Annotated in this window: 46 protein-coding genes (1 of these 46 running past the window's edge); 24 read left to right on the top strand and 22 right to left on the bottom strand. The window is 71.8% G+C overall.

Features of this window, described 5'->3' with window-relative positions; all coding sequences use genetic code 11:
* On the top strand, positions 1-240 hold the final stretch of the coding sequence (locus ACZ7KF_RS39900; RefSeq protein WP_471087038.1) for a bifunctional DNA primase/polymerase. It extends 498 nt beyond the left edge of the window; 240 of the gene's 738 nt are visible here — the last part of the coding sequence; the start codon falls outside the window, past its left edge; its stop codon occupies positions 238-240.
* Positions 241-294: 54 nt separating this feature from the next.
* Here the strand turns inward: ACZ7KF_RS39900 and ACZ7KF_RS39895 are convergent, their stop codons facing one another.
* The 4 genes from ACZ7KF_RS39895 to efeO are packed head-to-tail and all read right to left on the bottom strand — an operon-like array spanning position 295 to position 4,525.
* Positions 295-1,287: an SCO2278 family lipoprotein gene (locus tag ACZ7KF_RS39895; RefSeq protein ID WP_471087035.1), complete on the bottom strand. Its 993-nt coding sequence runs from the start codon at positions 1,285-1,287 to the stop codon at positions 295-297.
* Positions 1,247-2,119, bottom strand: coding sequence for an iron uptake transporter permease EfeU (efeU, locus tag ACZ7KF_RS39890; RefSeq protein ID WP_471087032.1), 873 nt, complete (start codon positions 2,117-2,119; stop codon positions 1,247-1,249). The genes ACZ7KF_RS39895 and efeU overlap by 41 nt, the downstream gene beginning before the upstream one ends.
* 3 nt (positions 2,120-2,122) lie before the next feature.
* Complete coding sequence (efeB, locus tag ACZ7KF_RS39885; protein ID WP_471087029.1) at positions 2,123-3,373, bottom strand: iron uptake transporter deferrochelatase/peroxidase subunit; 1,251 nt, start codon at positions 3,371-3,373, stop codon at positions 2,123-2,125.
* Between the two features lie 15 nt (positions 3,374-3,388).
* The gene (efeO, locus tag ACZ7KF_RS39880) at positions 3,389-4,525 is read right to left on the bottom strand and encodes an iron uptake system protein EfeO (protein WP_471087026.1); all 1,137 of its coding nucleotides are present in this window, start codon (positions 4,523-4,525) and stop codon (positions 3,389-3,391) included.
* 236 nt (positions 4,526-4,761) lie between these two features.
* On the opposite strand from efeO, the gene ACZ7KF_RS39875 reads away from it, so the two are divergent.
* Positions 4,762-5,406 (top strand): PhzF family phenazine biosynthesis protein, encoded by a 645-nt coding sequence (locus tag ACZ7KF_RS39875; protein ID WP_471087023.1) that lies wholly within the window; start codon positions 4,762-4,764, stop codon positions 5,404-5,406.
* Here ACZ7KF_RS39875 and ACZ7KF_RS39870 read toward each other — a convergent pair.
* The gene (locus tag ACZ7KF_RS39870) at positions 5,403-6,050 is read right to left on the bottom strand and encodes a biliverdin-producing heme oxygenase (RefSeq protein ID WP_471087020.1); all 648 of its coding nucleotides are present in this window, start codon (positions 6,048-6,050) and stop codon (positions 5,403-5,405) included. The two genes, ACZ7KF_RS39875 and ACZ7KF_RS39870, sit on opposite strands and share 4 nt — an antisense overlap.
* Positions 6,051-6,194: 144 nt before the next feature.
* The gene (gene map / locus ACZ7KF_RS39865) at positions 6,195-7,052 is read right to left on the bottom strand and encodes a type I methionyl aminopeptidase (protein ID WP_225827876.1); all 858 of its coding nucleotides are present in this window, start codon (positions 7,050-7,052) and stop codon (positions 6,195-6,197) included.
* A 58-nt stretch (positions 7,053-7,110) separates the two neighbouring features.
* On the opposite strand from map, the gene ACZ7KF_RS39860 reads away from it, so the two are divergent.
* Positions 7,111-7,344: a hypothetical protein gene (locus tag ACZ7KF_RS39860; protein ID WP_471087017.1), complete on the top strand. Its 234-nt coding sequence runs from the start codon at positions 7,111-7,113 to the stop codon at positions 7,342-7,344.
* Here ACZ7KF_RS39860 and ACZ7KF_RS39855 read toward each other — a convergent pair whose 3' ends face one another.
* Together ACZ7KF_RS39855 and ACZ7KF_RS39850 are read right to left on the bottom strand one after the other, a co-directional pair.
* The gene (locus tag ACZ7KF_RS39855; protein ID WP_471087014.1) at positions 7,345-8,631 is read right to left on the bottom strand and encodes an MFS transporter; all 1,287 of its coding nucleotides are present in this window, start codon (positions 8,629-8,631) and stop codon (positions 7,345-7,347) included.
* Between the two features lie 125 nt (positions 8,632-8,756).
* A complete protein-coding gene (locus ACZ7KF_RS39850) occupies positions 8,757-9,356 on the bottom strand; it encodes a hypothetical protein (RefSeq protein ID WP_471087011.1) in 600 nt (199 codons plus the stop codon).
* A gap of 79 nt (positions 9,357-9,435) precedes the next feature.
* Between ACZ7KF_RS39850 and ACZ7KF_RS39845 the strand changes: the two genes are divergently transcribed.
* The 3 genes from ACZ7KF_RS39845 to ACZ7KF_RS39835 are packed head-to-tail and all read left to right on the top strand — an operon-like array spanning position 9,436 to position 11,510.
* Positions 9,436-10,509 (top strand): sialidase family protein, encoded by a 1,074-nt coding sequence (locus ACZ7KF_RS39845; RefSeq protein WP_471087008.1) that lies wholly within the window; start codon positions 9,436-9,438, stop codon positions 10,507-10,509.
* 37 nt (positions 10,510-10,546) lie between these two features.
* A complete protein-coding gene (npdG, locus tag ACZ7KF_RS39840; RefSeq protein ID WP_471087005.1) occupies positions 10,547-11,251 on the top strand; it encodes an NADPH-dependent F420 reductase in 705 nt (234 codons plus the stop codon).
* 13 nt (positions 11,252-11,264) lie between these two features.
* Positions 11,265-11,510: a hypothetical protein gene (locus tag ACZ7KF_RS39835; RefSeq protein ID WP_471087002.1), complete on the top strand. Its 246-nt coding sequence runs from the start codon at positions 11,265-11,267 to the stop codon at positions 11,508-11,510.
* On the opposite strand, the gene ACZ7KF_RS39830 is transcribed toward ACZ7KF_RS39835, so the two are convergent.
* Entirely contained in the window at positions 11,500-12,300 is an 801-nt protein-coding gene (locus tag ACZ7KF_RS39830) for a site-2 protease family protein (protein ID WP_471086999.1), read from the bottom strand. The genes ACZ7KF_RS39835 and ACZ7KF_RS39830 overlap by 11 nt on opposite strands.
* Positions 12,301-12,408: 108 nt before the next feature.
* On the opposite strand from ACZ7KF_RS39830, the gene ACZ7KF_RS39825 reads away from it, so the two are divergent.
* On the top strand, positions 12,409-12,876 hold the full coding sequence (locus ACZ7KF_RS39825) for a DUF6578 domain-containing protein (RefSeq protein ID WP_471086996.1): 468 nt from the start codon (positions 12,409-12,411) through the stop codon (positions 12,874-12,876).
* A gap of 33 nt (positions 12,877-12,909) precedes the next feature.
* On the top strand, positions 12,910-16,173 hold the full coding sequence (locus ACZ7KF_RS39820) for an AfsR/SARP family transcriptional regulator (protein WP_471086993.1): 3,264 nt from the start codon (positions 12,910-12,912) through the stop codon (positions 16,171-16,173).
* Positions 16,174-16,177: 4 nt separating this feature from the next.
* Here ACZ7KF_RS39820 and ACZ7KF_RS39815 read toward each other — a convergent pair whose 3' ends face one another.
* From ACZ7KF_RS39815 to panB, 3 genes are all read right to left on the bottom strand, one after another.
* Complete coding sequence (locus ACZ7KF_RS39815; protein ID WP_471086991.1) at positions 16,178-16,999, bottom strand: ABC transporter permease; 822 nt, start codon at positions 16,997-16,999, stop codon at positions 16,178-16,180.
* A complete protein-coding gene (locus tag ACZ7KF_RS39810) occupies positions 16,996-18,021 on the bottom strand; it encodes an ATP-binding cassette domain-containing protein (protein ID WP_471086988.1) in 1,026 nt (341 codons plus the stop codon). Before ACZ7KF_RS39810 ends, ACZ7KF_RS39815 begins: the two co-directional genes overlap by 4 nt.
* 303 nt (positions 18,022-18,324) lie before the next feature.
* Positions 18,325-19,200 (bottom strand): 3-methyl-2-oxobutanoate hydroxymethyltransferase, encoded by an 876-nt coding sequence (gene panB / locus ACZ7KF_RS39805; protein WP_471086985.1) that lies wholly within the window; start codon positions 19,198-19,200, stop codon positions 18,325-18,327.
* Between the two features lie 201 nt (positions 19,201-19,401).
* On the opposite strand from panB, the gene ACZ7KF_RS39800 reads away from it, so the two are divergent.
* The 4 genes from ACZ7KF_RS39800 to ACZ7KF_RS39785 all read left to right on the top strand — a co-directional run bounded on the left by ACZ7KF_RS39800 (position 19,402) and on the right by ACZ7KF_RS39785 (position 24,247).
* Positions 19,402-20,991 (top strand): MFS transporter, encoded by a 1,590-nt coding sequence (locus ACZ7KF_RS39800; protein ID WP_471086982.1) that lies wholly within the window; start codon positions 19,402-19,404, stop codon positions 20,989-20,991.
* A 76-nt stretch (positions 20,992-21,067) separates the two neighbouring features.
* Entirely contained in the window at positions 21,068-21,697 is a 630-nt protein-coding gene (locus tag ACZ7KF_RS39795) for a TetR/AcrR family transcriptional regulator (RefSeq protein ID WP_471086979.1), read from the top strand.
* A gap of 188 nt (positions 21,698-21,885) precedes the next feature.
* Entirely contained in the window at positions 21,886-22,935 is a 1,050-nt protein-coding gene (locus ACZ7KF_RS39790) for an endonuclease/exonuclease/phosphatase family protein (protein ID WP_471086976.1), read from the top strand.
* A 94-nt stretch (positions 22,936-23,029) separates the two neighbouring features.
* Entirely contained in the window at positions 23,030-24,247 is a 1,218-nt protein-coding gene (locus ACZ7KF_RS39785; RefSeq protein WP_471086973.1) for an MFS transporter, read from the top strand.
* A 161-nt stretch (positions 24,248-24,408) separates the two neighbouring features.
* On the opposite strand, the gene ACZ7KF_RS39780 is transcribed toward ACZ7KF_RS39785, so the two are convergent.
* The 3 genes from ACZ7KF_RS39780 to ACZ7KF_RS39770 form a co-directional block, all read right to left on the bottom strand.
* Positions 24,409-26,352 (bottom strand): S53 family peptidase, encoded by a 1,944-nt coding sequence (locus ACZ7KF_RS39780; RefSeq protein ID WP_471086970.1) that lies wholly within the window; start codon positions 26,350-26,352, stop codon positions 24,409-24,411.
* A gap of 255 nt (positions 26,353-26,607) precedes the next feature.
* Complete coding sequence (locus tag ACZ7KF_RS39775) at positions 26,608-27,240, bottom strand: DUF305 domain-containing protein (protein ID WP_471086967.1); 633 nt, start codon at positions 27,238-27,240, stop codon at positions 26,608-26,610.
* Entirely contained in the window at positions 27,237-27,908 is a 672-nt protein-coding gene (locus ACZ7KF_RS39770; protein WP_471086964.1) for a DUF3105 domain-containing protein, read from the bottom strand. The genes ACZ7KF_RS39775 and ACZ7KF_RS39770 overlap by 4 nt, the downstream gene beginning before the upstream one ends.
* Before the next feature lie 136 nt (positions 27,909-28,044).
* Between ACZ7KF_RS39770 and ACZ7KF_RS39765 the strand changes: the two genes are divergently transcribed.
* Entirely contained in the window at positions 28,045-28,491 is a 447-nt protein-coding gene (locus ACZ7KF_RS39765; protein WP_471086961.1) for an RrF2 family transcriptional regulator, read from the top strand.
* A 70-nt stretch (positions 28,492-28,561) separates the two neighbouring features.
* Here the strand turns inward: ACZ7KF_RS39765 and ACZ7KF_RS39760 are convergent, their stop codons facing one another.
* The gene (locus ACZ7KF_RS39760; RefSeq protein WP_471086958.1) at positions 28,562-29,746 is read right to left on the bottom strand and encodes a globin domain-containing protein; all 1,185 of its coding nucleotides are present in this window, start codon (positions 29,744-29,746) and stop codon (positions 28,562-28,564) included.
* A gap of 307 nt (positions 29,747-30,053) precedes the next feature.
* Between ACZ7KF_RS39760 and glnA the strand changes: the two genes are divergently transcribed.
* The 3 genes from glnA to ACZ7KF_RS39745 all read left to right on the top strand — a co-directional run bounded on the left by glnA (position 30,054) and on the right by ACZ7KF_RS39745 (position 34,151).
* Positions 30,054-31,415 (top strand): type I glutamate--ammonia ligase, encoded by a 1,362-nt coding sequence (gene glnA, locus ACZ7KF_RS39755; RefSeq protein WP_225827850.1) that lies wholly within the window; start codon positions 30,054-30,056, stop codon positions 31,413-31,415.
* 541 nt (positions 31,416-31,956) lie between these two features.
* Positions 31,957-32,403: a hypothetical protein gene (locus ACZ7KF_RS39750; protein WP_471086954.1), complete on the top strand. Its 447-nt coding sequence runs from the start codon at positions 31,957-31,959 to the stop codon at positions 32,401-32,403.
* Positions 32,404-32,708: 305 nt separating this feature from the next.
* Positions 32,709-34,151: an MFS transporter gene (locus ACZ7KF_RS39745; RefSeq protein WP_471086951.1), complete on the top strand. Its 1,443-nt coding sequence runs from the start codon at positions 32,709-32,711 to the stop codon at positions 34,149-34,151.
* A 59-nt stretch (positions 34,152-34,210) separates the two neighbouring features.
* On the opposite strand, the gene ACZ7KF_RS39740 is transcribed toward ACZ7KF_RS39745, so the two are convergent.
* From ACZ7KF_RS39740 to ACZ7KF_RS39725, 4 genes are all read right to left on the bottom strand, one after another.
* Positions 34,211-36,694: an Orn/Lys/Arg family decarboxylase gene (locus ACZ7KF_RS39740; protein WP_471086948.1), complete on the bottom strand. Its 2,484-nt coding sequence runs from the start codon at positions 36,692-36,694 to the stop codon at positions 34,211-34,213.
* A 142-nt stretch (positions 36,695-36,836) separates the two neighbouring features.
* A complete protein-coding gene (locus ACZ7KF_RS39735; protein ID WP_471086945.1) occupies positions 36,837-37,856 on the bottom strand; it encodes a TolB family protein in 1,020 nt (339 codons plus the stop codon).
* The gene (locus ACZ7KF_RS39730; protein WP_471086942.1) at positions 37,853-39,106 is read right to left on the bottom strand and encodes an MFS transporter; all 1,254 of its coding nucleotides are present in this window, start codon (positions 39,104-39,106) and stop codon (positions 37,853-37,855) included. Before ACZ7KF_RS39730 ends, ACZ7KF_RS39735 begins: the two co-directional genes overlap by 4 nt.
* Position 39,107: 1 nt before the next feature.
* Positions 39,108-39,995, bottom strand: a complete 888-nt coding sequence (locus tag ACZ7KF_RS39725; protein WP_471086939.1) for an alkaline phosphatase family protein — start codon at positions 39,993-39,995, stop codon at positions 39,108-39,110.
* A 127-nt stretch (positions 39,996-40,122) separates the two neighbouring features.
* Here ACZ7KF_RS39725 and ACZ7KF_RS39720 point away from each other — a divergent pair, with 127 nt between their 5' ends.
* Both ACZ7KF_RS39720 and ACZ7KF_RS39715 read left to right on the top strand, forming a co-directional pair.
* Positions 40,123-40,971, top strand: coding sequence for a DUF72 domain-containing protein (locus ACZ7KF_RS39720; RefSeq protein WP_471086936.1), 849 nt, complete (start codon positions 40,123-40,125; stop codon positions 40,969-40,971).
* Between the two features lie 335 nt (positions 40,972-41,306).
* Positions 41,307-44,327, top strand: a complete 3,021-nt coding sequence (locus ACZ7KF_RS39715) for a bifunctional [glutamine synthetase] adenylyltransferase/[glutamine synthetase]-adenylyl-L-tyrosine phosphorylase (RefSeq protein ID WP_471086933.1) — start codon at positions 41,307-41,309, stop codon at positions 44,325-44,327.
* Here the strand turns inward: ACZ7KF_RS39715 and ACZ7KF_RS39710 are convergent.
* Together ACZ7KF_RS39710 and ACZ7KF_RS39705 are read right to left on the bottom strand one after the other, a co-directional pair.
* Positions 44,309-45,169, bottom strand: a complete 861-nt coding sequence (locus ACZ7KF_RS39710) for a phosphatase PAP2 family protein (RefSeq protein ID WP_471086930.1) — start codon at positions 45,167-45,169, stop codon at positions 44,309-44,311. The two genes, ACZ7KF_RS39715 and ACZ7KF_RS39710, sit on opposite strands and share 19 nt — an antisense overlap.
* A 68-nt stretch (positions 45,170-45,237) precedes the next feature.
* Positions 45,238-46,272 (bottom strand): LacI family DNA-binding transcriptional regulator, encoded by a 1,035-nt coding sequence (locus ACZ7KF_RS39705; RefSeq protein WP_471086927.1) that lies wholly within the window; start codon positions 46,270-46,272, stop codon positions 45,238-45,240.
* A 377-nt stretch (positions 46,273-46,649) separates the two neighbouring features.
* Here ACZ7KF_RS39705 and ACZ7KF_RS39700 point away from each other — a divergent pair, with 377 nt between their 5' ends.
* The 6 genes from ACZ7KF_RS39700 to ACZ7KF_RS39675 all read left to right on the top strand — a co-directional run.
* Complete coding sequence (locus ACZ7KF_RS39700; RefSeq protein ID WP_471086924.1) at positions 46,650-47,924, top strand: extracellular solute-binding protein; 1,275 nt, start codon at positions 46,650-46,652, stop codon at positions 47,922-47,924.
* Positions 47,925-48,030: 106 nt separating this feature from the next.
* A complete protein-coding gene (locus ACZ7KF_RS39695) occupies positions 48,031-49,035 on the top strand; it encodes a carbohydrate ABC transporter permease (RefSeq protein WP_471086921.1) in 1,005 nt (334 codons plus the stop codon).
* Between the two features lie 19 nt (positions 49,036-49,054).
* Complete coding sequence (locus tag ACZ7KF_RS39690) at positions 49,055-49,960, top strand: sugar ABC transporter permease (protein ID WP_471086918.1); 906 nt, start codon at positions 49,055-49,057, stop codon at positions 49,958-49,960.
* Positions 49,961-50,130: 170 nt separating this feature from the next.
* A complete protein-coding gene (locus ACZ7KF_RS39685; protein ID WP_471086915.1) occupies positions 50,131-51,816 on the top strand; it encodes a glycoside hydrolase family 13 protein in 1,686 nt (561 codons plus the stop codon).
* 152 nt (positions 51,817-51,968) lie between these two features.
* Positions 51,969-53,345: an alpha-amylase gene (locus tag ACZ7KF_RS39680; RefSeq protein ID WP_471086912.1), complete on the top strand. Its 1,377-nt coding sequence runs from the start codon at positions 51,969-51,971 to the stop codon at positions 53,343-53,345.
* A 163-nt stretch (positions 53,346-53,508) separates the two neighbouring features.
* A partial coding sequence (locus tag ACZ7KF_RS39675; RefSeq protein WP_471086909.1) for an alpha-amylase family glycosyl hydrolase occupies positions 53,509-57,293 on the top strand: 3,785 nt, incomplete at its 3' end.

Genomic DNA, 57,293 nt, shown 5'->3' with positions numbered 1-57,293 from the left:
TGCCACCCCGAGACGATGGACGAGCATCCCGGCCTGCGCTGGCACTGCCGGGGCTCCTACGTCCTCGTACCGCCCGCCCGGCTGCCCGGCGACGACGGCCAGCAGGTGCGCTGGGTGCGCGGCCCCGAGCATCCGCTGCCCGATCCGCTGAGCCTGCTGGAGGCGCTCACCGACGCCTGCGCCCGGCACGCGGGCACCGAGGCCGGCCGCCAGGGCGCGACCTGGCCCCTGCACCACTGACCGGCGACCACTGACCGGCGACCTCGGGCCGGCCACCACGGGCCGGTCGGCGGCCTAATCGCCCTGCGCGGCCGTCAGTCCCTGGACGCGTCCCAGCATCCGCACCGGACCGCTGCCGGCCGGGTCGAGCACGGCCTCGTTGGCGATCGACTCCAGCGTCAGGTTCTGCTTCACGTCGCCCTTGATCAGGGCTCGCACGGCGTTGTTCGTCACCGGCACGGTGGCGCCCTTGTAGGCGGTCTGCTTCTCGTAGTGGTGCGTGGTGAAGAACACCAGCGCCCCGCCGTCCGCCGTGCGCAGCGCGAGCGGCGCGTAGTCGCCGTGGGTGAGCGGTTCGTCGATGTACTGCCGGACCAGGCCGGGCTTCTCGGCCGCCTTCTTGCGGTCCGCGCGCAGCCCGCTGGTGTCGCGGCCGTCCGCGAAGGTGTTCCCGCCGCTCTTCAGGTAGCTGGCGTACGTCTTGCTCAGTTCGTCCGGCGGGACGGCCAGTTGCGCGGTGTCCGCCGGCACGGCCTCGGCCCAGCCGTCGTCGTTCTTCCTGAACTCCGGTACGGTACCGGGCGCCATGAGCGTCAGATAGGCCACCTGCCACCGCTCGCCGAGGTCGTTGCGGGTGAACACCAGCACCCAGCGGAAGTCGCCGCCCTTGTTGCCCTTGGCGTCGGCGACGAACCAGCGGGGCCAGCCGGCCTTCTCGGGGATCGTGATCTTCACGTCCGTCAGCGTCAGCGGGGTGTGGTTCGCGTTCCCGGACGGGCTGTTGACGTGCCCCGCCTTCAGCCGGGCGGAGTCGATGTCGGCGAGGGCGCCGGTGACATGGGCCGCGTCCAGGGAGCTGTCGTAGGCCTTGTCGGCCTTGTTGTACGCGTCCGTGAACGCGGTGAGCGCCTTGGCGGCCTCGGCGCGGGTGGCGGCGGGGAGCACCTCGCGCTCCCCGTGCACCACCACACATCCGCTGGCCGTCAGCGACAAAGCGGTCAGCGAGGCCGCTATGAGTGCGTTGCGGTCAGCCCTGCGAGGCCGTCGACGGCTGCGTTCCCTGGTCATCGGGCTCCTTCACCTTCCCCTTCCCGGAGGCGAACCCTACCGGGGAGAGGAACAGCGTGAGCACCGGGACCAGATACAGCGCCCACACCGTGATCTGGACGACCGTCGGGTCCGGCTGGAAGTTGAAGACGCCCTTCAGCAGGGTGCCGTACCAGCTGTCCGGCGGGATGGTGTCGCTGATGTCGAAGGCCAGCTCGTTGATGCCCGGGACCCAGTTCGCCTCCTGCAGGTCGTGGAAGCCGTACGCCAGCACGCCCGCCGCGACCACCACCAGCATGCCGCCGGTCCAGGTGAAGAACTTGGCCAGGTTGATCTTCAGAGCGCCCCGGTAGAACAGCCAGCCGAGCAGGACGGCGGTGGCCAGGCCGAGGGCGACGCCGACCAGCGGGCGCGGGGTGCCGTCCGAGGCCGCGTGCACCGACGCCCACACGAACAGCGCGGTCTCCAGGCCCTCCCGGCCGACGGCGAGGAACGCGGTGGCGACCAGCGCGCCCGTGCCGAGGGCGAGGGCCGCGTCGAGCTTGCCGTGCAGCTCCGACCTCAGGTGCCGGGCGGTGCGCCGCATCCAGAACACCATCCAGGTCACCAGGCCCACGGCGACGATCGACAGGGAGCCGCCGAGCGCCTCCTGCGCCTCGAACGTCAGCTCCTGCGAACCGAATTCCAGGGCGCAGCCGAAGCCCATGGCGATGGCGATCGCGATGCCGATGCCGGTCCAGATCGGCCGCAGGGCGTCCTTGCGGCCGGTCTTGACCAGATAGGCGATCAGGATGCAGACGACGAGCGACGCCTCCAGACCCTCGCGCAGGCCGATCAGGTAGTTGGAGAACACGGGCTACGCCTCCTTCGAGAACAGCGTGCGGCCCCACCAGTCGCCGGAGTCCCGGACGCCCGGAGGCACCGCGAAGACCGCCGAACCCACGTGCTGGATGTACTCGTTGAGCGCGTCCTGCGCCGCCAGCCGGCGCTGCAACGGGATGAAGCCCTTGCGCACGTCCTGCTGGTAGGCGAGGAAGAACAGGCCCGCGTCCAGGCGGCCGAGGCCGTCGGTGCCGTCGGTGAAGGAGTAGCCCCGGCGCAGGATGGTGACGCCGTTGTTGGAGTCGGGGTGCGCGAGCCGCACGTGCGCGTCCGGCTTCATCGCCTTCAGGAACGGCGCGTCGTGCTCCTTGGCCTTGCCGACCGGGGCGCCCTCGCGCTTGTCGCGGCCGAAGACGTCCTCCTGCTCCTGGAGCGAGGTGCGGTCCCAGGTCTCGATGTTCATGCGGATGCGCCGGGCGACCAGGTACGACCCGCCGGTCATCCAGGCCGGCCCGTCGCCCTCGCCCACCCAGACGAACTTCTTCAGCCGGTCGGTCTCGGTGCCCGCGATGTTGCGGGTGCCGTCCTTGAAGCCCATGAGGTTGCGCGGGGTCTGCGCGTCCGGGGTGGTCGAGGAGGTCTTGCCGAAGCCGAGCTGGGACCAGCGGATGGCGACCTTGCCGAAGCCGATCCGGGCCAGGTTGCGGATGGCGTGCACGGCGACCTGCGGGTCGTCCGCGCAGGCCTGGACGCACAGGTCGCCGCCGGTGCGGGTCCGGTCCAGGTTGTCGCCGGGGAACTTGGGCAGGTCGACCAGGGCCTCGGGGCGCTGGTCCGCGAGCCCGAACTTGTCGAAGAGCGACGGCCCGAACCCGATCGTCAGTGTCAGCCGGGACGGCTTGAGCCCCAGCGCCTCGCCGGTGTCGTCCGGCGGGGCCTCGGCGAGCCCGCCGTACGCGCCCTCGCCGACGGCCTTGCCCGCGGTCATCCGGCGGGCCGCCGCCGTCCAGTCCTTCAGCATCCGGACGAACGCGTCGCGGTCCTCGGTCTTCACGTCGAACGCGGCGAAATGCAGCCGGTCCTGCACCGGGGTGGCGATGCCGGCCTGGTGGACGCCGTGGAACTCCACCGCACCGCCCGTCTCGGCGGCCACCGGGTCCACGTCGTCGCCCGTCCTGGCCATCGCGACGGCCCCGCCGGCCACGGCGGCCCCGAGCGCGAGCCCGGCACCGCCCCAGCCGATCAGCGACCGGCGCGACGGGTTGTTCTCCTGGGTCTCGGTCATCGCCCTGCCCCCTGCCTACTTCACGACCGCGGCGGCGAGCTTGGACAGCGGCTCGGCGAGCGCGTTCACCGCGTCCGACAGCTCCTTGCGCTGCTCCTTGGTGACCTTGTCGTAGGAGACGAAGTCGTACGACGTCTTGTCCTTGCGGTACTTGTCGAGCAGCGTGTCCAGCGCCGCGAACTGCCGGTCCAGCTCCTTGGCCAGCGCCGGGTCGTTCTTCGCGGCGACCGGCTTCAGCAGCTCGTAGGCCTTCTGGGCGCCCTCGACGTTGCCCTTGAAGTCGACCAGGTCGGTGTGCGCGTAGCGGTCCTCCTCGCCGGTGACCTTGCCGGTGGCGACCTCGTCCAGCAGCTCCTTGGCGCCGTTGGCCATGGAGGTCGGGGTGATCTCGGCCTTGCCGACCCGGCCCTGCCAGTCCTTGAGGTCCTTCACCAGCTGGTCGGCGAGGGCCTTCTCCTCGGCGCCGATCTTCTTGTCCTGCCAGAGGGCCTTCTCCAGCCGGTGCCAGCCGGTCCACTTCTGGCCGTCCTCCAGGCCGTCCTCGCGGACGTCGACCTTGGGGTCGATGTCACCGAAGGACTCCGCGACCGGCTCGGTGCGCTCCCAGCCGAGGCGGGAGAGGCCGTACGCCTTCTTCGCCGCGTCCAGATCGCCCGCCTTGACCGCCTTCGCGAACGTCTCGGCCTTCGGCAGCGTCTCGTCGGCCTGGTCCTGCGCGTACATGCGGTACTGGGCGACGGCCGTGTCCAGCTTGGGGTCGCGCTCGGCCGTCGTGCCGCCGCCGGTGACGGTCAGCTTCTGCCGGACGCCGTGGCCCTTCATGCCCGGCCGGCAGGCGATCTCGTACGAGCCGGCCTTCACCTCGGCGGTGAGCGTGTACTTGGTGCCCGGCCCGATGTTCTCCTTCTCGGAGACGATCCGGTCGTCCGGGAACAGGATCTCGACCTCGGTCGCCTTGGAACCCTTGTTCTGGATCTTCAGCGTGACGTGTCCGGCCGGAACGGACTTCACCGAGGTCTCGCACTTCGCGTCGGCGGCCGTGACCTGGATGGCGTCGCCGTCCTTGGCATCGCTCTTCGCGGTGCAGGCCGAGAGGGCGGTCAGAGCGGCCGCGGTGGCGGCGGCGGTGACGGTCAGTCGGACGGCTCGCATGCAGGCTCCAAGCGGATCTGATCTGGTGAGGCTGCCCTAACTTACATGAGGCTTACCTCACCCATACCCCTGCGGGTCGTGATTCAGCTCTCACGGTCGGCTCCCGGGCACGGCCGGATCGCGATGGCTCAAAGTCGATGCCAGGGGACGGCAAAGACCCGGCCAAGGCACCCGGCCCGGCCCCGCGGCGCCCGCACCCGGGGCGCCGGCGGGGGGCGCGGTGTTTCAATTCCCGGGTGACTGACTACGACGTGCTCCGCGTCTTCTGCGGACCAGGTGGCGGCTACGGCAACGAGCTGGGTGTCGTCCGCGAGGGTTCGGTGCTGCCCGAGCGGAGCGACCGGCAGGAGCTGGCCGCCAAACTCGGCTTCAGCGAGACCGTGTTCGTGGACGACCCCGAGCGCGGAGTGATCGACATCTACACGCCCACGCTGCGCCTGCCGTTCGCCGGTCACCCGTGCGTGGGTACGGCCTGGCTGCTCGACGTGCCCGAACTGGTCACGCCCGCCGGGGTCGTGGGAGTACGGCTGGACGGCGAGTTCAGCTGGATCGAGGCCCGCGCGGAGTGGGCGCCGGCGCGGACCCTGCGCCAGTACCCGAGCGCCGCCGAGGTGGACGCGCTGGAGGTGCCGCCGCCGGGGGAGTGGGTCTACGCCTGGGCCTGGGAGGACGAGGCGGCCGGACGCGTCCGGGCCCGCGCCTTCCCCGGCCGCGGCGACGGCGTCGACGAGGACGAGGCCACCGGCGCGGCGGCGCTGCTCCTCACCGACCGCCTGGGCCGGGCCCTCAACATCATCCAGGGCCGGGGCTCCCAGATCCTCACCGCACCGCAGCCGCACGGCTGGGTGGAGGTCGGGGGCCGGGTGTTCCTGGAACGCTAGGCGCTCAAGGGGAACTCCTCGCCCAGGGCCCGGAAGACCGCCGTGTTCAGGGCGAACGCCCGCTTGCACTCCGTCACGACCCGCTGCCGCTCCAGGTCGTCCACCCCTATGGCGTCCAGCAGCTCCCGGTAGTCCCGTTTGAACGCGGCCGGGTTGGCGATCCCCTCGAAGACGTAGAAGCGGACGCCGTCGCCCTTCTTCGCGAAGCCCCAGGTCCGCTCCGCCCGGTCCCGGATGATCTGGCCGCCGGAGAGGTCGCCGAGATACCGGATGTAGTGGTGGGCGACATAGCCGCCGGGCCAGCGCTCGGCGCACTCCCGGACCCGGTCCGCGTACTGCCGGGTCGCGGGCAGGGCGGTCAGTCCCGTCCGCCAGTGCGCACCCCGCAGATGTGCCAGGTCCCGCTCCAGGGCGGGCAGCCGGAACAGCTCCGGCCGGACGAACGGCCCGGCCACCGGGTCCGCCGCCAGCCGCCCGGCCGCGCTCTCCAGGGCCTCGTAGACGAACCACAGCTGTTCGGTGTAGCGCGCGTAGGCCGTCACGCCGAGCCGGCCGCCGAGCAGATCGCGCATGAACGTCGAGGTCTCCGCCTCCGCGTGCTGCTCGTGCGACGCGGTGCGGATGAGGGACGAGAAGGAGTCCATGAGGCGCATCCTCTAAGGTAAGGCTTACCTAAGTCAACGGCCTTGCCGACCTCGTGTCGGAAACTTTGCCGACAGTGTGTCGGTAAAAGCGTACAAGAGAGAGCCCGCTCCGGCGGGGAGCGGGCTCGGTGGCGGTCACGGGGGTCAGGGCAGCGTCAGGATCTCCGCGCCGGTGTCCGTCACGACCAGCGTGTGCTCGAACTGCGCGGTCCGCTTGCGGTCCTTGGTGACGACCGTCCAGCCGTCGTCCCACATGTCGTACTCGTGGGTGCCCAGCGTCAGCATCGGCTCGATCGTGAACGTCATGCCCGGCTGCACGACCGTCGTCGCGTGGGGGCTGTCGTAGTGCGGGACGATCAGCCCGGAGTGGAACGATGAGTTGATGCCGTGGCCCGTGAAGTCGCGGACCACGCCGTAGCCGAAGCGCTTGGCGTACGACTCGATGACCCGGCCGATGACGTTGATCTGCCGGCCGGGCTTCACGGCCTTGATCGCCCGGTCGAGCGACTCGCGCGTGCGCTCCACCAGCAGCCGCGACTCCTCGTCCACCTCGCCGACCAGGTAGGTGGCGTTGTTGTCACCGTGCACCCCGCCGATGTACGCCGTGACGTCCAGGTTGACGATGTCGCCGTCCCGCAGGACCGTCGAGTCCGGGATGCCGTGGCAGATGACCTCGTTGACCGACGTGCACAGCGACTTCGGGAAGCCGCGGTAGCCCAGCGTGGACGGGTACGCGCCGTGGTCGCACATGTAGTCGTGGGCCACCTTGTCCAACTGGTCGGTGGTGACCCCCGGCGCGATGATCTTCGCGGCCTCCGCCATCGCCCGCGCGGCGATACGGCCGGCGATCCGCATCGCCTCGATGGTCTCGGAGGTCTGCACCTCCGGCCCGGTGTACGGCGTCGGCGCGGGCTTGCCGACGTACTCGGGGCGGCGGATGTTTCCGGGCACCGAACGGATGGGAGACAGCTCCCCTGGTACGAGCAGCGACTGGCCAGACATGCCAGCGAGTCTAACCAGCGGACATGGGGGAACATGTCGGTGGCGAGAGGAGCTGTTCATGGCCCTGTTCAAGAAGCGCACCGCCGGCAAGCCGGGCGAGTGGTACTACTGCCTGGAACACAAGAAGGTCGAGGAGGGCCCGGACTGCCCGGGCAAGGACCGGTTCGGGCCGTACGCCTCCCCGGAGGAGGCCCGGCGGGCGATGGAGACCGCCGCCGAGCGCAACCTCCAGTGGGAGAACGACCCGCGCTGGCACGACGCCGCCGCGGGCGGGAACTCCGAAGAGACCTGATCAGGCCCGCACCTCCGGTCCCTGCGCCGCCGCGGCGCGCCGCTCGCGCATCCGCACCGCGTGCTCGTTCGTCCGGGCGTCGTACGTCATCAGCCCCGGCAGGCACAGTGCGAGCAGCCCCACCGCGCCCGCGCAGGCCAGCCCGCCGGACCAGACGGAGGCCCGTACGCCCGCCCAGGCGGCCGTGCCACCGGCCCGGACCTGGCCCAGCTGCGGGCCGACCGAGTACGACAGCAGTTCGATCCCGGCGAGCCTGCCGCGCAGCTCGTCCGGGATCGTCTGGTTCCACATGGCTGCCCGGAAGACCCCGCTGACCATGTCGAAGCCGCCGCCGACGGCGAGGAACAGCAGCACCAGCCACACGTTCCCGCAGACACCGGCCACCGCGACCGCCAGGCCCCAGCCGGCGGCCGACAGCACCACCATCAGCCCGTGCCGGTGCACCCGGGAGGTCCAGCCGCTGGTCAGGCTCACCAGCAGCGCGCCCGCCGGAAGGGCCGCGTACATCAGCCCGAGCGCCCACTCGGCGTGCAGGTCGTCGGCGAGGAACGGCAGGACGGCCAGCGGCATCGCCAGGAACATCGCCGCGAGATCGACGGCGTAGGTGCCGAGCAGTTCCTTGCGGCTCCACGCGTACCGGGCGCCCTCCGCGATCGCCTTCAGATCCGGCTTCGCGGCCTCCTCGGCGGCGGGGGAGGGGGCGACCCGTGCCATGTACGCCAGCGAGAGCACGAAGGTCAGCAGATCGGCGGCGTAGGCCCAGCCGAGGCCCGCGTAGGCGACGACGACGCCCGCCACCGCCGGGCCCGCGACCCCGCCGACGGTCCAGCGCAGGGAGTTCAGGGAGGCCGCGGCCGGCATGTCCTCGTGCGCGACGATCCGGGGCCACAGCGAGTCGAGGGCCGGCCGCTGGACGGAGACCAGGGCCGAGGAGAGAGCGGCGACGGCGTACAGCGGCCACACCGAGGGGTGCGGGAGCAGCGCGTTCAGCAGCAGGGCGGCGCTGAGCAGGCCCTGGCCGGCCTCCGTCCACACGATGAGCTTCCGCTTGTCCAGGGCGTCGGCGAGGGCGCCGCCGTACAGACCGCACACGATGAGCGGGAGCAGCTCCACCGCGCCGATCGCGCCGACGGCCGCCGCCGAGCCGGTGAGGTCCTTCAGCTGGACGGGGAGCGCGACGAAGGTCAGGAAGCTGCCGAAGTTGCTGATCAGACCGGACTTCCACAGGCGCCGGAAATCGGGGGAGGTCTTCCAGGGAGACAGGTCGGGGAGGAGGGCGCGGGTCACTGAGGCATGCTGGGGCTGCCGAGACCGTCAGGCAACCGTTTTTCCACCCGCCCACCTGGGCCCCGCCGCGGTCCCCGCCGCCCACATCCCCACTCGTCCCGGCCGAGTCGAGTGGCGGGAGGCGGTCACCAGAGGGTCGGCGGCGGGGCCGTCAGCGCGTCCGTCAGCCTCGACAGGCGTTCCCGGAAACCCCGCCGGCCCCGCGGCGGGACACCCGCGTTCTCCCCGGCCGCCGCGCTGACCAGGTGCTGCACCGTGTCCAGGTCCAGGTCCGTCCCGTCCGGCACGGCCAGCGTCTCGTGCGCCATGGCGGCCAGCTCGCCCGTACCGGCGCCCAGGGCCAGCACCGTGACCCCGGCCCGCCGCGCCGCGTGGACCCGCTCCAGCAGCGGCGCGGGCTCCTCGGGTGCCACCACCAGCAGGGTCTCCCCGCGCCGGGCCGCCGCGAGCCGGCCCGGCCCGACCGCCAGATGCGCGGGATCGGAAGGGCGCGCGTGATGCCGCACCAGAGTCGGCGCCAGCTCCGGCGTGCCCGACCAGGCCGCCTCGTCCACCAAGTGCGCGGCCAGATGCCACGGTTCGTACTCCGGCGTGCCCACCAGCAGCAGCCCGCCGCCGTGCGCCACCACCGATCCCCGCAGCACCCCCGCGAACCTCCGGGTGGCTCCCAGCCACCCGGTCCCGGCGAGCACTTCCCGCAGCAACGCGACCCGTACGGCGTCCATGTGACCGCATCCTGCCGCAACCCACCACTCGTGACGCGTAGTTCACTCCGAATTCGCCCGACGTGGGGAGGGTGGGGGGATGACCGACGTGACCGTCCCCTTCCGCGCGGGCCACGAGGGATACGCCTCCTTCCGCATCCCCGCCGTCGTCGCCACCCGATCCGGCACCCTGCTCGCCTTCTGCGAGGGCCGGGTCGACTCCGCCGCCGACCACGGGCACATCGACATCGTGCTGAAACGCTCCACGGACGGCGGCCGCACCTGGGGCCCGCTCCAGGTCGCCGCGGACAACGGCGGGAACCTCGCCGGCAACCCCGCCCCCGTCGTCCTGGACACCGGCCGGATCCTGCTCGTGCACATCCGCGCCGCCGCCTCCGCCACCGAGGCCGCCATCCTGCGCGGCCAGGTCGAGGACGCCGACGGCCGCCGGGTCTGGGTGCGGCACAGCGACGACGACGGCGTCACCTGGTCCGAGCCGAGGGAGATCACCCCGCAGGTGAAGAAGCCCGGCTGGCGCTGGTACGCCACCACCCCCGGCCACGCCCTCCAGCTGACCTCCGGCCGCGTCCTCGTCCCCGCCAACCACACCCTGCCGCCGACCGGCACCGACACCGGCGCCGAGGCCAGGTACAACAGCGGGCACTGCCTGCTCAGCGACGACCACGGCCAGACCTGGTACCTCGGCTACCTGGACGAGAACACCGACGGATACGTCAACGTCAACGAGACCACCGCCGCCGAACTCCCCGACGGCCGCGTCTATCTCAACACCCGCAACGACTCGCCGTCCCCCGGCAACCGCGCCGACGCCCACTCCAAGGACGGCGGCAAGACGCTCGTGAAGCCCTTCCGGCCGCAGGCCGGGCTGACCGCGCCGGTCTGCGAGGGCTCCGTGCTCCAGCTCCGCGACCCCGACCTGCTGCTCTTCTCCGGCCCGGCCGACCCCGCCGCCCGCGCCCTGATGACCCTGCGCGCCTCCACCGACGGCGGCACCACCTGGCGCCCGGCGTTCACCGTCGACGGACTCCCCGCCGCCTACTCCGACCTGGTCCGCGTCGACCCGCACACGGTGGGGCTGCTGTACGAGACGGGCGACTTCGGCAGCTACGAGACGATCACCTTCCGCCGGGTGCCCGTACACCGGCTGACCTGAGCCTGTACGGACCCGGCCGCGGACGTAGAGTCGGGCCATGACCTCTAGCGACAGTGCACAGAAGGCCCCCGCCAAGGACCCCTGGGACCTGCCCGACGTCTCCGGGTACGTCGTCGGTGTGCTCGGCGGCACCGGACCGCAGGGCAAGGGCCTCGCCTACCGGCTCGCCCGGGCCGGCCAGAAGGTGATCATCGGCTCCCGTGCCGCCGAGCGCGCCCGGGCGGCCGCCGACGAACTCGGCCACGGCATCGAGGGCGCCGACAACGCCGAGACCGCGCGCCGCAGCGACATCGTGATCGTCGCCGTACCGTGGGACGGCCACGGCGACACCCTGAAGGCACTGCGCGAGGAGCTGTCCGGCAAGCTCGTGGTGGACTGCGTCAACCCGCTCGGCTTCGACAAGAAGGGCGCCTACGCCCTGAAGCCGGAGGAGGGCAGCGCCGCCGAGCAGGCCGCCGCACTGCTGCCGGACTCCCGGGTCGCCGCCGCCTTCCACCACCTGTCGGCCGTCCTGCTCCAGGACCCGCAGATCGAGCAGATCGACACCGATGTGATGGTGCTCGGCGAGGAGCGCGCCGACGTGGAGATCGTGCAGGCGCTCGCCGGACGCATCCCCGGCATGCGCGGCGTCTTCGCGGGCCGGCTGCGCAACGCCCACCAGGTCGAGTCCCTGGTCGCGAACCTGATCTCCGTCAACCGCCGGTACAAGGCGCACGCCGGGCTCCGCGTCACCGACGTGTGAGCCACGGGCGGCCATGGGGGACACTGGTCGGCGAAGCAGTTCCGACCCGTGTCCCCGACAGGAGCCGACCCCCATGCCCCGCATCGCCCTCTCCACCCTGGCCGTCTGCGTGCTCGCCGTGGCCGCGGCCGTCGTCTCCTTCGCCCGGGGCAGCTGGCTGGGGATCGTCTGGGTGCTGCTGGCCGGTCTGTCGTCCAACATGACCTGGTACTACGTGAAGCGCGAGAAGGCGGCCCGCAGCGAGTCCGTCACGGGCTGACCGAGCAGTACTCGTTGGTGCCCTGCCAGAACCGGTAGAGATCCTGCCCGCAGTACTGCGAGAAGTAGTCCACGTTCAGCGCGCGCATGATCGTGTCGATCATGTCGAAGAACGCGCCGTTGACCGCCGGCAGCCACAGCAGCGCGAACACGAACAGCAGGCCGAACGGGGCGAACGGCTCCACCTGCCGCTTCACCTTGTACGACAGCCACGGCTCGATCACCCCGTAGCCGTCCAGGCCCGGCACCGGCAGGAAGTTCAGGATCGCCGCCGTCACCTGGAGCAGCGCGAGGAACGCCAGCGCGTACCGGAAGTCGGCGGGCACCCCGTCCAGGGCGTGCAGCCAGAACGGGGCCGTGCACACCGCGGCGAACAGCACGTTCGCCAGCGGGCCGGCCGCCGAGATCAGGCTGTGCCGCCAGCGGCCCCGGATCCGGTTCCGCTCGATGAACACCGCGCCGCCGGGCAGGCCGATCCCGCCCATGATCACGAACACCACCGGGAGCACGATGCTCAGCAGCGCGTGCGTGTACTTCAGCGGGTTCAGCGTGAGATAGCCCTTCGCGCCGACCGTGATGTCCCCGCCGTGCAGGGCGGTGCGCGCGTGCGCGTACTCGTGCAGGCACAGGGAGACGATCCAGGCCGCGGTCACGAACAGGAACACCGCGACACCGGGCTGCGCGGCGAACCCGGCCCAGGTGGCCCAGCCGGTCACCGCCGTCACGGCCAGAATGCCGACGAAGACGGGGCTGACCCGTCGGTCGCCGTGGCGGGTGGTGGCGGTGGTCATGGTCGGACTCCTGTTCGGCCGGGATGATCGGGGACTGCGACCGTACCGGCCGCCGACACGTGGGGAAAACGTCTCGCGGTGGCCGCCCGGTTCCTGGAAGGTGAGGGAATGGCGCGGATGAGGGTGTTCTACGAGCACGGGGAGATGGAGTGCTGCGGCACACCGTTCGCCGTGGGGGACGACGTCGGCTGGCGGCTGGTCCCCGTGGCCGCCGGGAAGGAGCGGGACGCGTACCACGGCGCCGCGGCCTGGGTGAACAACCACGGCGGGCCCGACCACGCGACCGCCGGCCGCGTGCGTTCCATCGACATCGTGCACCAGGAGTACCTGGCCCACCACGACCCGCTCGCCGTCGAACACCCCGCGCCGGAACCCGGCACGGTCGTCCTCCGCGCCGCCGGGCGCGCACTGGAGGCGCTGCCCGGTGCGTCCGCCCTGGAGCCCGTCGACGCCTGCCCGAAGTGGTTCGATCCGTTCGAGGAAGAGGACCGGCCGCCGCGGCGGGTGCCGTTCCGGGTCCGCCGTGCCGTCGGCGTCCTCGTCACCCTGGACGTCCCGGACGACACACTGTCGTAGCCCCGTGACCTCCCGTCGGCCCCTCCGGAGACAATGGACCTCGTGCGTTATCGGCTTCTCGGCACCACCCAGGCGATCCATCCCGACGGCACGGCCGTCCCGGTCGGCGGGGCACGGCTGCGTGCCCTGCTCAGCGTGCTCGCCCTGCGGGCGGGCCGGACCGTGCCGGCGGCCGTGCTGGTGGACGAGGTGTGGGGCGCCGACCCGCCCGCGGACGCCACCGGCGCGCTCCAGGCGCTCGTCGGCAGGCTGCGCCGGGCCCTCGGCGCGGACGCCGTCGCCTCCGTGGACGGCGGCTACCGGCTGACCGCCGCCCCCGACGAGATCGACCTCTCCCGCTTCGACCGGCTCACCGGCGACGGCCTGCGCGCCCTCGCCGACGGCGACCCCGCCAAGGCCGCCGCCGTCCTCGACGACGCCCTGGACCTGTGGCGCGGGCCCGCCCTCGCCGACCTGCCCGACCGCACCGCCGAGGCGGCCCGCTGGGAGACCCGCCGCCTCGACGCCCTGCGCGCCCGGCACACCGCCGCCCTCGCCCTCGGCGGGGCCGAGCAGTCACTGCCCGAGCTGACCGCGCTGTGCGACAGCCACCCGCTGGACGAACCGCTCCAGGCGCTGCGGCTGCGCGCCCTGCGCGACGCCGGCCGCCCGGCCCAGGCGCTCGCCGCCTACGAGGACGTACGACGCCTCCTCGCCGACCGGATCGGCTCCGATCCCGGCCCCGAACTGCGCGCCCTGCACGCCGAGCTGCTGCGCGAGGAACCGCCGGCCGCCCCGCCCGCGGCGCGACCGGGCAACCTGCCCGCCCGGCTCACCAGCTTCGTCGGCCGGGAAGCCGACATCCAGGCCCTCGGCGCCGACCTCGCCGGGGCCCGCCTGGTCACGCTGCTCGGGCCCGGCGGCGCCGGGAAGACCCGGCTGTCCCAGGAGGCCGCCGAGGCGGTACGGCACACCGTCCGGGACGGGGTGTGGCTCGCCGAGCTGGCGCCCGTGGACGAACCGGACGCCGTACCGCAGGCCGTGCTCACCGCGATCGGCGCCCGCGAGACCGTGCTGCACGGCGCCGGCGTGGACAGCATGCGCGCGGTCGCCGACCGGCACGACGACCCCCTCGAACGGCTCGTGGAGCACTGCGCCCGGCGCCGGATGCTGATCATCCTGGACAACTGCGAGCACGTCGTGGACGCCGCCGCCCGGCTCGCCGAGGGGCTGCTGGCCCGCTGCCCGGAGCTGACCGTCCTCGCCACCAGCCGTGAACCCCTCGGCGTACCGGGGGAGGTGGTGCGGCCCGTGGAGCCGCTGCCCGAGCCGGTCGCGCTGCGGCTGCTCGCCGACCGGGGCGCGGCGGCCCGGCCGGGATTCCGGACCGACGACGATCCCGAGGCGTGTGCCGAGATCTGCCGCCGCCTGGACGGACTCCCGCTCGCGATCGAGCTGGCGGCGGCCCGGCTGCGCATGCTGACCCCCCGCCAGATAGCCGACCGGCTGGACGACCGCTTCCGGCTGCTCACCTCCGGCAGCCGCACCGTCCTGCCCCGCCAGCAGACCCTCAGAGCCGTCGTGGACTGGTCCTGGGACCTGCTGGACGCCGGCGAACGGGACGTCCTCGCCCGGCTGTCGGTCTTCGCCGGCGGCTGCGACCTGGCCGCCGCCGAGGCCGTGTGCGGGCCGGCCGCGCTGGAGGCCGTCGGCTCCCTCGTCGACAAGTCCCTGGTGGTGGCCGCCCCCGCCGCCGACGGCGGTATGCGCTACCGGCTGCTGGAGACCGTCGCCGAGTACGCCGCCGAACGGCTGGCCGAGACCGGGCACCGCGGTGCCGCCGAACGCGCCCACCTCGTCCACTACCGCGAACTCGCCCGCACCACCGACCCCTTGCTGCGCGGCCCCGACCAACGCGCCGCCATCGACCGGTTCCAGACGGAGTACGAGAACCTGCGCACCGCCCTCCGGCACGCCGTCGCCGAACACGACGAGCAGGAGGCGCTCTGCCTGGTCCTCTCCCTGCTCTGGTTCTGGCAGATGCGCGACCAGCGCGGCGAGACCCGCACCTGGTGCCAGGAGGTCATGACGCTCGGCCCCGACCCGTTCGCGGCGCCCGCGCGCCGCGCCGAACCGGTCTGGGCGCGCTGCACCGACGCCCCGCCCCCCTACACCGGCGAGATCCTCGCCGAGGCCCGGCGCGGCGTCCATCTGGCCCACCTGGCCTGCATGGACATCGACATCGACGCCTGGCAGACCCCCGAGGCGCAGGCGAAGCTGCGCGTGGTCACCCAGGTCTACGAGCCCGGCATGCCACAGACCTGCCGGGCCCCGGGCCTGCTGTGGTTCTTCGCCGTCCTGCTGACCGGCGGCGTGGACCAGCTGCACACCATCGTGGACGCCGCCGTGGAGACCAGCCGGAACACCCCGGGCTTCGAGTGGGAGCTGGCCGGCGCGCTGCAACTGCGCGCCGGCCTCCTGGCCAACCGCGCCGCCTGGGCCGGCGACGCCACCCGCGACGCCGACGAGTCCCTGGAGATCTACCGCCGCCTCGGCGACACCTGGGGCCTCACCGAGGCCCTCTCCGCCCGCGGTGAGGCCCGCGAACGCAAGGGCGCCCACCGCGAGGCCGCCGCCGACTACCAGGCCGCCGTCGACCACGCCGAACGCCTCGGCGCCCGCGCCCAGAGGGCCGTGCTGCGCTCCCGGCTCGGCAACGTGCTCCTGGAGGCGGGCGAGACCGAACGCGGCGAGCGGATGCTCCGCGACGTCGTCGCCAGCCAGGACGGCACCCTGAACGAGGCGATGCCCGCCGCCCGTCTCTACCTCGCCTGCTGGCTCGGCCTGACCGGGCGCACCGGGGAGGCCCGCGTGCAGCTGCGGCTGCTGCGGGACGAGATCACCCTCTCGCACTTCGTCGTCTTCGACGCCATGATCCTCTGCCAGGAGGCCTGGCTGGACGCCCTGGACGAGCGCACCGAGGAGGCGCTGACCCGGGTGCGCGAGGCGCTGCGGCTCGCCGCCGACCCGCTGACCGAGACCATCTCCCCGCACTTGCGCTCCGGCTGTCTCGCCACCGCCGCGATGACCCTGGCCGGCGCCGACGGCGGTCGCGCCGCCGACGCCGCCCGCTGCCTGGGCGCCGCCGACGCACTGCTGCCCGCCGGTCACATCGCCTCCGGAATGGAACGCCGGACCCGTGACATGACCGAGGCCCGGATCCGGGAGGCGCTCGACGAAGCGGCGTACGAGGCCGCGTACGCCGAGGGCGGTGGCCTCTCCCTCGTGGAGGCCACCGCCCTGGTCCGGCCGGCGTGACGCGTCAGCTCTTGGTGCGGAACTTGTGGACGGCGATCGGGGCCATGAGCGCGGTCAGCCCCACCGACCAGATGAGCGTCACCCACAGGGGGTGCGCGACCGGGCCGCCCTCCATCAGCCCGCGTGCGCAGTCGGCCAGCGCGGAGAGCGGGTTGTAGTCGGTGAACGCCTGGAGCCAGCCCGGCATCGACGCGGTCGGCGCGAAGATCGACGAGCCGAACTGGAGCGGCATCAGCACCAGGAAGCCCATCGCCTGCACCGACTGGGCGCTCTTCATCACCACGCCGAGGGTCAGGAACACCCACATCAGCGCCGAGCCGAACACCGCGGACAGCCCCACGGCGGCCAGCAGGCCGCTCCAGCTGTGGACGTCGTAGCCCACGAGCAGGGCGACCACCAGCAGCACCACCGTCGCGAACAGCATCCGCATCAGCTCCACCGCGATCTTCGCGAAGAGGACGGAGCCGCGCCCGATGGGCAGCGAGCGGAAACGGTCCATGACGCCGGAGTTGAAGTCCTGGTTGAACCCGGTGCCCACGCCCTGGGCCATGTTCATGCCCATCATGGCCAGGAGTCCGGGGATCACGTACTGGACGTACCGGTCCTGCCCGCCGCCGAGGGACTGCCCGATGGAGCCGCCGAAGACGTACACGAACAGCAGGGTGAAGATGACCGGGAACAGGATGGCGTCGAACATCGACTCCGGGTCCTGCCGGATCCACAGCAGGTTGCGGCGGATCAACGCGCCGGTGTGGCGCAGGTGGGCCCGTACCGGGATGGGCGTGTCGGCCTTCGCGGTGTCCGGGGACAGGGTGGCGGAGCTCATACGGCGACCTCGACGCGGGAATCGGCGGGCTCGGCGTCCTGCGGGGCACCGGCACGGTGGCCGGTGAGGGACAGGAACACCTCGTCCAGGCTGGGCAGTTCGGTGGTGATGGAGGAGATCGTGATGCCGCGCGCGGTGACCGCGCCGACCACGGCGGTCAGTTGCTCGTCGCTGAGGATCGGCACCAGCAGGGTTCCGGTCTCGGTGTCCACGGTGGTGGCCGCGAGCCCGGTGATGCCCAGCTCGTCCAGCATGCCGGCGAGCGGGCGCAGCTGCAGCGGGTCGATGGGCCGCACCCGCAGCGTGCGTCCGCCGACGCGGGCCTTCAGCTCCTCGATCCCGCCCTTCGCGATGACCTTGCCCCGGTCCACCACGGTCAGCTCGGAGGCGAGCTGCTCGGCCTCCTCCATGTACTGGGTGGTGAGCAGCACGGTGACGCCGTCGCCGACCATGGCCTTGACCTCGTCCCACACCTCGTTGCGGGTCCGGGGGTCGAGTCCGGTCGTGGGCTCGTCCAGGTAGAGCACGGCCGGGCGGCCGATCATCGAGGCGGCCAGGTCCAGCCGGCGCCGCATGCCGCCGGAGTAGGTGCCCGCCGGGCGCCGGGCGGCCTCCGTCAGGGAGAACCGTTCCAACAGCTCGTCGGCGCGGGCGCGGGCGTCCTTGCGGGACAGGTCGAGCAGCCGGCCGATCAGGTACAGGTTCTCCCAGCCCGGGAGCTTCTCGTCCACCGAGGCGTACTGGCCGGTGAGGCCGATGACCCGGCGCAGCTGCCGGGGCTGGCGTACGACGTCGTAGCCGGCCACGACGGCCTGGCCGGCGTCCGGGGTGATCAGGGTGGACAGGATCCGTACGAGGGTGGTCTTGCCGGCGCCGTTCGGCCCGAGCACACCCATCACGGTGCCCTCGCGCACGTCCAGGTCGACACCGTCCAGTGCCTTGGTCTCGCCGTAGTGCTTGACCAGCCCCCGTACGGTCACGGCGGAGCGTCCGCCGGCGGGGTTGTCGTCGATGCGTGTCATGGGGAAGACAGTGCCAGGGCCCACCGACAAACCACCGACAGCCGGCCGACGGCGGCCGACACGACTCCGACACGGCCGACGCGTTGCCGGCGGCCACCGCGGCTACCGCGGCCGGGGGGCGGGGAACCGCGGCGGCGGGCCCCGGAGTCCGGGCAGGACGGCGCCGGCCGAAGCGCGGAAGAAAAAAAGGGGCTAGCCCGCCGACGGGGGAAGAAAAAGGGGCAGCCCGCCGACCGGGGAAGAAAGGGGCAGCCCGCCGACGGGGGAAGATCGGCGGGCTGCCCGGGGTGTTGCCGCGATGGTCTAGTGGACGGAGTGCTCCTCCAGCGGGAAGGTCCCGCCGACGACGTCCTGCGCGAACTCCTTCACCGCGCCGGACATGACCTCACGCAGGTTCGCGTACTTCTTGACGAACTTCGGCACCCGGCCGGAGGTCAGCCCCAGCATGTCCGTCCAGACGAGGACCTGGGCGTCCGTCTCCGGGCCGGCGCCGATGCCGACCGTCGGGATGTGCAGCACCCGCGTCACCTCGGCCGCCAGCTCCGCCGGCACCAGCTCCAGCACCACGGCGAACGCGCCCGCGTCCTGCACGGCCTTCGCGTCGCGCAGCAGCTGCTGCGCCGCCTCCTCGCCGCGGCCCTGTACGCGGTAGCCCATCGCGTTGACGGACTGCGGGGTCAGCCCGATGTGGGCCATGACCGGGATGCCGGACTCCACCAGCAGCCGGATCTGTTCGTGCGAGCGCTCGCCGCCCTCCAGCTTGACCGCGCCGACCCCGGCCTCCTTCACCAGCCGGGTCGCCGAGCGCAGCGCCTGCACCGGGCCCTCCTGGTAGGAGCCGAAGGGCAGGTCGCCGACGATCAGGGAGCGCCGGGTGCCGCGGACGACGGCCGCGGACAGCATGGTCATCTCGTCGAGGGTGACGGGCACGGTCGTCTCGTACCCGAGGTGGCAGTTGCCCGCCGAGTCGCCGACCAGGATCACCGGGATCCCGGCCTCGTCGAAGACGGACGCGGTCATCGCGTCGTAGGCGGTGAGCATGGGCCACTTCTCGCCCCGCTCCTTGGCGAGGGCGATGTCGCGGACGGTGATGCGGCGGGTGCCCTGGCCCCCGTACAGCGCCTTGCTGCCGTCGGAGGTCGTGCTCTGCACGGTCTGGGCAGCCGAAAGCTGCGTCATGGCTATGGCTCCTTCGGTCATCTCGAGGCGCCCATTACGGCGTCCCCGGATTCGCCTCCATGGTGGCACCTCGTGCCAGTGAGGACCAGAGGGGGTTCCCTGTGATCCCCGTCGGCGCCCGGGAGCGAGGCTGTGTAAGGCCTTGGTAAAACATTAAGATACGAGACCGTTCCGTATCGGAATGATCGTAGTCTCGAACACATGACAAGTCCCGTCCCCGCCTCCCGAATACCGGAAGCGGTACACCGGCGCCGTTGGGCGATCCTCGGCGTGCTGATGCTGAGCCTGCTCATCGTGGTGCTCGACAACTCGATCCTGAACGTCGCCATCAAGACCATCTCCACCCCGGCGCCCACCGGCCTCGGCGCCACCCAGAGCGAGATCGAGTGGGCGATCAACGCCTACACCCTCGTCTTCGCCGGCCTGCTCTTCACCGCCGGACTCGTCGGCGACCGGATCGGCCGCAAGAAGGTGCTGCTCGGCGGCATCGCCGTGTTCGGCATCGGCTCCGCGCTCGCCGCCGAGTCCGGCTCGCCCGGCCAGCTGATCGCCTACCGCGCGCTGATGGCCCTCGGTGCCGCCTTCGTCATGCCCGCCACCCTCGCCGTCCTCATGAACGTCTTCGAGCGCGAGGAGCAGCCCAAGGCCATCGGCATCTGGGCCGGCGGCGTCGGCCTCGCCATCGCCATCGGCCCGATCACCGGCGGCGCGCTCCTCGACCACTTCTGGTGGGGCTCGGTCTTCTTCGTCAACGTGCCCATCGTGATCGTCGCGCTCGTCCTGATGGCCTGGCTGGTGCCCGACTCCCGCGACCCGCGGCCCGGCCGTCTCGACCCCGTCGGCGTGGTCCTGTCCGTCGTCGGCCTCGTCCTGCTGGTCTACGGCATCATCAAGGGCGGCGAACTGGCCGACTTCACCGACGCCAAGGTGCTGGCGACCATCCTCGCCGGGCTCGCCGTCCTGGTCGCCTTCGTCCTCTTCGAGAAGCGCAGCGACCACCCCTCCCTGGACGTCAGCTACTTCAAGAACAAGGTCTTCTCGGCCGCCATGAGCGCCATCGCGCTGGTCTTCTTCGCGCTCATGGGCGTCACGTTCTTCGGCGTCTTCTACACCCAGAGCGTGCGCGGCTACTCGCCGCTGGAGTCCGGCGTGCTGATGCTGCCGCTCGCCGCCGCCCAGCTCGTCTTCGCGCCCCGGGCCCGGCTGCTGGTCGACCGGTTCGGCAACAAGGCCACCACCACCGGCGGCCTGGTGCTGATCGCGGCGACCCTGGCCGCCTTCGCCACCTTCGAGGCGGACACCCCCATCTGGCTGCTGGAGGTCGTCTTCTTCCTCATGGGCACCGGCATGGCGCACATCATGACGCCGACCTCGGTCGTCATCATGCAGGCGCTGCCCCGCGAGAAGGCCGGCTCCGCCTCCGCGCTCAGCAACACCTTCCGCCAGGTCGGCGGCGCCCTCGGCATCGCCGTCCTCGGCTCGGTGCTCGCCGCCTCGTACCGCGACGGCATCGAGGACAAGCTCGGCGCGCTGCCGCCCGGCCTGCGCGACACCGCCGCCCAGTCCATCGAGGCCACCCTCGGCATCGCCCAGAAGCTCGGCCCGCAGGGCAAGGCCCTGGTCACCCCGGCCCACGACGCGTTCCTGCACGCCATGCACATCACCGCCCTGTGCGGTACGGGCGTCGCGCTGATCGGCGCCGTGGTCACCGCCCTCTTCCTGCCGGGCAAACCCCCGGCCGACGAGCAGGGCGAGAAGGAACCGGAATTGGTCACCGCCGCGGGGGAGTGAGCCCCACGCGCGGTTCCACGGGGGAAGGAGGCGGCTGCGGGACAATCTCCGCAGCACAGCGAGAGGACGGATCGACGTGAGCCTTGCCGGCAGCCGGCCGCGCCCCTGCGCCCCCGGGCGGGGCCGCCCGCGCAGCGAAGCCGTGGAACGCGCCATCGTGGAGGGCGTGATGAAGCTCCTGGAGGAGGGCGTGCCCCTCGCCGAGCTGTCCATCGAGCGCATCGCCCGCACCGCCGGAGTCGGCAAGGCCACCATCTACCGCCGCTGGAGCGGCAAGGAGGAACTCTTCATCGACGTGGTCCGCGCGGCCGAGCCGCCCGAACCCGAACTCCCCGGCACCTCCATGCGCGACGATCTCCTCGTCCTGCTGGAGAACCTGCGGCAGCGCGGACTGGCCAGCCGCTCCTCGGCACTGCTGCACAACGTGCACACCCAGATGAAGACCAACCCCAGGATCTGGGCCGCGTACCACGAGAACGTCATAGCGCCCCGCCGTGCTCTCGTCCTCGACGTGCTGCGCCGCGGGCAGCGCGACGGCGAACTCCGGCCGGACGTCGACGTGGAACTGGCCAACGACCTGTTCGTCGGCCCCATCCTGGTGCGCGCCGTGCTGCGCCCCGACGCCGACCTGCCCGAGGGGCTCGCCGCGGACATCGTCGACACCGTCCTGGCCGGCCTACGGCCCGTCAGCTCGCCGGTCTCGTAGCACTTATGTGCGTGTTTCGTCACAGACCCCGCCCGTCCCGGGGGTGAGCGGAACTCCGGGTGCCGCTTCGTTCGTCCTCGTCTTCCGTACGGCCGTCATGGGACGGCGGGAACGGAGCCGATCATCCCCTAGGGTCGGAAGAGGACGGGGGACGAACGGTGTGCACGGCAGGCAGTGAGGCAGACGGTATGGCGCAGCAGGCGTACATGACGGAGACGGACAACGGCGGCTCGGGGCCCGAGCGACCGGGTTCCCGGCTCCGACGCCTCGCGCACCGCCTGTTCGCCGGCTGGCGGGGCGATCCGCGGATCTGGCGCCGCGGCATCGTCCTCGCCGTGCTGGCCCTGCTGCTCGCCCTGGTGATGCTGGTGCACGCGCACATCCCCAACGTCGTGGGCAACCTCGGCAGCCTCACCGAGACGTTCCTGCCCTGGCTGGGCCTGGCCGTCCCGGTGCTGCTGGTGCTCGGCCTGGTCCGGAAGTCGGCCACCGCGCTGATCGCCGTCGTGCTGCCCGCGATCGTGTGGCTGAACCTCTTCGGCGGGCTGCTGTCCGACAAGTCGGGCGCCGGCGGCGACCTCATGGTGGCCACCCACAACGTCAACGCCGACAACCCCGACCCGGCCGCGACCGCCGACGACGTCGCCGCGTCCGGCGCCGACGTGCTGGCCCTGGAGGAGCTGCCCGCCTCCTCCGTCCCCGTCTACGAGAAGGCGCTCGCGTCGACCTACAAGCACCACGCCGTGGTCGGCACGGTCGGCCTGTGGAGCAAGTACCCGATGACCGACGTGCGGGCCGTCGACATCCGGCTCGGCTGGAAGCGCGCCATGCGCGCGACCGTCTCCACCCCCGAGGGCCCGCTGGCCGTGTACGTCGCGCACATGCCCTCGGTGCGGGTGAAGATGGAGGCCGGGTTCACGGCCCGGCAGCGGGACAAGAGCGCCGACGCGCTCGGTGAGGCCATCGCCCACGAGCCCCTGGAGCGCGTCGTCCTGCTCGGCGATCTCAACGGCACGATGAACGACCGCTCGCTCAACGCCGTCACCTCGCAGCTGCGCTCCACCCAGGGCGCCGCGGGCAGCGGCTTCGGGTTCAGCTGGCCGGCGTCGTTCCCGATGGCGCGGATCGACCAGATCATGGTCAAGGGCATCGAGCCGGAAAGCTCCTGGACGCTGCCGCGGACGAACAGCGATCACCTGCCGGTGGCGGCCCGTGTGAAGCTGGACACAGGCGCGTAACCCGCTGGAATAGCGGACCCGAGAGTATTTGTTCCGGACGGGAACTTACTGCGAGACTCGAACCCGTACGGCACTCCGCTCTGAAAGGTCCCTCATGCCCCTGGCCCTGCTCGCCCTCGCCGTGGGCGCCTTCGGCATCGGTACGACCGAGTTCGTGATGATGGGGCTGCTCCCCGACGTCGCGGACGACCTGCACCTCTCGATCCCCAGCGCCGGGCACCTGGTCTCGGCGTACGCGCTGGGCGTCGTCATCGGCGCCCCGCTGCTGGCCGCCCTGACCGCGCGCATGTCCCGCCGCACGGTCCTGATGGCGCTCATGTCCCTGTTCGTGGTCGGCAACGCGCTCTCCGCGCTCGCCCCCGGAAACGGCTCCCTGCTCGCCGCCCGCTTCCTCAGCGGCCTGCCGCACGGCGCCTTCTTCGGCGTGGGCGCGGTCGTCGCCACGGCGATGGTCCCGCCGGAGCGCAAGGCCCGCTCGGTGTCCCTGATGTTCCTCGGCCTGACCGTCGCCAACATCGCGGGCGTGCCCGCCGCCACCCTCATGGGCCAGCACTTCGGCTGGCGGGCGACGTTCCTGGCCGTGAGCGTGATCGGCCTGGCCGCGATCGCCTCGCTGGCCCTGCTCATCCCGCGCGACGGCGAGCACCAGGCCCCCTCGGCCGGGCTGCGCGGCGAACTGGCCGCCCTGACCTCCCTGCCGGTGTGGCTGGCCCTCGGCACCACCGTCGCGGGCTTCGGCGCGCTCTTCGCGGCCTACAGCTACGTCACGCCGATGCTGACCGACGCGGCGGGCTACGCCGAGACGCACGTGACCCTGCTCCTGGCCCTCTTCGGCGTGGGCGCGACCGCCGGCAACCTGCTGGGCGGCCGGCTCGCGGACCACTCCCTGCGGGGCTCCCTCTTCGGCGGCCTCGCCTCCCTGGCGGTCGTGCTGCTGCTCTTCCCCGCGCTGATGCGGACGGAATGGAGCGCGGCCCTGGCGGTGACCCTCCTCGGCACGGCGGCGTTCGTCACCGGCTCCCCGCTCCAGCTGATGGTGATGGAGAAGGCCGCGGCGGCCCCCTCCCTCGCCTCCTCCGCCAACCAGGCCGCCTTCAACCTGGCCAACGCGGGCGGCGCCTGGATCGGCGGCCTGGCCCTCGCGGCGGGCTTCGGCACGACGTCCCCGGCGCTCGCGGGCGCGGCCCTGGCGGTGCTGGGGCTGGGCGTGGCGAGCGTGGCGTACGCGGTGGACCGACGCCGGACGACGCCGTCGGCGGGCCGGGTGATCACCGCCCATCTGCCGGAGGAGTCGGAGGCGCTCCAGCACTGACCGGCTCCGTTCGCCCCCGGCCCGCCCGACTCGGTGGGCCGGGAGGCGGGCGCGGGACCGGCCGCGGCGCCCGGCGAACTCGTCTGTGGCGCGCGACGCGGCGGCACAAAGGGGGCGTGAGGTCCGCAAGGACCCCACGCCCCCTTCCACTCAGTGGAGCGTCAGTGCTTCGTGGCGTACGACTTCACGTAGCCGCCGGCCGGTGAGCCGACGCCCGTCACGTCGTCGTAGCCCTGCACCGCGGACAGCGAGCTGTCCTTGCCGAGGCTGCGGACCGAGTACAGCAGGCCGTCCTTGGCGTCCAGGCCGTTGGCGAAGTCCACGCGGGCGACCGCCAGGCCGGAGCCCGTCGGGTCGTCCGTGACGTCGTGGTAGACGCCCTTCTTGCCGTACTTGGCGTAGATCGACGGGTTGGCGAAGCCGAGGGCCTTGCCGCCGCGCGCCTCCTGGGCCAGGGCCTGGACCGCCGCGATCACCGGTGCGGCCAGCGAGGTGCCGCCGATGCGGTACTCGCTGTACCGCTCGGTGCCGTCGGGGAAGGTCTGGGTCTGGCCGACCAGGAAGCCGGTGTTCGGGTCGGCGATGGCCGCGATGTCCGGGACGACGCGGTTGCCGGCGGCGTTGTTGGCCGTGGCCAGCGCCTTCGGGACGACGTTCCTCTGGTAGTACGGCTGCGGCACGGTCTTGCTGGTGCCGCCGCCCGCGCCCGAGGTGAAGGCGCCCGGGAAGCCCGCCCAGCTCTTGCCGTCGGCCGACAGGGTCGCCTTCTCGGTGCCCCAGCCGGTCTCCCACTGGTACGTGTCGCCCTTGCCGACGGCCAGCGAGGTGCCGCCGACCGCGGTCACCCACGCCGAGTTGGCCGGGGTGTCGACCTGCTTGACCCCGGAGGCCGCGACCTGGTCGCCGTCGTCGCCGGAGGAGAAGTAGAAGCCGATGCCCTGGACCGCGCCCAGCTGGAAGACCTGGTCGTAGGCGGCCGCGAGGTCCGGCGTCTGGTTGGCCTCGATGTCGCCCCAGGAGTTGGAGACGATGTCGGCCAGGTGGTTGTCGACGATCTTGCCGAGGGAGTCCAGCAGGTCGTCGTCGTAGCAGGAGGCGGCGCCCACGTAGGTGACGTCGGCGGCCGGCGCGACCGCGTGCACGGCCTCGACGTCGAGGGTCTCCTCGCCGTACCAGCCGGCCGCGCCGCACTCCTCGGTCTTCGTGTAGTTCTTCGGCAGCACCTGGTGCAGCTGGCCGGTCGTCCAGGCCGCGTCACCGTTCTTCGCCGCGTACTTGGCGGCGTCGTAGGCGATCGTCGGGGAGGCGTACGCGTCCGTGATCGCGATGCGGACGTTCTTGCCGGTGTACGTGCCGGCGCCGTACGCGGCGCGCAGCTGCTTGCCGGTGTACCCCTTGACGGCGTACGGGATCTTCTGGCCGTAGGCGTCCGGCAGGGTGCTCGCGACGTTGGAGCCGTAGTACGAGGAGAACGGCCCGGCGTTCTTGAACACGGCGTCCGGCGGCGGCAGCTGGTCGTCGTGGTGCGCCTTGTGCGGGGCGTTGTCCAGGCCGGTGACGGTCAGGACGGCGCCCTTCAGGGCGGCCGGGACGGAGACCGTCCGTGCCGGGGCCCGGTACGTCTTCGCGCCCTTGGCGAAGTCGTGCAGCTGGGTGCCGAACGCCTTCTCGGCGGCGGCCACGTCACCGGAGACGGCGACGTAGCGCGGGGTGACCGCGGTGACCGTCAGGCCGGCCGACTTCAGCCAGGACTTGACGGCGGCCACCTGGGCCTTGGTGGCCCCGAAGCGGGCCTGCGCCTTCTTGGCGCTCAGGTACTTGCCGTACTGCGGCGAGCCGGGGTCGGACACGGCCTTGGCGTACGCGGCGAGGCCCGCCGCGTCCTGGCCGGCCAGGTAGACGCGGGCCTTGACCCGGGCGCTGTCCGAGGTGGCGCCCTTGTCCGCCTTGGCCGTGGCCCAGAGCGGCTTGGTGCCCTTCAGCGCGTCACGGGCGGGGCTGTCCACGGCGTGCGCCGCGGGTATGCCCAGCGCCAGCGCGCCTGCGATCATGGGCAGTGTCGCTGCCATGCTCACGGCGCGCAGCTTGGCGCGGTTGGATCTCATAGAACCCCCTGCGATGCGATTCGCATGCATGTAGTGGCTGGTACGTCGGAGATCCGTACGCGGGCCCGCGGCGGCGTCGGCTCGTGAATGGATCACACGATGGGGGCCACTCTTGCGATGAACCGTTCATGCCAGGGGAAGGTAAAAGTCAAGAGAAGCTCAAGTAGCCGCCAGAAGCGGCGAATTGCCCGTTTGGTCCTCACGGGCGGGTAACGGAAGACGGGGAGGCCTCGCCATGACCGGCCGAGGCCTCCGTCACGAACGCGGTGCCGCGCCCCGCTCCTTGAGCATCCCGGTCATCAGCTCGATCTCCGACTGCTGCGCGTCCACCATGCCCTGCGCGAGCCGCTTCTCCACGTCGACGGTGCATTTGGAGACGCACCCCTCGGCCATGTGGATGCCGCCCTTGTGATGGTCCGTCATGAGCTGGAGGTAGAAGATCTCCGCCTGCTTGCCGTTCAGTTTCCCGAGCTTCTTCAGCTCGGTGTCGGTCGCCATGCCCGGCATCAGCGCGCCGTCCTTGCCGGAGGCCATGTCGCCCATGCCCATCCAGGTCATCGGCGGATCGGCCGACACCTTCGGCAGCTCCCACAGGTCCAGCCAGCCCAGCAGCATCCCGCGCTGGTTGGCCTGCGTCTGCGCGATGTCGTACGCGAGCCGCCGCACCTCCTCGTTCCTGGTGCGGTCCCGCACGATGTACGACATCTCGACGGCCTGCTGGTGATGGACGGCCATGTCCCGCGCGAAGCCGGCGTCGGCCGACTCCGCGCTCGGCGTCCCGCCGTCCGATCCACCGGTGTCCTCGGCGACCGCGTAGGTGATCGCGCCGGCCGCGACGAGCACCGCCGCCGCGGTCCCGGCGACCCAGCCGATGTGCTGCCGCCTCACTTCATGACCCCGCCGGTGCACGAGGCGCCCGGCTCGGGCGTCTGCGGGCCCTGCACATAGGCGGCGAAGAACTTGTCCACTTCCGGATCGCTCGCGCTCTTCACCGCCACCTGGTGCCCCCAGGCCGACAGGACCAGCGGGGCCGCCTGGTTCTCGTACGGGCTCATCAGCGAGTACGGCGTCTTCTTCACCTTCGCCGCGAGAGCGTCGACGTCGGCCTTCTGCGCCTTGCCGGTGTACGTCACCCAGACCGCGCCGTGCTCCAGCGCGTGCACGGCGTTCTCGTCCTGCACCGGCTTGGTGTAGACGTCACCGTTGCAGTTCAGCCAGACCGGGTTGTGGTTGCCGCCGACCGGCGGGTGCATCGGGTACGACACCTTGGTCGTCACATGCGTCCGGGCCAGCTTGCCCGACCAGGTCCGCACCCCGTCCTTGCCGGTGGTGAAGTGGCCGGAGTCGCCGGAGCCCTTGCCGTCGGCCGAGGTGTCCTTGTCGCCGGACTGCGCGTGCACGAGGGCCACACCGCCGACCACGAGCCCGGCGACGACCACCACACTGGCGGCGGCGGCGAGGACCCGGTTACGGCGCTCCCGGGCACGCTCCGCGCGCCGCATCTCCTCTATACGCGCCTTGCGCGCCGCGGTGCTGCTGTTCTTGCCGGAACCCATGAGACGTGTCCTTCGGGGAAGGGGGGCGTGGACGGTGGGGCCCGCTGATCGTAATGCGCACAGGGGGCGGTTCCGTAGGTAGGGCACGGCACGCAGATAATTTGAAGCCACGATGCGCATTACCTACCCTCCGGGTATGCGGCTGCTTCGCTCCACCGACCTGGCCCTGCGCGTCCTGATGCGACTCGCGGTCTCCGCCGACGCCACCCCCACGACCCGCCAGGTCGCCGCCGACATGGGCGTGCCCTACACGCACGCCGCGAAGGTCGTCGCCGAACTGCAGCACCTGGGGCTGGTCCACGCCCGCCGCGGCCGGGGCGGGGGCCTGGCGCTGACGGAACGGGGCCGGACGGCCTCCGTCGGTGCCGTGGTCCGTTCCTTCGAGGGCGAGGGAGACGTCGTCGACTGCGAGGGCGCGACCCCCTGCCCGCTGAGCTCCGGCTGCCGGCTCCGCGGCGCCCTGCGCCGGGCCCAGGAGGCGTTCTTCGCCGCACTGGACCCCGTCACGGTCGGCGACATCGTCGCCGACCCGACCGGCCCCCTGCTGCTGGGCATCTCCCGGGGGCCGGCCGCACCCGACTGACCGCCCCGGCCGGCACGGGCCGTCGATCACCGGGTGCGCCCGGGGGAGGCCGCGCCGGCCGGAGTCCCGCTCAGCCCTGCGCCAGCCACAGGTCCGGGCCGAACACCTCGTAGTGCACGTCGGCCGGGGCCACGCCCTTCTCGATCAGCCGGCCGCGGACCGCGCGCAGGAAGGGCAGCGGCCCGCACAGGTACGCGCGCGTGCCGGGGTGTACGGCGACACCGGTCAGGTCGGCCAGGCCGGTGCGGTGGCCCGGCCCGGCGTCCCGCTCGTAGAAGAAGTGCACGGAGGCGTCCGGCAGCTTCGCGGCGTACGCCTCGTGGTCGGAGCGCAGGGCGTGCTCGGCGGGGGAGCGGTCGCCGTGCACCACGGTGACCGGGCCGCGGTGGCCGGTGGCGGCCAGGTCGGCCAGCATCGCGGCGATCGGGGTCACGCCGATGCCCGCCGAGGCGAGCAGCACGGGGGTGTCCGGGCCGGCGTCCAGGACGAGATCGCCGTACGGCTCGGACAGCTCCAGCACGTCACCGGGGCGCACGCGCGCGTGGAGCCGGTTCGAGACCTCGCCGTCGGGCGTCGCCCCGCCGTGCACCCGCTTGACGCTGAACTGCCGCAGCGTCCCGCCCGGCGCCCCGGACAGGCTGTACTGCCGTATCTGCCGGGCCCCGTCGGGCAGTTCGACGCGGACGGAGACGTACTGGCCCGCGCGGAAGTCCCGCAGCGGGCGGCCGTCGGCCGGGCGCAGCCGGAAGGTGACGACGTCCGCGGTCTCCTCGACCCGCTCCACGACCTCCCACGCGCGAAAGCCCCGCTCGCCGCTCTCCTCGTACAGCCGCTTCTCGATCGCGGCGAGCGCGTTCGCCATCAGCCAGTAGACCTCGTCCCAGGCGGCGGCCACCTCGGGCGTGACGGCCTCGCCGAGGACCTCGGCGAGGGCGGCGAAGAGGTGCTCGTGGACGACCCGGTACTGCTCGGGCGAGACGCCGAGCGAGGCGTGCTTGTGGGCGATCCGGCTCAGCATGGCGTCCGGCCGCTGCTCGGGGTGCTCCAGCAGGTGCGCGGCGAAGGCGGCGACGGAGCCCGCGAGGGCCTGCTTCTGGGTGCCGGCGGCCTGGTTGCCGCGGTTGAACAGATCACGCAGCAGGTCGGGGCGGGTGGTGAAGAGACGGGCGTAGAAGCGCTCGGTGATCTCGCCGATGGCCGCGCCGACGGCGGGCAGGGTGGCGCGGACGGTGGCTGCGGACTGCTCGGTCAGCATCGGACTCCTCGGAGAACTCGGCTGATCCACACGCTATGAAAACTTGCATCTGAGATGCAAATTATATGAGCGTGGTGTCGCGCACCGGGCGAGGCGGGCCGGCCATTACGGATGTCGGCCCGAGCAGGCAAGATGGGCGAGAGCGCAGTACATCTGCCGTACGAGAGGCGTTCAGCGCGAAGACGCTCGGGCGATCAAGGTCCGCAACGCGCGTGAAATGGTGTTGTGGTGGGATGCTCAGGTGCCCGACCGCCTCCCGTGGTACGGGGGACAGGCGGCCTGACCAGCAAGGATGGGGAAGCGGAAGATGGACAAGCAGCAGGAGTTCGTGCTCCGGACCTTGGAGGAGCGGGACATCCGGTTCGTACGCCTGTGGTTCACGGACGTGCTGGGCTTCCTCAAGTCCGTCGCCGTGGCCCCCGCCGAGCTGGAGCAGGCATTCGACGAGGGCATCGGCTTCGACGGCTCCGCCATCGAGGGCTTCGCCCGGGTCTACGAGTCCGACATGATCGCCAAGCCGGACCCGTCCACCTTCCAGGTGCTGCCCTGGCGCGCGGAGACCCCCGGCACCGCCCGCATGTTCTGCGACATCCTCATGCCGGACGGCTCACCGTCCTTCGCGGACCCGCGCTACGTCCTCAAGCGCGCCCTCGCCCGCACCTCCGACCTCGGCTTCACCTTCTACACCCACCCCGAGATCGAGTTCTTCCTGCTGAAGGACCGCCCGCTGGACGGCTCCCGCCCCACCCCGGCCGACAACTCGGGCTACTTCGACCACACCCCCACCAACGTCGGCATGGACTTCCGCCGCCAGGCGATCACCATGCTGGAGTCGATGGGCATCTCGGTGGAGTTCTCCCACCACGAGGGCGCCCCCGGCCAGCAGGAGATCGACCTCCGCTACGCCGACGCGCTCTCCACGGCCGACAACATCATGACGTTCCGGCTGGTCATGAAGCAGGTGGCGCTGGAGCAGGGCGTCCAGGCGACGTTCATGCCGAAGCCGTTCTCCGAGCACCCCGGCTCCGGCATGCACACCCACCTCTCCCTCTTCGAGGGCGACCGCAACGCGTTCTACGAGTCGGGCGCCGAGTACCAGCTCTCCAAGGTCGGCCGCTCCTTCATCGCGGGCCTGCTCAAGCACGCCGCGGAGATCTCCGCGGTCACCAACCAGTGGGTGAACTCCTACAAGCGCATCTGGGGCGGTTCCGAGCGCACGGCGGGCGCCGGCGGCGAGGCCCCTTCCTACATCTGCTGGGGCCACAACAACCGCAGCGCCCTGGTCCGCGTCCCGATGTACAAGCCCGGCAAGACGGGCTCGGCCCGCGTCGAGGTCCGCTCCCTGGACTCCGGCACCAACCCGTACCTGGCCTATGCCGTCCTCCTGGCGGCCGGCCTGAAGGGCATCGAGGAGGGCTACGAGCTTCCGCCGGGCGCCGAGGACGACGTCTGGGCCCTCTCCGACGCCGAGCGCCGCGCCATGGGCATCGAGCCCCTCCCGCAGAACCTCGGCGAGGCCCTCACCCTCATGGAACGCAGCGACCTGGTGGCCGACACCCTCGGCGAACACGTCTTCGACTTCTTCCTGCGCAACAAGAAGTCGGAGTGGGAGGAGTACCGCAGCGAGGTCACGGCCTTCGAGCTGCGGAAGAACCTGCCGGTGCTGTAAGGGGGGACCGACGAGGTTTCTCGCCTCGAAACACCCCGGGTCGACGGCAGCGTGCGTCCGACCCGGGGCAGCTCCCCACCCGTAGAGGGCAGTTTCACTGACAGTCCGAATGCCTCCCGGGCGAAATGAACTTGGGCAGGTCGTTGCGGAAGATGTAAACCCCTCGCCGGTCTTCGCCGTGGGTTTCGTCGACGGCTTTCCTCGACATGGTCAAAGAGGACTTCCGGGGCGGCTTGCGAGGGCCGACGGTGCTGAGGCGGCGGTGGTCGGCCGGTTCGAGACGGGCCGAGTGTGCTCGATGGCCCAGCGGCGGTCGCACGCTGTAGGTGCCTCGTTCAACTGAAAACATCTGCCGCTGCGGTGCCCCGAGATGCAGCGGAGGCGCTTCGGGGCGAGCCTGGTGGCAGGGGATTCCATCAGATGTCCGAGCCAGGGGTGCGGTGATTCCACAGCCTGGCTCCAGGCATGGCGAGGCTTCGGTATGAAAATCGGACGTTCCCTGGCGATTGCCGTCCTGTTGGCTCCCATCCCATTCGTAGGCATGACGGAGCCCGCATCGGCAGCTGTCAAACACATCATCGTTGTCGAAGGCAAGCTCGGGGCACGTGACGGGACCGGTGTCTGGGGCGGCAGCTCCGTCCGGAAGGAAATCCCGTTCCGGGAAACATTCGATCTCACCCACAACGCCCGCCAGTGGAAGAAGACCTTCAAGGTGTGCGCGGGGGGTGAAGCGAGAGCCGTTCTGTATGTGCGGGCGTATCTGCAGGATGACGAACGGGTGTCCGTGCGGCCGAATGTGTGGCTGTACGAGGGAAGCAACTGCGACAGCAGCGACCTCGATGCGAACGTCTGGCCCAAGGCTCAAGTGATGCCCGGAGGCCGAGGCAGCCGCTCGTGGCAGATATGGCTGCCCTCCGAAGAGGAAAGTCTCGGCACACGAGACGCCGCCTTCGCGACGGTCACGTTCACCCATGCTCTCTGGCCGTGACGGCCGTGACGCAAGGCGCCTCGCTCCGGGGTGGGCTTGAGGGCGATGCCGCAGGCGGGTGATCGCGGTCCGAGGCTCACAAACGCTCGATTGTGCCGGGCCGTCCCGCTCCCCCTGCCGGTGTGCGGCGGGTCGAGGCCTTCCGGCCGGCCCGGGGCCATCCCCGGGCAGCCCGCTCCGTGAGGGGCCGAGCGGTCACGTGCCGACATCCGGGTGGTTGGCGGGTGGGAGAGCGCCGATGCGGCGCTTCGCCTGCCTAGCATGCTGACCACTCGGGGTTCCGTGGACAGGACGGAGTTGGCGGCGTGCCCTTCGCGAAGCCGGCCGGTGGCGGTGCGTCCGGGTCGTTCGAGCCCCCTCCGGCGGGCGCCCGGCGGTCGACGGCACCGCTGCTGGCCGTGTGCGCCGGGTACTTCATGGTCATTCTGGATGTCACGATCATCAATGTCGCCGTGCCCGTGGTGGGGCGGGAGCTGGCGGCCTCGCTCACCGGGATCCAGTGGATCACGGACGGCTACACCCTGGTGTTCGCCGGGTTCCTGATGACGGGCGGCGCGCTGGGGGACCGGCTGGGCAACCGGCGTGTCTTCTGTTCCGGCGTGGTGGTGTTCACGGTCTCCTCGGCCGCGTGCGCGTTCGCGCCCAGCGCCGCCTTCCTCGTCGTGGCCCGGCTGGTGGAGGGGCTCGGCGCGGCCCTGATCGTGCCCGGCTCGCTCGCCCTGCTCCAAGCGGCCTACCCGGAGCCGGCGGCCCGCTCGCGCGCCTTCGGGCTGTGGGGGTCGATGGCGGGCATCGCGGCCTCCGCCGGCCCGCTGCTGGGCGGGCTGCTGGTGTCCACCGTGGGCTGGCGGTGGGTCTTCCTCATCAACCTGCCCGTCGGCGTGGCCTGTCTGATCCTCACCTCGCGGTACGTCGCGCTCTCCCCGCGCCACCCCGGCCGGGCCCTGGACTGGCCCGCGCAGTGCGCCGTGGTGGCGGCGGTGGCCCTGCTGACCGCCGCGCTGAACGAGGCCGGCCGGCGTGGGTGGTCCGATCCGGCCGTGCTCGCCGGGCTGGGGCTCGCCGTCCTGGCCGTGGTGGCGTTCCTGGTGCGCGAGCGGCTCGCCCGGTCTCCCGCGCTTCCCCTGCGGCTGCTGCGCTCCCGCACGCTGAGCGGGGCGGCCGTGGTGGGCCTGCTGTTCAACTTCGGTTTCTACGGCATGGTGTTCACCGCCAGCCTCTCCTTCCAGCACGAGCGCGGTTTCAGCGCCCTGAGGACGGGACTGGCGCTGTTCCCCGCGGTGGCGATGACCATGTTCGCCTCGGTCCTGTCCGGACGGCTGAGTCGCCGCACCGGTGACCGTCCGCTGGTCGTCACCGGCATGCTGCTGGGCGCCCTCGGCCTCGGCGGCTGGGCAGCGGCCGGGACCGACCCGGCGTACGCGCTCCTCGTGGCCCCGATGATGGCCACCGGCTTCGGCACGTCCTTCGCTCTGACCGGTTCGACCGCCACCGTGATGGGCGCCGTACCCCCGTCGTACGCGGGGGCGGCCTCGGCGCTGTTCAACACCACCCGCCAGATCGGCAGCGCCACCGGCGTGGCCCTCGGCGGCAGCCTGCTGGCCACCGGCACCGGCACCGGCACCGGCACCGGCTACGGCACGGGACTGCGCACCAGCATGGCCATCGGCGCCCTCGCCTATCTGTGCGCCGCTGCCCTGGCGTGGCGCTGCGTGCCGGCCACCGGACCGGACTCGGGCGGCCCGTGAGGGGACGCCCCCTGGCCGGCGGTGCGCCGGACCGGAGACGAACGGGCTGCCCGGGGCCGTCAGGGTGCCGCGCACGACCGCCTCTCCGGACGCAGCACCTCGATCTCGTAGTCGCCGGTGTCCTCGTCGGTCGTCACGCCGTGGGTCTCGCTGCGGAAGCCGGGGAAGTGGCGGTCGAAGGTCTCCAGTGCGGTGAGGTAGCGCAGGAGGGGGCCGTCGGCGGTGCCGGTGGACTCGCCCGGCATGAGGACCGGGATGCCGGGCGGGGTGACCGTGACCATCGCCGCCGCCACCCGGTTCGCCGCGTCGGCGACGCGGACCCGTTCCGTGCCGCCGCGCACCAGCCGCTGGTAGCAGTGCTGGGGCGGGAAGACCGGCTCCGGAAGCCGCTGGAACGCCGTGTCCAGCAGTTCCACCAGGCGGGCCGAGCGCAGCTGGTCGTGCATCTGCCGGCACAGTTCGCGCAGGGTGAGACCGGAGTAGCGGCGCGGGTGCGCGGCCACCGCCGCGGGCAGGACGCGGTCGAGCGGGGCGTCCGCGTCGTACAGGGACTTGAAGTCCATCAGGGCGTCCAGCAGCGTCCCCCACTTGCCCTTGGTGATACCCATGGAGAACAGGATCAGCGCGGTGTAGCTGTCGGTCTTCTCGACGACGATGTTGCGGGTGGCCAGATATGCCGTCAGGACGCGCGCCGGGATGCCCTCCTCGGCCATCTCTCCGGTGGCGCTGATGCCGGGGCAGGTCAGGGTGACCTTGACCGGGTCCAGCATGCAGTGGCCCGCGGTCAGCCCGGGGAAGCCGTGCCAGGCGGCGTCCGGTTCCAGCAGCCAGCAGGACTGCTCCCGGCCCAGCAGCTCCGGCGGGGCCTCCTCGAAGGGCAGCCGTTCGCCCGTCGCCGGGTCGGTGACCTCCGTCGGCTGCCAGACGCCGAAGAACCACGGCGGCCGGTCCCCGGCACTCGCCACCCGCCGTGCCAGCCGCACCGTCTCCTGCCGGAAGCGGATCGCCTCGGTCACCGCCTCGTCGATCAGCCACTCACCCTGCGGCCCGTCCATCATCGCCGTCGCCACGTCCAGCGAGGCGATCATCGGGTACAGCGGTGACGTGGTCCCGTGCATCATCAGGGCCTCGTTGAACCGGTCGTGTTCGACCGGTGCCCGGGGCGCGGGCCGCACGTGCACCATCGCCGACTGCGACAGCGCGGCCAGCAGCTTGTGCGTGGACTGGGTCGCGAAGACCGTCGGCCGGTCCGGGCCGGGGAAGGCCGCCGCGTCCACGGACATGCCGTAGCGGCCCGCGTACAGCGGATGGAAGCGGGCGTAGGCGAACCACGCCTCGTCGAAGTGGACCCGCGGCGTGCTGGCCGCGAGCGCCCGAGCGGTCGGCACGGCGTCGTAACTCAGCCCGTCGTAGGTGGAGTTGGTGAACACCGCGTACTGGGGATCGCGGGACACGGCGCCCTCGGCGAGCGGGTGCGCGGCGATCCGGGCCGCGACCGAGTCCGCCGCCAGCTCGGCCGGGGGCAGCGGGCCGGCGAGGCCGTAGCCGTTGCGGGTCGGGACCAGGTAGACCGGCCGGGCGCCGGAGACCACCAGGCCGTGCAGCACCGACTTGTGGCAGTTGCGGTCCACCAGCGCCAGTTCGTCACGGGTGACGCTGAAGTGGCCCACCATGCGGTTGCAGGTGGAGTCGCCGTGCAGCACGAAGTAGGTGAGGTCGGCGCCGAAGACGCGGGCCGCGTTGCGTTCGGCCTCGCCGATGGGGCCGGTGTGCTCGAACAGCGAGCCCAGCTCCTCCACCGAGATCGACAGGTCGGAGCGGAGCAGCCGCTCGCCGAAGTAGTCGTGGAAGGCGCGGCCGGCGGGCGACTTGAGGAAGGCGACGCCACCGGAGTGGGCGGGGGTGTGCCAGGAGTACTCGTGGGCGTCGTCGAAGCGGCGCAGGGCCCGGAAGAACGGCGGCAGCACGTCCTCGCGGTAGGCGCGGGCGGCGCTGGTGATCCGGCCCGCGATGAACCCCGGGGTGTCCTCCAGCGGCCACACGTATCCGACGACCGTCTCCGACACCCACAAGGGCAGTTCGCGCACGCCTTCCTCGGCCATGACCAGGAACACCGGCAGATCCCGGAAGCGCTGCCCGATCCGGCGCAGTACGGCCGCCCCGCCCGGGGCGCCGTCGCCGGTCCCGGCCGGCGCGGCGAGCGCGCCCCCGCGGCCGTCACCGCCCTGCCACGCGCCGGTCCCGCGGCCGTCACCGCCCTGCCACGCGCCGGCCCCGCGGCCGTCACCGCCCTGCCACGCGCCGGCCCCGCGGCCGTCACCGCCGCGGCGCGCGCCGTTTCCGGGCAGGTCCCAGGCGACCAGAGCCGCCGCCAGGCCCGCTTCGGTCCGCAGCACCGCGTCCGCGTCCTCGGCGGTGACGGCCCAGCGCACGCCGAAGCCGCCCGCCTCCACCGCGTCCCGGATCCTCCGCAGTTGCTCGGCCCCGGCGCTTTCCGCACGCGGGTGCTCCGGCACCGCCACCAGAATTCTGCTGTCGGCCATCCCGTGCCTCGCCCCTTCCCGGCGGCCGCCCGGCCACCGCCCAGGAAAGTCTCCGGGGCGGCCCGCCGGGCCACCGGGTACGGGGGACGGCAAACCACCGTGACGACGGATGTCCCGGCTGCCGCGTTGACCCGGGGACCGGCTACCCGGGGTAGGCCGGCGACACCGCTGCCGAGGCGATCCGCCGCGGCTTGCCGGAGCCGTCCGCCGGGACCTGGTGCAGATCGGCGCCGTAGTCCCCGGGCAGCGCGTACACGACCGTGCGGGAGTCCTGCCACACCGCCTGGTCGTCCACGCTCCGCGACTCGGCGAGCGGGGTCTCCCGCATCGTGCGCAGGTCCAGCACGTACATCCGCCAGGGCGCGTCCTTCGACAGCCCCGCGACCCGCTTCTTGTACGCGACCCGGGTGCCGTCGGGGGACAGCGACGGGCACTCCACATTGGTGTGCAGGGTGGTGACCGTACGGTCGCGCAGATCGCCGCGGACCAGGTGGGTGTGCCCCTTGGTGGCGAGCGTCGCGTAGAACGTACGGTCGTCGTCCGCGAAGGTCACCCCCCAGAAGTTGACGTCCGCGGCCCGGTACGGACGCCCGTCCCGCACGATCCGGAAGGACTCCAGCGACGGGATCAGCGCGCCGGTGCGCGTGTCCACGATCGCGGTGCGTGTGGAGAAGTCCGTCCCGGCGTACGAGTCACCGCCCACGAACGCCGTCCACGCGGCGAAGTGCCCGGTGGGGGAGACCCGGGCGCGGGACGGGATGCCCGGCACGTCGTAGTGGTCCACGGTCCGCAGCCGCGCGTCCAGGATCACCGCGCGATAGGTGTCCGAGACCGGTCCGTGCACGGCCTGCAGGCACACCCCGGTGCCCGAAGCGGCGTAGAAGCGAAGGCACTTGACCCCGGACGCGGTGCGCGGCCCGCCCGGGTCGCCGGCCGGGACGCTCGTCAGCTCGTCCCGGTGCGGCCCCCACGCCATGTTCCGGAACACCAGGCGCCCGGACCCGTTCAGCGTCACCGTTCCGGACGCGACCGGCGGGCCGCCCGCCCGCGGGTGGTCACGGCGCTCCGCCCGTGCCGAGGCGTGCAGCACGGACGCCAGCCCGACCGCCGCCAGCACGGCGACGGCCGAGACCAGGATCAGGATGCGGTGGCGTACGGTCATGCGGTCACCGTCCCCTTCGGGCGCGCGGTGAGGGAGAACGCGGCACACACGGCGAGCGCCACCGCCGCCCCCGCGAGCGCCGCCCGGTCGCCCCACACCGTCCAGGCCGCGCCGAACAGCAGCGAGCAGGCGAACCGCGTCAGCGCCTGCCCGGTCTGTACGAGGGCCAGCCCCGACGAACGCAGCGCCTCCGGCACGCTGTCCGAGGCGGCGGCCATCAGCACTCCGTCGGTGGCCGCGTAGAAGCCGCCGTGCAGAGCGAGCACGAGGTACGGCAGGCCCGTGCCGTGCCAGGAGGTCAGCAGCAGCACGTACGCGAGGAGCAGGGCCCCGTGGCCGGCCAGGAAGACCGTCCAGCGGCCCACCCGGTCCGCGAGCCGCCCCAGCGGCACCGCCAGCAGCAGGAACACGGCGGCCGTGCCCAGGGGCAGCAGCGCGAACCAGCGGTCGGGCACGCCCAGACGGCGCTGGAGCAGCAGGTAGACGAAGGAGTCGCTGACCGTGGCGAGGCCCAGCAGCAACGCGCAGACGGTGATCCGGCGCAGGTCACGGCCGCGCAGCAGCCCCACGGCGGCCCGCAGCGTCGGCCGCTCCCGCGTGGGCGCCGCGTCCCGGCCGCCGGGCACGAAGAGGACCAGCACCAGCACGCCCAGCACGGCCACGCAGAAGCTCACGGTGAACACCGCGTCGTACCCGTCCACGGTGGCCCGCAGGATCAGGAACGCCACCAGCGGCCCGAGCAGGGCCCCGGCCGTGTCCATCGCCCGGTGCACCCCGAACGCCCGGCCGCGGGTCTCCGGCGTGCTGGACAGCGAGATCAGCGCGTCCCTGGGCGCCGTCCGCAGTCCTTTGCCCGTCCGGTCGGCGGCGAGCACGACCCCGATCGGCGTCAGCGAGTGGGCCACCAGCAGCAGGGGTTTGCACACGGCCGAGATGCCGTAGCCCAGCCCGGCCACCCACTTGTGCCGCCCGCCGCCCCGGTCGGCGAAGTGTCCGCCCACGAGGCGTACGAGCGCCGAGAAGCCGTTGTAGATCCCATCCAGCAGTCCGAAGCCCAGCGGGGACAGACCGAGCCCGGTCACCAGGTACAGCGGCAGCACCGCCGTCACCATCTCCGACGACACGTCGGTGACCAGACTCACCGTTCCCAGCGCGAGCACGGTGGGCGCGACCGCGGCACGGCGCCGCCCGGCACGGGGCCGGACGGCGTCATGAGCGGACGTACGCGCACGGCTGTCCGCTACGTACACGTCAGGACGCCCAGATGCCGGTGATGTCCTTGGCGGAGGCCGCGTTGCCCGCGTGGGTGCTCAGGCCCTGCGTGTCCTCCAGGGTGCGCAGCAGGTCGTAGTGGTTGTAGGTGGTCGCCGAGCTGGACCCGGCGGTGACGGGCTGGCCGTAGAACACGGTGGGGATCCGGTTCCCGCTCAGCCGGTTGTCCTCGTCGAAGGTGACGACGAGCAGACTGTTGTGGGTCTTGGCCCACGTCGCGTAGGCGCCCAGGTTGTTCTTCAGCCAGGTGTCACCGGTGGACACCGAGCAGTCGTGCATGTCGCTGCACAGGTTCGGCACCACGAACGACAGCTGAGGCAGCGTCGAGTAGTCGGTCGGGAACTGGGCGAAGGTCTTGGCGCTCGACGTCGGCACGTTGCCGAACCCGAACCACGGGTTGTGCTTGCGCGCGTAGTTGCCGCTGCTGCACGTCGTGGAGCCCTGGCTCGGCAGCGTCTCGTTGTAGCTGGCCCAGCTGCGGCCGGCGGCGATCAGCTCGGACGCGAGGTTGGGCGCCGAGGAGAAGCCCGGGGTGTAGCAGCTGTCGTCGGTGATGCCCTGCGTGGACCCCGAGAACAGCGCGAAGTAGTTGGGCTGGCTCGGGTGCGTCTCGGCGTACGACTGGGTCAGGTTGGCGCCTCCCGACTTCAGCGAATTGATGTACGGCGCGCTGGAGGAACCGATGACCTGGCTGTACGCATGGTTCTCGAAGACCACGACGATCACGTGGTCCGGGCTCGGGACGGCGCCCGCGGCGTGCGCGGACCCTTCGCCGAGCCCGGTCCACAGCCCGACCGCGGCTGCGGCGAGGGCCGCCGCGGACGCCACGACGGCGCGGGCACGGCGGTACACGGAACTGCCGGACACATCAACCTCCGGAATGGGATGGGCGGCTGGCGGTGCGGACAGAGCATGCTCACGCCAATATTCCCGAGGCCCACGTCGGCCAACCTCCCGGGTGAAGACCGGATGAACGGCGGGTACTCCCGCCCCCATGGCGGACATCATCATCGGCATCTGCGGTTGGACCGACCCGGCACTGCTGCGCAGCGGCTGGTACCCACCCGGCCACCGGGACCCCGAGAAACGCCTGCGCCACTACGCGACCCGCTTCTCCCTGGTGGAGGCGGACTCCCCGTACTACGCCCTCCCCACCCCCCGCACCACCGCCCTGTGGGCCGAACGCACGCCCCCCGGCTTCCGCTTCGACGTCAAGGCGTTCTCCCTCCTCACCGGCCACCCCACCCGTCCCTCCGCCCTCCCCGCGGACCTGCGCGGCCGGCCCCGGGACGCGGCCCTGCACCGCGAGGTCTGGACCCGCTACGCCGAGGCGCTGGCCCCCCTCCGCGACGCCGGCCGCCTGGGCACCCTCCTCTTCCAGTACCCGCCCTCCCTGGCCCCCGGCCCCGACGCCGAGGCCGTCGTCCGCGCCGCCCGCGACCGCGCCCGCGACTGGCCGTTCGCCGTCGAGTTCCGCAACCCCGCCTGGTGGCGGTCCGATCGCACGACCGCCTTCCTCAGGGACCTGGACGCCACCGCCGTGGCCGTGGACACGGCCCAGGGCCTGCCGGGTTCGCTGCCCGGGGACATCGCCGTGACGACCCCCCGCCTCGCCCTCGTCCGCTTCCACGGCCGCAGCCCCCACTGGGGCACGGGCACCAAGGAGGAGCGCTTCCGTCACGACTACACCGCCGGGGAACTGGCCGACTGGCTGCCCCGCGTCCGGGCCCTGGCCGAGCGCGCCGAGGAGACCCACCTCCTCTTCAACAACTGCTGCGCGGACGCGGCGGCCCGGGCGGCCGGGACCGTCCGGGACCTGCTGACGGCCGAGCACGCCCGATGAGAACCGCGGGACATCACCCGCAGCGCCGCGTACGGCGGCGCGGGCACGTGACGGGCGGTGTCCGCCCGCAGCGGCCGGCACCCACCGCGGCGCCGCACCGCCGGCCGCCCGCCGGACCGAGGACGGACACCGCCCGGCACGGCCCCGGCCCACCGCACCCCGAAGGCGCGACCGCGACCACGACACACCCGCACGGGCCGCCGCGGGCAGCCACGACCGCACCGCCGCGGGCGCGCCCGACAAGCCGCCCCCCACCCGCGGACGAAGCCACACCCGCCCCCTCCGGTTAGGCTCTGGCCAGGACGACGCGTAGATCCCGAGGGGAGGCCACGGAGATGACGCCGGGGCGCAGGAGCAGCACCTTCACCCGTCTGCTGCGGCACGGCTTCACCGACCCCTCCGCCGCCGAGCGCCTCCTGGACGGCCCCGAGCTGGCCCCCGTCCGCGACGACCCGGTCCTCCTGGAGGCCCTGGGCGCCACCGCCGACCCCGACCTGGCCCTGCACGGCCTGGTCCGTCTCCTGGACGCCCAGCCCGCTCCCGCCGCCCACCGGGAACTGCTGGACACCCTCATCGCGGCCAAGCCCCTGCGCGACCGCCTCCTCGGCGTCCTCGGCGCCTCCGCCGCCCTCGCCGAACACCTCGCCCGCCACCCCCACGACTGGCAGGCCCTGGTCATGTACGAGCCGCACGACCTCCATCCGGGCGTCGCGGAGTTCGAACACGGCCTGGCCCAGGCCACCGACCCGGTCGCCCTCCGCGTCGCCTACCGCCGCTGCCTGCTCTCCCTCGCCGCCCGCGACGTCTGCGGCACCACGGACGTCGCCGAGACCGCCGCGGAACTGGCCGACCTGGCCACCGCCACCCTCCGCACGGCCCTGGCCATGGCCGAACGCGCCGCCCCGGAGGACGCCGCCGCCTGCTGCCTCGCGGTGATCGCGATGGGCAAGTGCGGCGGCCACGAGCTGAACTACGTCTCCGACGTGGACGTGATCTTCGTGGCGGAGCCGGCCGAGGGCACCCCCGAACCCGAAGCCCTCAGATCCGCGACGAGACTCGCCTCGCACCTGATGCGGATCTGCTCCGAGACGACGGTCGAGGGCTCCATCTGGCCGGTGGACGCCAACCTCCGCCCCGAGGGCCGCAACGGCCCCCTCGTCCGCACCCTCAGCAGCCATGTCGCCTACTACCAGCGCTGGGCGAAGACCTGGGAGTTCCAGGCCCTCCTCAAGGCCCGCCCGGTGGCCGGCGACCCGGAGCTGGGCGAGGCGTACGTCGAGGCGCTCGCCCCCATGGTCTGGAAGGCGGCGGAGCGGGACAACTTCGTGGCGGACGTCCAGAAGATGCGCCGACGCGTGGTCGAGAACATCCCCGCGGCCGAGATCGACCGAGAACTCAAACTCGGCCCCGGCGGCCTGCGCGACGTCGAGTTCGCCGTTCAGCTGCTGCAGTTGGTGCACGGCCGCACCGACCCGGCCCTCCGCAGCGGCACCACCCTGAAGGCCCTCCAGGCCCTGGCCGCCGGCGGCTACGTGGGCCGCGAGGACGCCGCCCGCCTGGACGAGGCGTACCGCTTCCTGCGCTCCATGGAGCACCGCATCCAGCTGTACCGCCTGCGCCGCACCCACCTCGTCCCCGTGGGGGAGCCGGACCAGCGCCGTCTCGGCCGCTCCCTGGGCCTGCGCACCGACCCGGTGAGCGAGCTGAACCGCGAGTGGCGGCGGCACACCGGCGTCGTACGCAGACTGCACGAGAAGCTCTTCTACCGCCCGCTGCTGGACGCGGTCGCCCAGCTCGCCCCCGGCGAGGCCCGGCTCAGCGCCCTGGCGGCCCGCGAACGCCTGGAGGCGCTCGGCTACGCCGACCCGGCCGCCGCCCTGCGCCACCTGGAGGCCCTGGCCTCCGGCGTGACCCGCAAGGCGGCGATCCAGCGCACCCTCCTGCCGGTCCTGCTCGGCTGGTTCGCCGACTCCGCCGACCCGGACGCCGGCCTGCTGAACTTCCGCAAGGTCTCCGACGCGCTCGGCAAGACCCCCTGGTACCTGCGCCTGCTCCGCGACGAGGGCGCGGCGGCGGAGAACCTGGCCCGGGTCCTCTCGGCGGGCCGCCTCGCCCCCGACCTGCTGATGCGCGCCCCCGAGGCGGTGGCCCTCCTCGGTGACGGCACCGGCGCGGGCCCCGCGGCCGTCGGCGGCGGCCTGGCCCCCCGCGACCGCGCCCAGCTGGAACAGGAGATCCTGGCGGCCGTGGGCCGCGCGGAGAACGCCGCGCAGGGGGTCACGGCGGCCCGGGGCGTCCGCCGCCGCGAGCTGTTCCGTACCACCGCCGCCGACATCGTCGGCTCCTACGGCACCGAGACCAGCCCCGCCGAGGCCGACCAGGGCGCCCTCGTGGACCGGGTCGGCGCGGCCGTCTCCGACCTGACCAGGGCCACCCTCGCCGGCACCCTGCGCGCCGTCGTCCGGGAGGGCTGGGGCGACACCCTGCCCACCCGGTTCGCGATCATCGGGATGGGCCGCTTCGGCGGACACGAACTGGGCTACGGTTCCGACGCCGACGTCGTCTTCGTGCACGAGCCCCAGGACGGCGTGGACGAGCACGAGGCGTCCGCCGCCGCCCACAAGGTCGTCGCCGAGATGCGCCGCCTGCTCCAGCTGCCCAGCGCCGACCCGCCGCTGCTCATCGACGCCGACCTGCGCCCGGAGGGCAAGTCGGGCCCGCTGGTGCGCACCCTGAAGTCGTACGAGGCGTACTACCGCCGCTGGTCACTGGTCTGGGAGTCCCAGGCGCTGCTGCGGGCCGAGCACGTCGCCGGCGACGCGGACCTGGGCCGGCGCTTCACCGAGCTGATCGACCCGCTGCGGTATCCGGCCCACGGCCTCACGGACGAGTCGGTCCGCGAGATCCGCCGGCTGAAGGCCCGGATGGAGTCCGAGCGGCTGCCGCGCGGTGCCGACCCCAAACTGCACACCAAGCTCGGCCCCGGCGGCCTGTCCGACGTGGAGTGGACGGTCCAGCTGCTCCAGCTGCGCCACGCCCACCGCGAGACGGGCCTGCGCACCACCCGCACCCGCCGGGCCCTGGCCGCCGCCCGCGAGGCCGGGCTGCTGTCCGCCGTGGACGCGGAGATCCTGGACGAGGCGTGGGTGCTGGCCACCCGGGTGCGCAACGCGGTCATGCTGGTGCGCGGCCGGGCCGGGGACACCTTCCCCACCGAGCCCCGCGAGCTGGCCGCCGTCGGCCGCTACCTGGGCTACGGCAGCGGGCACGCGGGAGACATGCTGGACGCGTACCGCCGTACCACCCGGCGGGCGCGCACGGTCGTGGAGGAGCTGTTCTACGACGACAAGGCCTGAGCCGGCGCGGGGGCCCGGGACGGCACCAGCCTCGGCAGCGCGTACGGCAGGCTGCCGTACCAGAGCCGGGCCACCGCGAAGCCGAAGGTCAGGCAGAGCACTCCGCCCACCGCGTCCAGCCAGAAGTGGTTGGCCGTGGCGACGATCACCACCAAGGTGGCCACCGGGTACAGCAGCCCCAGCACCCTCGCCCACGGCACCGACGCCAGCGCGAAGACCGTCAGCCCGCACCACAGCGACCAGCCGATGTGCATCGACGGCATCGCCGCGTACTGGTTCGACATGTGCTTGAGGTCGCCGGAGGCCATCGAGCCCCAGGTGTGGTGCACCGTCACGGTGTCCACGAAGTGCCCGCCCCGCATCAGCCGGGGCGGCGCGAGCGGGAACAGGTAGTAACCGACCAGGGCCACACCCGTGGTCGCGAACAGCACCAGCCGGGTCGCCGCGTAGCGGCCGGGATGCCATCGGTACAGCCACACCAGCACCCCGAGCGTGATGACGAAGTGCAGTGTGGCGTAGTAGTAGTTCATCCCGATGATGAGCCAATTCACCGAGTTCACCGCGTGATTGACCGACCGCTCCACGCCGACGCCCAGGCCGTGCTCGACGCGCCAGAGCCAGTCCGCGTTGCGCAGCGCGGCACCGCGCTGCTCCGGCACGGCGTTGCGGATCAGTGAGTACGTCCAGTAACTCACCGCGATCAGAAGGATCTCGAACCACAGCCGGGGTCGTCGTGGACGCCGCAGCCGGCCCGACGGACTCCTTCTGTCCTCGCCCGTGTCGATCCGCGGAACGGCCACCTCCTCGCGACCTTCCGGCTCTGTCACGGTCGAGTCACCCATAGCTACAGAGTCTGCCAGAAAAGGACCCTTCGGCCGATCATCCCAAGGTTGGGTCCGCGGCGCACCTTCTACGACGTACGGAGGACATGCGGGGCCGAAGCGGTGGAACCTCGCACCACCAGCTCCGGCATGAACACGAACTCACTGTGCGGCGCGGGTGTCCCGCCGATCTCCTCCAGCAACGTGCGCACCGCCGCCTGCCCCATCGCCGGGACCGGTTTGCGGATCGTGGTCAGCGGCGGGTCGGTGAAGGCGATCAGCGGGGAGTCGTCGAAGCCGACGACCGACACGTCCCGCGGCACCTCCAGCCCCCGCTGGCGGGCCGCCCGTATCGCGCCCAGCGCCATCATGTCGCTGGCGCAGACCACCGCCGTGCAGTCCCGCTCGATCAGTGCCGTGGCCGCCGCCTGACCGCCCTCGAGCGTGTACAGCGAGTGCTGGACCAGTTCGGTCTCGACGGTCTGCGCGGAGAGCCCCAGCTGCTCCTGGAGCGCGCGGACGAAGCCCTCGATCTTGCGCTGCACGGGCACGAACCGCTTGGGCCCGAGGGCGAGCCCGATCCGGGTGTGCCCCAGCGACGCCAGGTGCGTGACCGCGAGCGTCATCGCGGCCCGGTCGTCGGGGGAGATGAACGGCGCCTGCACCTTCGGCGAGAACCCGTCCACCAGCACGAACGGCACGCCCTGCGCCCGCAGCCGCTCGTAGCGCTGCATGTCGGCGGTGGTGTCCGCGTGCAGACCGGAGACGTAGATGATCCCGGCGACCCCGCGGTCCACCAGCATCTCGGTCAGCTCGTCCTCGGTCGACCCGCCCGGGGTCTGCGTGGCGAGCACCGGCGTGTAGCCCTGGCGGGTCAGCGCCTGGCCGATGACCTGGGCCAGGGCAGGGAATATCGGGTTCTCCAGCTCCGGCGTGATCAGGCCCACCAGCCCCTCGCTGCGCTGCCGCAGCCGTACCGGGCGCTCGTAGCCCAGTACGTCCAGAGCGGCGAGCACGGACTGGCGGGTGGTGGCGGCGACGCCCGGTTTCCCGTTGAGGACCCGGCTGACGGTCGCTTCGCTCACCCCCGCCTGCGCAGCGATATCGGCAAGCCGTGTGGTCACGGCACTGGACTGTACCGGTCGTATCTCCGCTTGCACACCGGCCGTGCGCCGGGCGCGGGCGGGCGCACGGCCGGTCGTGGGTTGCTGCGTCATCGCGCTCCCTCGGAGTCATGGTGGCAAGACCTTGCAGAGTCTTGCACAAGAGTCACCCCTGCCGCTCAGCCGCGTCACCACCGGGTTGCAACGCGGTCGACGCCCGGTCACGGCCGGGTAACCATCGTGTCCTCTTGCACTTTTTTTCTGCAAGGTCTTTCGCAACGCTTACATCGCTGTTACGTTCCCTGTCGCCCGGCCGCGGCAACGGCGCAGTCGGCAAGTCGCAGAGGCGGACGGGACCGCCCTCTGCACCACTCGGGCTTAACCCTCAAGGAGAACTCATGCGGCGTGGCATAGCGGCCTCCGCGCTGGTGGCGTCCCTCGCCCTCACGGCGACGGCGTGCGGCGGGAGCGACAGCGACAGCGGGCAGTCGGACGGCCCGGTCACCATCACCTGGTGGGACACCTCCAACGCCACCAATGAGGCGCCGACGTACAAGGCCCTGGTCCAGCAGTTCGAGGCCGCCAACAAGGACATCAAGGTCAAGTACGTCGACGTCCCCTTCGACCAGGCGCAGAACAAGTTCGACACCGCGGCCGGCGCCAAGGGCGCGCCGGACGTGCTGCGCTCCGAGGTCGGCTGGACCCCGGCCTTCGCCAAGAAGAGCTTCTTCCTGCCGCTGGACGGCACCGAGGCCCTCGCCGAGCAGGACAAGTTCGAGCCGAACCTGATCAAGCAGGCCCAGTACGAGGGCAAGACCTACGGCGTCCCGCTGGTCACCGACACCCTCGCGCTGGTCTACAACAAGGCCGTGTTCAAGAAGGCCGGCATCACCGAGGCCCCCAAGACCTGGGACGAGCTGAAGACCGACGCCGCCAAGATCAAGGCGAAGACCGGGGTCGACGGCTACTGGGGCTCCACCCAGGCCTACTACGCTCAGTCCTTCCTCTACGGCGAGGGCACCGACACCGTCGACGCCGCCGCCAAGAAGATCACCGTGAACTCGGCCGCCGCGAAGAAGGCCTACGGCACCTGGCTGAGCCTGTTCTCCGGCAAGGGCCTGCACAAGGCCGACGCCACCGCCGACGCCTACGCCCACATCCAGGACGCGTTCGTCAACGGCAAGGTCGCCGCGATCGTCCAGGGCCCCTGGGAGCTCACGAACTTCTACAAGGGCAGCGCCTTCAAGGACAAGTCCAACCTCGGCATCGCCACCGTCCCGGCCGGCTCCACCGGCAAGGCGGGCGCCCCGACCGGCGGCCACAACCTCTCGGTCTACGCCGGCTCGGACAAGGCCCACCAGGAAGCGGCCCTGAAGTTCGTGAAGTTCATGACCTCGGCGAAGGCCCAGGAGACCATCGCGCTGAAGAACTCCACCCTGCCGACCCGCTCCGACGCCTACACCGACAAGGTCAAGACCGACCCCGGCATCGCCGGCTACCAGGGTGTCCTGTCCGCCGCGCAGCCCCGCCCGGCGCTGCCGGAGTACAGCTCCCTGTGGGGCCCGCTCGACACCGAGCTGCCCAAGGTCGCCAGCGGCAAGGAGTCCCTGGACAAGGGCCTGAGCAACGCCGAGCTGGCCATCTCCAAGCTCGTGACCGGCTTCAGCAAGTGAGCCCGCGTGGCCGCCGGATCCTCCCCGGGTGAGAAAGGGGGGAAGGATCCGGCGGTCACCGCCCTGTGCCCAGCCCAACTCCTTGATCGTTTGAAGGTGTCGAACCATGACAGTCGCCATCGACCGCGCGACCGGCAAGCGCCGCGGTGACCGCGGGCCTCGGCCCGGGCTGGGGCAGCGCATCAGAAACGGCTTCCAGAGGTACTGGTACGCCTACGCGATGATCGCCCCGGTGGTCATCGTGCTCGGTGTCCTCGTGGGCTACCCGCTCGTGCGGGGCTTCTACCTCACCCTGACCGACGCCAACAGCCTCAACTCGGCGCGCACCATCGGCGTCAACCACATCGACGCCACCTACAAGTTCATCGGCCTCGACAACTACCAGGACATCCTGTTCGGCCCCACGGCCTACGACCGGTTCTGGTCGCACTTCCTGTGGACCGTCGTCTGGACGGTCGCCTGTGTGGCCCTGCACTACTCCATCGGCCTCGGCCTCGCGCTCATGCTCAACCAGAAGCTGCGCGGCCGTACCGTCTACCGGCTGCTGCTCGTCCTGCCCTGGGCCGTGCCGACCTTCGTCACCGTCTTCTCCTGGCGGATCATGCTCGCCGACTCCGGCGTGCTCAACCAGATCCTCGGCGCCCTCCACCTGCCCCAGCCGGAGTGGCTGGAGGACACCTTCTGGCAGCGGTTCGCCGCGATCATGGTGAACACCTGGTGCGGTGTGCCGTTCATGATGCTGTCCCTGCTCGGCGGCCTCCAGTCCATCGACTCCTCCCTCTACGAGGCCGCGGAGATGGACGGCGCGAGCGCCTGGCAGCGCTTCCGGCACGTCACCCTGCCCGGTCTGCGCTCGGTCAGCTCCACCGTCGTGCTGCTCGGCATCATCTGGACCTTCAACCAGTTCGTCATCATCTTCCTGCTGTTCGGCAAGAACTCCGCCCCGGACGCCCAGATCCTCGTCACCTGGGCCTACGCGCTGGGCTTCGGCCAGCAGCCACGCGACTTCGCCCAGTCGGCCGCCTACGGCGTGCTGCTGCTGTCGATCCTGACCGTCTTCACCTCCTTCTACTTCCGCTGGCTGAAGCGCAATGACCAGCTCGCCGTCTGACGCCGCAGGAGCCGCCGCCATGAGCACCACGACCCTGGACAAGACCGAGGCCGCCCCGGCCCCCGCCCCCGCGCCCCGGCGCCGGGCCCGCCGGCGCGGCGAGCGCGGCCCGGCCGGCGCCGCCCTGCTGCACGGCGGCCTCGTCCTGGCGAGCCTGATCGCCCTGGCCCCGGTGGCCTGGCTGTGCTACCTGTCCCTCGGCCCGGACAAGGAGGACTACCTGCACCCGGGCGAGATCGCGGGCAAGCTGACCTTCTCCAACTACAGCTACGTGCTGGAGCACACCGGCTTCTTCGACTGGTTCAAGTCGACGATGATCGTGGCCCTCGGCACCACCCTCATCGGTGTCTTCGTCGCCGCCACCACCGGCTACGCGGTCTCCCGGATGCGCTTCCCCGGCTACAAGCAGCTGATGTGGGTGCTGCTCCTCACGCAGGCGTTCCCGATCGCCATCCTGATCGTGCCGATGTACGAGATCTTCAGCGAACTCGGCCTCATCGACACCTACTGGTCGCTGATCGTCATCAACTGCTCCACCGCCGTGCCGTACAGCGCCTGGCTGCTCAAGGGGTACTTCGACACCATCCCCTTCGAGATCGACGAGGCCGGTCGCGTGGACGGGCTCTCCCCGTTCGGCACCTTCTTCCGGCTCATCCTCCCGCTGGCCCGGCCGGGCCTGGCCGTGGCCGCGTTCTACAACTTCATCACCGCCGTCGGCGAGGTCGCCTTCGCGACGACCTTCATGCTGGACGACTCCAAGTACACCTTCGCCGTCGGCCTGCAGACCTTCGTCAGCGAACACGACGCCCAGTGGAACTACATGGCCGCCACCGCGGTGCTGATCGCGATACCCGTGACCGTCTTCTTCTACCTCGTGCAGAAGAACCTGGTCACCGGCCTCACCGCCGGCGGCACCAAGGGCTGACCGCCCGCCGGAGCAGGACTCCCGCGCGCCCGATCGCGCGGGTAGGCGGGCCGCGGTGCCCATCCGACCCCGCTGTCACCGCGGCCCGCCTCGCATCCGTCTCCGCTTCGTCCGGCCCGCCGCCGCACCCACCGTCTGCCCACATGCCCCCGTCACGTATCAAGGACGCCATGAGCCAGCAGCACTCCGCCGCACCGGCCCGCCACACCGCCGTCGCCACCGTCGCCGACCGCCGCGACTGGTGGCGGGACGCGGTCATCTACCAGGTCTACCCGCGCAGTTTCGCCGACAGCAACGGCGACGGCATGGGCGACCTGGAGGGCGTACGCTCCCGCCTGCCGTATCTGCGCGACCTCGGAGTCGACGCCGTGTGGCTCAGCCCCTTCTACGCCTCCCCGCAGGCCGACGCCGGTTACGACGTCGCCGACTACCGGGCCGTCGACCCCATGTTCGGCTCCCTGCTGGACGCCGACGCGCTGATCCGCGACGCCCACGCGCACGGCCTGCGCATCATCGTCGACCTCGTGCCCAACCACTCCTCCGACCAGCACGAGTGGTTCAAGCGCGCCCTCGCCGAGGGCCCCGGCTCCCCGCTGCGCGAGCGCTACCACTTCCGCCCCGGCAAGGGGGAGGACGGCGAACTCCCGCCCAACGACTGGGAGTCCATCTTCGGCGGCCCGGCCTGGACCCGGGTGACCGAACCGGACGGCACCCCCGGCGAGTGGTACCTCCACCTCTTCGCCCCCGAGCAGCCCGACTTCAACTGGAACCACCCGGCCGTCGGCGACGAGTTCCGCTCCATCCTCCGCTTCTGGCTGGACATGGGCGTCGACGGGTTCCGCATCGACGTCGCCCACGGCCTGGTGAAGGCGGAGGGCCTGCCGGACCTCGGCTCCCACGACCAGCTCAAGCTGCTGGGCAACGATGTCATGCCGTTCTTCGACCAGGACGGCGTGCACGACGTCTACCGCCAGTGGCGCACCATCCTCGACGAGTACGCGGGGGAGCGGATCTTCGTCGCCGAGGCGTGGACCCCCACCGTCGAGCGCACCGCCCGCTACGTCCGCCCGGACGAACTCCACCAGGCGTTCAACTTCCAGTACCTGGGCACGGAGTGGGACGCGAAGGAGCTGCGCGCGGTCATCGACCGCACCCTGGAGGCCATGCGCCCGGTCGGCGCCCCGGCCACCTGGGTCCTCTCCAACCACGACGTCACCCGGCACGCCACCCGTTTCGCCAACCCGCCGGGCCTCGGCACCCAGATCCGCACCGCGGGCGACCGCGAGCTGGGCCTGCGCCGCGCCCGCGCGGCCACGCTGCTGATGCTCGCCCTGCCCGGCTCGGCCTACATCTACCAGGGCGAGGAACTGGGGCTGCCGGACGTGGTGGACCTGCCCGACGAGGTGCGCCAGGACCCGGCGTACTTCCGCGGCGCCGGCCAGGACGGCTTCCGGGACGGCTGCCGGGTCCCGATCCCGTGGACCCGTGAGGGCTCCTCCTACGGCTTCGGCGGAGGCGGCAGCTGGCTCCCGCAGCCGGCGAGCTGGGCCGAGCTGAGCGTGGCGGCGCAGACCGGTGTCCCCGGCTCGACGCTGGAGCTGTACCGCTCGGCGCTGCGGGTGCGCCGGTCGCGGCCGGACCTGGGCGCGGGCGACGCGGTGGAGTGGCTGCGGGCGCCGGAGGGCGTTCTCGCCTTCCGCCGGGGCGACTTCGTGTGTGTCGCGAACACCACCGCGGAGTCGGTGACCACCCCGGCGTACGGTCGTGTGCTGCTGGGCAGCGGGGAGATCGCCGAGACCGGCGGCGAGGCGAAGGTGCCCGCCGACACCACGGTCTGGTGGACGACCGCGGACTGACGCCCCGTCTGAAAGTTCTTGCATCAACTTCACAACGGCCCGCTGCCTTTCGGGCAGCGGGCCTTTAACATCTGCGTCACCGCAAGTTTGCTGAAAGATTTCAGCAAGCGTCTTCGGCGGTCCCCTTTGCCTTCAACGTCGAAGGACCCCACATGGCACGCAGATTCCTCACCGCGGCGACCGCCCTCACGGCCGCCGCTCTGGTTGGCATGAACCCGACTAGCGCCGCGGCCTCCCCGCCCGGCACCAAGGACGTCACCGCCGTCCTCTTCGAGTGGAACTACGCCTCGGTGGCCAAGGAGTGCACCCGCGCCCTCGGCCCCGCCGGCTACGGATACGTCCAGGTCTCCCCGCCCGCCGAGCACATACAGGGCTCGCAGTGGTGGACGTCGTACCAGCCGGTCTCCTACAAGATCGCGGGCCGGCTCGGCGATCGCACGGCGTTCCGGAACATGGTGAACACCTGCCACGCGGCCGGTGTGAAGGTCGTCGTCGACACCGTCGTCAACCACATGTCGGCGGGCTCCGGCACCGGCACCGGCGGCTCCTCGTACACGAAGTACGGCTACCCGGGCCTGTACTCCGGCTACGACTTCGACGACTGCACCGCGCAGGTGTCGAACTACTCCGACCGCTGGAACGTCCAGCACTGCGAACTCGTCGGCCTGGCCGACCTGGACACCGGCGAGGAGTACGTCCGCAAGACCATCGCCGGCTACCTGAACGACCTGCTCACCCTCGGCGTCGACGGCTTCCGCATCGACGCGGCCAAGCACATCCCGGCCGACGACCTGGCCAATGTCAAGAGCCGCCTGACCAACCCCTCCGTCTACTGGAAGCAGGAGGTCATCTACGGGGCGGGCGAGGCCGTCCAGCCCTCCGAGTACACCGGCAACGGAGACGTCCAGGAGTTCCGGTACGCCTACGACCTCAAGCGCGTCTTCAACAACGAGAAGCTGGCGTACCTGAGCAACTACGGCGAGGGCTGGGGTTACCTGAGCAGCTCGGCCGCGGGTGTCTTCGTGGACAACCACGACACCGAGCGCAACGGCAGCACGCTGAACTACAAGTCCGGCGCCCACTACACGCTGGCCAACGTCTTCATGCTCGCCTGGCCCTACGGCGCTCCCGACGTCAACTCCGGCTACGAGTGGTCCGACGTGGACGCCGGCCCGCCCAACGGGGGCCAGGTGACCGCCTGCTGGCAGGACGGCTGGAAGTGCCAGCACGCCTGGCCGGAGATCACGTCCATGGTCGCCTTCCGCAACGCGACCCGCGGCCAGTCGGTCACCGACTGGTGGGACAACGGCAACAACTGGATCGCCTTCGGCCGGGGCGGCAAGGGATACGTGGCGATCAACCACGAGTCGGGCAGCATGACCCGGACGTACCAGACGTCCCTGGCCGCCGGGACGTACTGCAACGTCCAGAACAACACCCCGGTGACCGTGAACTCCAGCGGGCAGTTCACCGCCACCCTGGCCTCGAACACGGCCCTGGCCCTCTACGCCGGCAAGTCCAGCTGCTGAGCGGGGCTGCTGACAGCCCGTGAAACCTCTTTCTCCGGGTTTCACAAGTCTTGCTGTAAACCTTTCGTCGGCGGTACGGTCGCGCGGGCGCCCGGCAGCGCAGCCGTGCCGCGGGCGTAGGGGTCGGACCCGAATGAGCCGTAATCGCAAGGAGTTCCCGCCTGTGATACCGAGATGGCCGGCGCCCCCGAGGCGCCGTACCGCCCACGTCGGACGGGTCGCGGCCGTCACCGCCGCCGCCCTCGCCGCCGCTCTGATCCCACCACTGGCCGCCCGCGCGGCCACACCGCCCGCACCCCCCTCGGACGCGGCCCTCGCGGCCCAGCCCGCCCGGCACGACGACACCCGCGAGCAGTTCTACTTCGTCATGCCGGACCGTTTCGCCAACGGGGACACGTCGAACGACCGGGGCGGCCTGACCGGCTCACGCCTCAGCACCGGCTACGACCCCACCGACAAGGGCTTCTACCAGGGCGGCGACCTCAAGGGCCTGTCCCAGCGGCTCGACTACATCAAGGGGCTCGGCACCACCGCCATCTGGATGGCGCCGATCTTCAAGAACCGCCCGGTGCAGGGCACGGGCGCCAACGCCTCCGCCGGGTACCACGGTTACTGGATCACCGACTTCACCCAGGTCGACCCCCACTTCGGCACCAACAAGGACCTCGAGGACCTCATCGCCAAGGCGCACGCCAAGGGCATGAAGGTCTTCTTCGACGTCATCACCAACCACACCGCCGACGTCGTCGACTACCAGGAGAAGACGTACGACTACCTGTCCAAGGGCGCCTTCCCGTACCTGACCGAGGACGGCCGGCCCTTCGACGACGCCGACTACGCGAACGGGCGGGAGAAGTTCCCGGCCGTCGACGCCGGCTCCTTCCCGCGCACCCCGAAGGTCACCCGGAGGTCCAAGGTCCCGGCCTGGCTCGACGACCCGGCGATGTACCACAACCGGGGCGACTCGACGTATGCCGGTGAGTCCACCACCTACGGCGACTTCTCCGGCCTGGACGACCTGTGGACCGAGCGTCCCGAGGTCGTCCACGGCATGGAGAAGATCTACCAGCGGTGGGTGAGGGACTTCGCGATCGACGGCTTCCGCATCGACACCGTCAAGCACGTGAACATGGAGTTCTGGACCCAGTGGGCGACCGCGCTCGACAGATACGCGGCCGCGCACGGACGGAAGAACTTCTTCATGTTCGGCGAGGTCTACTCCGCCGACACCTCGGTCACGTCCCCGTACGTCACCCAGGGCCGCCTCGACGCCACCCTCGACTTCCCCTTCCAGGACGCGGCCCGCGCCTACGCCTCCCAGGGCGGCAGCGCCCGGCGGCTCGCGACCGTCTTCGGTGACGACTACAGGTACACGACCGACAAGGCCAACGCCTACGAGCAGGTCACCTTCCTCGGCAACCACGACATGGGCCGCATCGGGTACTTCCTGAAGCAGGACGACCCGAAGGCGACCGACGCCGAGATCCTGCGCAAGGACGAGCTCGCCAACGAGCTGATGTTCCTCAGCCGCGGCAACCCGGTCGTCTACTACGGCGACGAGCAGGGCTTCACCGGCTCCGGCGGCGACAAGGACGCCCGCCAGACCATGTTCGCCTCCAAGGTCGCCGACTACCTCGACGACGACGAGATCGGCACCGACCGCACCCACGCGAGCGCCGCCTACGACACGAAGGCCCCGCTCTACCGGCAGATCGCCGCCCTCTCCAAGCTGCGCAAGGCCAACCCGGCCCTGACCGACGGTGTCCAGACCGAGCGGTACGCGGCCGACGGGGCCGGCGTCTACGCCTTCACCCGTACGGACGCCAAGTCCGGCCAGGACTACGTCGTCGCCTTCAACAACGCCGGCGAGGCGAAGTCCGCCACCTTCGCGACAGGCTCCGCGGACATGACGTACCGCGGCGTCCACGGCACCGACGCCACCGCCCGGACCGACGCGGACGGGAAGATCACCGTCACCGTCCCGGCGGGCTCCGCCGTCGTCCTCAAGGCGTCCGGCACCCTCGCCGAGGCCGCCGCCGAGCCCACGGTCACCCTCGCGGCCCCGGCCGCCGGCGCCACGGGGACCGTGGAGGTCACCGCCGGCGTCGACGGCGGCCGGCTCGACCGCGTGGTCTTCGCCGCACAGGTCGGCAACAGCGCGTGGAAGACGCTCGGCTCCGCCGACCACGCCCCCTACAAGGTCACCCAGACCATCGGCAAGGACGTGCCCGCCGGCACGGTCCTGCGCTACAAGGCCGTCGTCGTCGACTCGGCCGGCCGCACCGCGAGCGCCACGGCGAGCAGCACCACCGGCACCCCGGCCGCACCCGAGGTCCCCACGGCCTCCTCCCGGGACTACGCGATCGTCCACTACAAGCGCACCGACGGCGACTACGCCGACTGGGGCCTGTACGCCTGGGGCGACCTCGCCGACGGCGAGTCGACCACCTGGCCGAACAGCCACCCCTTCGCCGGCCGCGACGCCTACGGCGCCTTCGCCTACGTCAAGCTGAAGCCGGGCGCCTCGAACGTCGGCTTCCTGGTCATCGACAAGGACGGCGACAAGGACGTCTCCGCCGACCGGTCCATCGACGTCACCAAGACCGGTGAGGTCTGGATCGAACAGGGCAAGGCGGACGTCCTGACGACGCGGCCCGACCATCCCGCGCAGGACAAGAGCAAGGCGGTCGTCCACTACCACCGGGCCGACGGCAACTACGACGGCTGGGGCCTGCACGTCTGGACGGGTGCCGCGCACCCCACCGACTGGTCGGACCCGCTGAAGCCGGTGAAGACTGATGCCTATGGCGCGGTCTTCGAGGTGCCGCTCACCGAGGGTGCCACCAGTCTCAGTTACCTCATCCACAAGGGCGACGACAAGGATCTCCCGACCGACCAGTCGCTGGACCTCACGGCGAACGGCCACGAGGTGTGGCTGTTGAACGGCCAGGAGAAGTACCTGCTGCCGCAGCCCGCGGGCAGCGCGGCCGCCCTCGACCCGGCCACCTCCAAGGCGGTCTGGATCGACCGGGACACCGTCGCCTGGAACGGCGCGGACGGCGCCGCCTCCACCCAGCTGCTGTACTCCCGCGACGGCTCCATCGCCGTCGAGGACGGCACGCTCACCAGCGACGACGAGCGCTGGATCCGGCTGACCAAGACCACGCTCAGCGACGCCCAGAAGGCGAAGTTCCCGCACCTGAAGGACTACACCGCCTGGTCCGTCGACCCCCGCGACCGGGACCGGGTGCGGGAGGCGCTCACGGGGCAACTGGTGGCCTCGCAGCGGGCCGCGAACGGTGCCGTGCTGGCCGCGACCGGTGTGCAGATCGCCGGTGTGCTGGACGACCTCTACCCCGGCGCCACGAAGGCGAAGCTCGGCCCGGTCTTCCACCACGGCAGGCCCACGCTCTCCGTGTGGGCGCCGACGGCGCAGAGCGTCGCACTGGAGCTGGGCGGATCCCTCAAGGCCATGCACCGCGACGCGGCCACCGGTGTCTGGTCGGTCACGGGCCCGGCGTCCTGGAAGAACAAGCCCTATCGGTACGTGGTGAAGGTCTGGGCGCCGAGTGTCCGCAAGGTGGTGACGAACAGGGTCACCGACCCGTACTCGGTCGCGCTCACCGCGAACTCCGAGCGCAGTCTCGTGGTCGACCTGAACGACAGGTCGCTCGCGCCGAGCGGCTGGGCGGGGCTGCGCAAGCCCCGGGCCGTACCGCTGCGGGACGCGCAGATCCAGGAGCTGCACATCCGGGACTTCTCCGTCGCCGACAAGACGGTCCCGGCGAAGGACCAGGGCACCTATCTGGCCTTCGCCGACAAGGACAGCGACGGCTCGAGGCACCTGAAGGCTCTGGCGAAGTCGGGGACCTCGTACGTGCACCTGCTGCCCGCCTTCGACATCGCCACGATCCCCGAGAAGAAGGCCGACCAGGCCGTCCCGGACTG

The sequence above is a fragment of the Streptomyces sp. NPDC038200 genome (genome assembly GCF_055600785.1).
The sequence above is the reverse complement of the archived record's forward strand: the minus strand, read 5'-3'. Positions and strand labels throughout refer to the sequence as shown.

What these genes read in the sequence shown, in the direction of transcription:
- ACZ7KF_RS39895 (WP_471087035.1), bottom strand. Translation starts at nt 1,287, where the DNA reads ATGACCAGGGAACGCAGCCGTCGACGGCCTCGCAGGGCTGACCGCAAC.
- efeB (WP_471087029.1), bottom strand. Translation starts at nt 3,373, where the DNA reads ATGACCGAGACCCAGGAGAACAACCCGTCGCGCCGGTCGCTGATCGGC.
- efeO (WP_471087026.1), bottom strand. Translation starts at nt 4,525, where the DNA reads ATGCGAGCCGTCCGACTGACCGTCACCGCCGCCGCCACCGCGGCCGCT.
- ACZ7KF_RS39870 (WP_471087020.1), bottom strand. Translation starts at nt 6,050, where the DNA reads ATGGACTCCTTCTCGTCCCTCATCCGCACCGCGTCGCACGAGCAGCAC.
- map (WP_225827876.1), bottom strand. Translation starts at nt 7,052, where the DNA reads ATGTCTGGCCAGTCGCTGCTCGTACCAGGGGAGCTGTCTCCCATCCGT.
- ACZ7KF_RS39860 (WP_471087017.1), top strand. Translation starts at nt 7,111, where the DNA reads ATGGCCCTGTTCAAGAAGCGCACCGCCGGCAAGCCGGGCGAGTGGTAC.
- ACZ7KF_RS39850 (WP_471087011.1), bottom strand. Translation starts at nt 9,356, where the DNA reads ATGGACGCCGTACGGGTCGCGTTGCTGCGGGAAGTGCTCGCCGGGACC.
- ACZ7KF_RS39845 (WP_471087008.1), top strand. Translation starts at nt 9,436, where the DNA reads ATGACCGACGTGACCGTCCCCTTCCGCGCGGGCCACGAGGGATACGCC.
- npdG (WP_471087005.1), top strand. Translation starts at nt 10,547, where the DNA reads ATGACCTCTAGCGACAGTGCACAGAAGGCCCCCGCCAAGGACCCCTGG.
- ACZ7KF_RS39835 (WP_471087002.1), top strand. Translation starts at nt 11,265, where the DNA reads ATGGGGGACACTGGTCGGCGAAGCAGTTCCGACCCGTGTCCCCGACAG.
- ACZ7KF_RS39830 (WP_471086999.1), bottom strand. Translation starts at nt 12,300, where the DNA reads ATGACCACCGCCACCACCCGCCACGGCGACCGACGGGTCAGCCCCGTC.
- ACZ7KF_RS39825 (WP_471086996.1), top strand. Translation starts at nt 12,409, where the DNA reads ATGGCGCGGATGAGGGTGTTCTACGAGCACGGGGAGATGGAGTGCTGC.
- ACZ7KF_RS39820 (WP_471086993.1), top strand. Translation starts at nt 12,910, where the DNA reads ATGGACCTCGTGCGTTATCGGCTTCTCGGCACCACCCAGGCGATCCAT.
- ACZ7KF_RS39815 (WP_471086991.1), bottom strand. Translation starts at nt 16,999, where the DNA reads ATGAGCTCCGCCACCCTGTCCCCGGACACCGCGAAGGCCGACACGCCC.
- ACZ7KF_RS39810 (WP_471086988.1), bottom strand. Translation starts at nt 18,021, where the DNA reads ATGACACGCATCGACGACAACCCCGCCGGCGGACGCTCCGCCGTGACC.
- panB (WP_471086985.1), bottom strand. Translation starts at nt 19,200, where the DNA reads ATGACGCAGCTTTCGGCTGCCCAGACCGTGCAGAGCACGACCTCCGAC.
- ACZ7KF_RS39800 (WP_471086982.1), top strand. Translation starts at nt 19,402, where the DNA reads ATGACAAGTCCCGTCCCCGCCTCCCGAATACCGGAAGCGGTACACCGG.
- ACZ7KF_RS39790 (WP_471086976.1), top strand. Translation starts at nt 21,886, where the DNA reads ATGGCGCAGCAGGCGTACATGACGGAGACGGACAACGGCGGCTCGGGG.
- ACZ7KF_RS39785 (WP_471086973.1), top strand. Translation starts at nt 23,030, where the DNA reads ATGCCCCTGGCCCTGCTCGCCCTCGCCGTGGGCGCCTTCGGCATCGGT.
- ACZ7KF_RS39780 (WP_471086970.1), bottom strand. Translation starts at nt 26,352, where the DNA reads ATGAGATCCAACCGCGCCAAGCTGCGCGCCGTGAGCATGGCAGCGACA.
- ACZ7KF_RS39770 (WP_471086964.1), bottom strand. Translation starts at nt 27,908, where the DNA reads ATGGGTTCCGGCAAGAACAGCAGCACCGCGGCGCGCAAGGCGCGTATA.
- ACZ7KF_RS39765 (WP_471086961.1), top strand. Translation starts at nt 28,045, where the DNA reads ATGCGGCTGCTTCGCTCCACCGACCTGGCCCTGCGCGTCCTGATGCGA.
- ACZ7KF_RS39760 (WP_471086958.1), bottom strand. Translation starts at nt 29,746, where the DNA reads ATGCTGACCGAGCAGTCCGCAGCCACCGTCCGCGCCACCCTGCCCGCC.
- glnA (WP_225827850.1), top strand. Translation starts at nt 30,054, where the DNA reads ATGGACAAGCAGCAGGAGTTCGTGCTCCGGACCTTGGAGGAGCGGGAC.
- ACZ7KF_RS39750 (WP_471086954.1), top strand. Translation starts at nt 31,957, where the DNA reads ATGACGGAGCCCGCATCGGCAGCTGTCAAACACATCATCGTTGTCGAA.
- ACZ7KF_RS39740 (WP_471086948.1), bottom strand. Translation starts at nt 36,694, where the DNA reads ATGGCCGACAGCAGAATTCTGGTGGCGGTGCCGGAGCACCCGCGTGCG.
- ACZ7KF_RS39735 (WP_471086945.1), bottom strand. Translation starts at nt 37,856, where the DNA reads ATGACCGTACGCCACCGCATCCTGATCCTGGTCTCGGCCGTCGCCGTG.
- ACZ7KF_RS39720 (WP_471086936.1), top strand. Translation starts at nt 40,123, where the DNA reads ATGGCGGACATCATCATCGGCATCTGCGGTTGGACCGACCCGGCACTG.
- ACZ7KF_RS39715 (WP_471086933.1), top strand. Translation starts at nt 41,307, where the DNA reads ATGACGCCGGGGCGCAGGAGCAGCACCTTCACCCGTCTGCTGCGGCAC.
- ACZ7KF_RS39710 (WP_471086930.1), bottom strand. Translation starts at nt 45,169, where the DNA reads ATGGGTGACTCGACCGTGACAGAGCCGGAAGGTCGCGAGGAGGTGGCC.
- ACZ7KF_RS39700 (WP_471086924.1), top strand. Translation starts at nt 46,650, where the DNA reads ATGCGGCGTGGCATAGCGGCCTCCGCGCTGGTGGCGTCCCTCGCCCTC.
- ACZ7KF_RS39695 (WP_471086921.1), top strand. Translation starts at nt 48,031, where the DNA reads ATGACAGTCGCCATCGACCGCGCGACCGGCAAGCGCCGCGGTGACCGC.
- ACZ7KF_RS39690 (WP_471086918.1), top strand. Translation starts at nt 49,055, where the DNA reads ATGAGCACCACGACCCTGGACAAGACCGAGGCCGCCCCGGCCCCCGCC.
- ACZ7KF_RS39685 (WP_471086915.1), top strand. Translation starts at nt 50,131, where the DNA reads ATGAGCCAGCAGCACTCCGCCGCACCGGCCCGCCACACCGCCGTCGCC.
- ACZ7KF_RS39680 (WP_471086912.1), top strand. Translation starts at nt 51,969, where the DNA reads ATGGCACGCAGATTCCTCACCGCGGCGACCGCCCTCACGGCCGCCGCT.